Source organism: Shewanella sp. 0m-6 (assembly GCF_052977325.1).
The window spans coordinates 1-47,313 of sequence record NZ_JBRIMD010000030.1; the positions used below are offsets into that span (position 1 = coordinate 1).

At 44.3% G+C, this 47,313-nt stretch carries 55 protein-coding genes and 3 tRNA genes; 7 read left to right on the forward strand and 51 right to left on the reverse strand.

What is annotated here, in order from left to right:
* Nucleotides 1-198 precede the first annotated feature (198 nt).
* The 4 genes from ACVBJC_RS17480 to ACVBJC_RS17495 are packed head-to-tail and all read right to left on the reverse strand — an operon-like array spanning nucleotide 199 to nucleotide 3,806.
* Nucleotides 199-783, reverse strand: a complete 585-nt coding sequence (locus ACVBJC_RS17480) for a TlpA disulfide reductase family protein (protein ID WP_447162256.1) — start codon at nucleotides 781-783, stop codon at nucleotides 199-201.
* Complete coding sequence (gene nrfF, locus ACVBJC_RS17485) at nucleotides 780-1,247, reverse strand: heme lyase NrfEFG subunit NrfF (protein WP_447162257.1); 468 nt, start codon at nucleotides 1,245-1,247, stop codon at nucleotides 780-782. The genes ACVBJC_RS17480 and nrfF overlap by 4 nt, the downstream gene beginning before the upstream one ends.
* Before the next feature lie 11 nt (nucleotides 1,248-1,258).
* The gene (locus ACVBJC_RS17490; RefSeq protein WP_447162255.1) at nucleotides 1,259-1,810 is read right to left on the reverse strand and encodes a DsbE family thiol:disulfide interchange protein; all 552 of its coding nucleotides are present in this window, start codon (nucleotides 1,808-1,810) and stop codon (nucleotides 1,259-1,261) included.
* A 16-nt stretch (nucleotides 1,811-1,826) separates the two neighbouring features.
* Complete coding sequence (locus tag ACVBJC_RS17495) at nucleotides 1,827-3,806, reverse strand: heme lyase CcmF/NrfE family subunit (protein WP_447162254.1); 1,980 nt, start codon at nucleotides 3,804-3,806, stop codon at nucleotides 1,827-1,829.
* A gap of 431 nt (nucleotides 3,807-4,237) precedes the next feature.
* Between ACVBJC_RS17495 and ccmI the strand changes: the two genes are divergently transcribed.
* Nucleotides 4,238-5,491: a c-type cytochrome biogenesis protein CcmI gene (gene ccmI / locus ACVBJC_RS17500; RefSeq protein WP_447162253.1), complete on the forward strand. Its 1,254-nt coding sequence runs from the start codon at nucleotides 4,238-4,240 to the stop codon at nucleotides 5,489-5,491.
* Nucleotides 5,492-6,338: 847 nt separating this feature from the next.
* Here the strand turns inward: ccmI and ACVBJC_RS17505 are convergent.
* A complete protein-coding gene (locus tag ACVBJC_RS17505; RefSeq protein ID WP_447162252.1) occupies nucleotides 6,339-6,632 on the reverse strand; it encodes a c-type cytochrome in 294 nt (97 codons plus the stop codon).
* Nucleotides 6,633-6,953: 321 nt separating this feature from the next.
* Between ACVBJC_RS17505 and ccmA the strand changes: the two genes are divergently transcribed.
* Genes ccmA through ccmE form a run of 5 tightly spaced genes read left to right on the forward strand, consistent with a single transcriptional unit; the run spans nucleotide 6,954 to nucleotide 9,733 of the window.
* Nucleotides 6,954-7,604 carry a cytochrome c biogenesis heme-transporting ATPase CcmA gene (gene ccmA, locus ACVBJC_RS17510; RefSeq protein ID WP_447162251.1) on the forward strand — a complete coding sequence of 217 codons (651 nt, stop codon included), beginning with the start codon at nucleotides 6,954-6,956 and terminating at the stop codon, nucleotides 7,602-7,604.
* Nucleotides 7,605-7,613: 9 nt separating this feature from the next.
* Nucleotides 7,614-8,300, forward strand: a complete 687-nt coding sequence (gene ccmB, locus ACVBJC_RS17515; RefSeq protein ID WP_447162250.1) for a heme exporter protein CcmB — start codon at nucleotides 7,614-7,616, stop codon at nucleotides 8,298-8,300.
* A 1-nt stretch (nucleotide 8,301) separates the two neighbouring features.
* Nucleotides 8,302-9,048, forward strand: coding sequence for a heme ABC transporter permease CcmC (gene ccmC / locus ACVBJC_RS17520; RefSeq protein WP_447162249.1), 747 nt, complete (start codon nucleotides 8,302-8,304; stop codon nucleotides 9,046-9,048).
* On the forward strand, nucleotides 9,048-9,245 hold the full coding sequence (gene ccmD / locus ACVBJC_RS17525; protein WP_447162248.1) for a heme exporter protein CcmD: 198 nt from the start codon (nucleotides 9,048-9,050) through the stop codon (nucleotides 9,243-9,245). Before ccmC ends, ccmD begins: the two co-directional genes overlap by 1 nt.
* A complete protein-coding gene (gene ccmE, locus ACVBJC_RS17530) occupies nucleotides 9,245-9,733 on the forward strand; it encodes a cytochrome c maturation protein CcmE (RefSeq protein WP_447162247.1) in 489 nt (162 codons plus the stop codon). Before ccmD ends, ccmE begins: the two co-directional genes overlap by 1 nt.
* A gap of 1,765 nt (nucleotides 9,734-11,498) precedes the next feature.
* On the opposite strand, the gene rplQ is transcribed toward ccmE, so the two are convergent.
* The 44 genes from rplQ to ACVBJC_RS17750 all read right to left on the reverse strand — a co-directional run bounded on the left by rplQ (nucleotide 11,499) and on the right by ACVBJC_RS17750 (nucleotide 43,921).
* On the reverse strand, nucleotides 11,499-11,891 hold the full coding sequence (gene rplQ / locus ACVBJC_RS17535) for a 50S ribosomal protein L17 (RefSeq protein ID WP_012153479.1): 393 nt from the start codon (nucleotides 11,889-11,891) through the stop codon (nucleotides 11,499-11,501).
* 39 nt (nucleotides 11,892-11,930) lie between these two features.
* Entirely contained in the window at nucleotides 11,931-12,920 is a 990-nt protein-coding gene (locus ACVBJC_RS17540) for a DNA-directed RNA polymerase subunit alpha (protein ID WP_012279167.1), read from the reverse strand.
* Nucleotides 12,921-12,944: 24 nt separating this feature from the next.
* On the reverse strand, nucleotides 12,945-13,565 hold the full coding sequence (gene rpsD / locus ACVBJC_RS17545; protein WP_012153477.1) for a 30S ribosomal protein S4: 621 nt from the start codon (nucleotides 13,563-13,565) through the stop codon (nucleotides 12,945-12,947).
* A gap of 35 nt (nucleotides 13,566-13,600) precedes the next feature.
* The gene (gene rpsK, locus ACVBJC_RS17550; protein WP_012153476.1) at nucleotides 13,601-13,993 is read right to left on the reverse strand and encodes a 30S ribosomal protein S11; all 393 of its coding nucleotides are present in this window, start codon (nucleotides 13,991-13,993) and stop codon (nucleotides 13,601-13,603) included.
* A 14-nt stretch (nucleotides 13,994-14,007) separates the two neighbouring features.
* Nucleotides 14,008-14,364, reverse strand: a complete 357-nt coding sequence (gene rpsM / locus ACVBJC_RS17555) for a 30S ribosomal protein S13 (protein WP_012153475.1) — start codon at nucleotides 14,362-14,364, stop codon at nucleotides 14,008-14,010.
* Between the two features lie 113 nt (nucleotides 14,365-14,477).
* On the reverse strand, nucleotides 14,478-14,591 hold the full coding sequence (rpmJ, locus tag ACVBJC_RS17560) for a 50S ribosomal protein L36 (RefSeq protein WP_006083579.1): 114 nt from the start codon (nucleotides 14,589-14,591) through the stop codon (nucleotides 14,478-14,480).
* Between the two features lie 23 nt (nucleotides 14,592-14,614).
* Entirely contained in the window at nucleotides 14,615-15,955 is a 1,341-nt protein-coding gene (secY, locus tag ACVBJC_RS17565) for a preprotein translocase subunit SecY (protein WP_012153474.1), read from the reverse strand.
* Nucleotides 15,956-15,962: 7 nt separating this feature from the next.
* Nucleotides 15,963-16,397: a 50S ribosomal protein L15 gene (gene rplO, locus ACVBJC_RS17570; protein ID WP_012153473.1), complete on the reverse strand. Its 435-nt coding sequence runs from the start codon at nucleotides 16,395-16,397 to the stop codon at nucleotides 15,963-15,965.
* A 1-nt stretch (nucleotide 16,398) separates the two neighbouring features.
* Nucleotides 16,399-16,584 carry a 50S ribosomal protein L30 gene (rpmD, locus tag ACVBJC_RS17575; RefSeq protein ID WP_020912153.1) on the reverse strand — a complete coding sequence of 62 codons (186 nt, stop codon included), beginning with the start codon at nucleotides 16,582-16,584 and terminating at the stop codon, nucleotides 16,399-16,401.
* Between the two features lie 6 nt (nucleotides 16,585-16,590).
* Nucleotides 16,591-17,097 (reverse strand): 30S ribosomal protein S5, encoded by a 507-nt coding sequence (gene rpsE / locus ACVBJC_RS17580; protein ID WP_012153471.1) that lies wholly within the window; start codon nucleotides 17,095-17,097, stop codon nucleotides 16,591-16,593.
* Nucleotides 17,098-17,110: 13 nt separating this feature from the next.
* Complete coding sequence (rplR, locus tag ACVBJC_RS17585; RefSeq protein WP_012153470.1) at nucleotides 17,111-17,461, reverse strand: 50S ribosomal protein L18; 351 nt, start codon at nucleotides 17,459-17,461, stop codon at nucleotides 17,111-17,113.
* An 11-nt stretch (nucleotides 17,462-17,472) separates the two neighbouring features.
* Nucleotides 17,473-18,003 carry a 50S ribosomal protein L6 gene (gene rplF, locus ACVBJC_RS17590; protein ID WP_012153469.1) on the reverse strand — a complete coding sequence of 177 codons (531 nt, stop codon included), beginning with the start codon at nucleotides 18,001-18,003 and terminating at the stop codon, nucleotides 17,473-17,475.
* Nucleotides 18,004-18,013: 10 nt separating this feature from the next.
* A complete protein-coding gene (gene rpsH, locus ACVBJC_RS17595; RefSeq protein WP_012153468.1) occupies nucleotides 18,014-18,406 on the reverse strand; it encodes a 30S ribosomal protein S8 in 393 nt (130 codons plus the stop codon).
* A 24-nt stretch (nucleotides 18,407-18,430) separates the two neighbouring features.
* The gene (gene rpsN / locus ACVBJC_RS17600) at nucleotides 18,431-18,736 is read right to left on the reverse strand and encodes a 30S ribosomal protein S14 (protein WP_447162246.1); all 306 of its coding nucleotides are present in this window, start codon (nucleotides 18,734-18,736) and stop codon (nucleotides 18,431-18,433) included.
* 10 nt (nucleotides 18,737-18,746) lie between these two features.
* On the reverse strand, nucleotides 18,747-19,286 hold the full coding sequence (gene rplE, locus ACVBJC_RS17605; RefSeq protein ID WP_447162245.1) for a 50S ribosomal protein L5: 540 nt from the start codon (nucleotides 19,284-19,286) through the stop codon (nucleotides 18,747-18,749).
* Between the two features lie 13 nt (nucleotides 19,287-19,299).
* Nucleotides 19,300-19,614, reverse strand: coding sequence for a 50S ribosomal protein L24 (gene rplX / locus ACVBJC_RS17610; RefSeq protein WP_012279173.1), 315 nt, complete (start codon nucleotides 19,612-19,614; stop codon nucleotides 19,300-19,302).
* 11 nt (nucleotides 19,615-19,625) lie between these two features.
* Complete coding sequence (gene rplN / locus ACVBJC_RS17615; protein ID WP_011863976.1) at nucleotides 19,626-19,994, reverse strand: 50S ribosomal protein L14; 369 nt, start codon at nucleotides 19,992-19,994, stop codon at nucleotides 19,626-19,628.
* Between the two features lie 180 nt (nucleotides 19,995-20,174).
* Nucleotides 20,175-20,423 carry a 30S ribosomal protein S17 gene (rpsQ, locus tag ACVBJC_RS17620; RefSeq protein WP_447162244.1) on the reverse strand — a complete coding sequence of 83 codons (249 nt, stop codon included), beginning with the start codon at nucleotides 20,421-20,423 and terminating at the stop codon, nucleotides 20,175-20,177.
* Nucleotides 20,423-20,614 (reverse strand): 50S ribosomal protein L29, encoded by a 192-nt coding sequence (gene rpmC, locus ACVBJC_RS17625; protein WP_012144642.1) that lies wholly within the window; start codon nucleotides 20,612-20,614, stop codon nucleotides 20,423-20,425. Before rpmC ends, rpsQ begins: the two co-directional genes overlap by 1 nt.
* The gene (gene rplP, locus ACVBJC_RS17630) at nucleotides 20,614-21,024 is read right to left on the reverse strand and encodes a 50S ribosomal protein L16 (protein WP_012279176.1); all 411 of its coding nucleotides are present in this window, start codon (nucleotides 21,022-21,024) and stop codon (nucleotides 20,614-20,616) included. Before rplP ends, rpmC begins: the two co-directional genes overlap by 1 nt.
* 11 nt (nucleotides 21,025-21,035) lie before the next feature.
* On the reverse strand, nucleotides 21,036-21,725 hold the full coding sequence (gene rpsC, locus ACVBJC_RS17635; protein WP_012153461.1) for a 30S ribosomal protein S3: 690 nt from the start codon (nucleotides 21,723-21,725) through the stop codon (nucleotides 21,036-21,038).
* A gap of 9 nt (nucleotides 21,726-21,734) precedes the next feature.
* Entirely contained in the window at nucleotides 21,735-22,067 is a 333-nt protein-coding gene (gene rplV / locus ACVBJC_RS17640; RefSeq protein ID WP_012144645.1) for a 50S ribosomal protein L22, read from the reverse strand.
* Between the two features lie 15 nt (nucleotides 22,068-22,082).
* The gene (gene rpsS, locus ACVBJC_RS17645; protein ID WP_011863970.1) at nucleotides 22,083-22,361 is read right to left on the reverse strand and encodes a 30S ribosomal protein S19; all 279 of its coding nucleotides are present in this window, start codon (nucleotides 22,359-22,361) and stop codon (nucleotides 22,083-22,085) included.
* An 11-nt stretch (nucleotides 22,362-22,372) separates the two neighbouring features.
* On the reverse strand, nucleotides 22,373-23,200 hold the full coding sequence (rplB, locus tag ACVBJC_RS17650) for a 50S ribosomal protein L2 (RefSeq protein WP_012153460.1): 828 nt from the start codon (nucleotides 23,198-23,200) through the stop codon (nucleotides 22,373-22,375).
* A 17-nt stretch (nucleotides 23,201-23,217) separates the two neighbouring features.
* The gene (rplW, locus tag ACVBJC_RS17655) at nucleotides 23,218-23,520 is read right to left on the reverse strand and encodes a 50S ribosomal protein L23 (protein WP_012153459.1); all 303 of its coding nucleotides are present in this window, start codon (nucleotides 23,518-23,520) and stop codon (nucleotides 23,218-23,220) included.
* Nucleotides 23,517-24,122 (reverse strand): 50S ribosomal protein L4, encoded by a 606-nt coding sequence (rplD, locus tag ACVBJC_RS17660; RefSeq protein WP_012153458.1) that lies wholly within the window; start codon nucleotides 24,120-24,122, stop codon nucleotides 23,517-23,519. The genes rplW and rplD overlap by 4 nt, the downstream gene beginning before the upstream one ends.
* Before the next feature lie 17 nt (nucleotides 24,123-24,139).
* Nucleotides 24,140-24,778: a 50S ribosomal protein L3 gene (rplC, locus tag ACVBJC_RS17665; protein ID WP_012153457.1), complete on the reverse strand. Its 639-nt coding sequence runs from the start codon at nucleotides 24,776-24,778 to the stop codon at nucleotides 24,140-24,142.
* Between the two features lie 27 nt (nucleotides 24,779-24,805).
* Nucleotides 24,806-25,117, reverse strand: coding sequence for a 30S ribosomal protein S10 (gene rpsJ, locus ACVBJC_RS17670; RefSeq protein ID WP_005503530.1), 312 nt, complete (start codon nucleotides 25,115-25,117; stop codon nucleotides 24,806-24,808).
* A 361-nt stretch (nucleotides 25,118-25,478) separates the two neighbouring features.
* Entirely contained in the window at nucleotides 25,479-26,663 is a 1,185-nt protein-coding gene (tuf, locus tag ACVBJC_RS17675; protein ID WP_447162243.1) for an elongation factor Tu, read from the reverse strand.
* A gap of 83 nt (nucleotides 26,664-26,746) precedes the next feature.
* Nucleotides 26,747-28,843 (reverse strand): elongation factor G, encoded by a 2,097-nt coding sequence (gene fusA, locus ACVBJC_RS17680; RefSeq protein WP_447162242.1) that lies wholly within the window; start codon nucleotides 28,841-28,843, stop codon nucleotides 26,747-26,749.
* 74 nt (nucleotides 28,844-28,917) lie between these two features.
* On the reverse strand, nucleotides 28,918-29,388 hold the full coding sequence (rpsG, locus tag ACVBJC_RS17685) for a 30S ribosomal protein S7 (RefSeq protein ID WP_012153455.1): 471 nt from the start codon (nucleotides 29,386-29,388) through the stop codon (nucleotides 28,918-28,920).
* An 80-nt stretch (nucleotides 29,389-29,468) separates the two neighbouring features.
* Nucleotides 29,469-29,843, reverse strand: a complete 375-nt coding sequence (gene rpsL / locus ACVBJC_RS17690; protein ID WP_012153454.1) for a 30S ribosomal protein S12 — start codon at nucleotides 29,841-29,843, stop codon at nucleotides 29,469-29,471.
* A gap of 189 nt (nucleotides 29,844-30,032) precedes the next feature.
* Nucleotides 30,033-34,247 carry a DNA-directed RNA polymerase subunit beta' gene (rpoC, locus tag ACVBJC_RS17695; RefSeq protein ID WP_447162241.1) on the reverse strand — a complete coding sequence of 1,405 codons (4,215 nt, stop codon included), beginning with the start codon at nucleotides 34,245-34,247 and terminating at the stop codon, nucleotides 30,033-30,035.
* A gap of 80 nt (nucleotides 34,248-34,327) precedes the next feature.
* Complete coding sequence (rpoB, locus tag ACVBJC_RS17700; protein WP_447162240.1) at nucleotides 34,328-38,359, reverse strand: DNA-directed RNA polymerase subunit beta; 4,032 nt, start codon at nucleotides 38,357-38,359, stop codon at nucleotides 34,328-34,330.
* Nucleotides 38,360-38,599: 240 nt separating this feature from the next.
* Complete coding sequence (gene rplL, locus ACVBJC_RS17705; protein WP_447162239.1) at nucleotides 38,600-38,965, reverse strand: 50S ribosomal protein L7/L12; 366 nt, start codon at nucleotides 38,963-38,965, stop codon at nucleotides 38,600-38,602.
* Nucleotides 38,966-39,019: 54 nt separating this feature from the next.
* Nucleotides 39,020-39,517, reverse strand: coding sequence for a 50S ribosomal protein L10 (gene rplJ / locus ACVBJC_RS17710; protein WP_447162238.1), 498 nt, complete (start codon nucleotides 39,515-39,517; stop codon nucleotides 39,020-39,022).
* A gap of 266 nt (nucleotides 39,518-39,783) precedes the next feature.
* Nucleotides 39,784-40,485 (reverse strand): 50S ribosomal protein L1, encoded by a 702-nt coding sequence (gene rplA / locus ACVBJC_RS17715; protein WP_447162237.1) that lies wholly within the window; start codon nucleotides 40,483-40,485, stop codon nucleotides 39,784-39,786.
* A 4-nt stretch (nucleotides 40,486-40,489) separates the two neighbouring features.
* A complete protein-coding gene (gene rplK, locus ACVBJC_RS17720) occupies nucleotides 40,490-40,918 on the reverse strand; it encodes a 50S ribosomal protein L11 (RefSeq protein WP_012153448.1) in 429 nt (142 codons plus the stop codon).
* 126 nt (nucleotides 40,919-41,044) lie between these two features.
* Nucleotides 41,045-41,596, reverse strand: a complete 552-nt coding sequence (gene nusG, locus ACVBJC_RS17725) for a transcription termination/antitermination protein NusG (protein WP_012279191.1) — start codon at nucleotides 41,594-41,596, stop codon at nucleotides 41,045-41,047.
* A gap of 9 nt (nucleotides 41,597-41,605) precedes the next feature.
* Entirely contained in the window at nucleotides 41,606-41,977 is a 372-nt protein-coding gene (secE, locus tag ACVBJC_RS17730) for a preprotein translocase subunit SecE (protein ID WP_447162236.1), read from the reverse strand.
* A gap of 285 nt (nucleotides 41,978-42,262) precedes the next feature.
* The gene (gene tuf / locus ACVBJC_RS17735) at nucleotides 42,263-43,447 is read right to left on the reverse strand and encodes an elongation factor Tu (RefSeq protein WP_447162235.1); all 1,185 of its coding nucleotides are present in this window, start codon (nucleotides 43,445-43,447) and stop codon (nucleotides 42,263-42,265) included.
* Between the two features lie 197 nt (nucleotides 43,448-43,644).
* A tRNA-Gly gene (locus tag ACVBJC_RS17740) sits at nucleotides 43,645-43,718 on the reverse strand.
* A gap of 35 nt (nucleotides 43,719-43,753) precedes the next feature.
* Nucleotides 43,754-43,838 (reverse strand) — tRNA-Tyr (locus ACVBJC_RS17745).
* A gap of 7 nt (nucleotides 43,839-43,845) precedes the next feature.
* Nucleotides 43,846-43,921: transfer RNA gene (locus ACVBJC_RS17750), tRNA-Thr, on the reverse strand.
* 234 nt (nucleotides 43,922-44,155) lie between these two features.
* Here ACVBJC_RS17750 and coaA point away from each other — a divergent pair.
* Nucleotides 44,156-45,106 carry a type I pantothenate kinase gene (coaA, locus tag ACVBJC_RS17755; protein WP_447162234.1) on the forward strand — a complete coding sequence of 317 codons (951 nt, stop codon included), beginning with the start codon at nucleotides 44,156-44,158 and terminating at the stop codon, nucleotides 45,104-45,106.
* A gap of 31 nt (nucleotides 45,107-45,137) precedes the next feature.
* Here the strand turns inward: coaA and birA are convergent, their stop codons facing one another.
* Nucleotides 45,138-46,100 (reverse strand): bifunctional biotin--[acetyl-CoA-carboxylase] ligase/biotin operon repressor BirA, encoded by a 963-nt coding sequence (gene birA, locus ACVBJC_RS17760; RefSeq protein ID WP_447162233.1) that lies wholly within the window; start codon nucleotides 46,098-46,100, stop codon nucleotides 45,138-45,140.
* Nucleotides 46,101-47,126, reverse strand: coding sequence for a UDP-N-acetylmuramate dehydrogenase (murB, locus tag ACVBJC_RS17765; RefSeq protein WP_447162232.1), 1,026 nt, complete (start codon nucleotides 47,124-47,126; stop codon nucleotides 46,101-46,103).
* Nucleotides 47,127-47,313: the final 187 nt, after the last annotated feature.

The following is a 47,313-nucleotide window of genomic DNA, read 5'->3' on the forward strand; positions in this document are numbered from 1 at the left end:
CTATTTCTAATCTCAAGCGTTAGTCTAGTTGGCCTGCTGTGCCGTGTCAGTGGATGCGCATTATAGGGAAATTTGAGTTCAGCACAAGGGGGTTTTTCAATTAAATTAGAATAATCGAATCAAATGCATAGTTAACAAACGATACGTACAAAAAAGGGGCTAAAAGCCCCTTTTTTTAACGATTATGAGTGCTTGGGGTCAATCTGCTTTAACTTGTTGCAGAGGTTGATCTAAGAAACCCTTAATAAGTGCCGCTGCCTTATCATCATCCCAATCGACAAAAGTACGAACAAAAGCAATTAACTGCCCCTCCCTATTGAGGATAAAGGTCGCTGGGATCGTTTCCAAAGGAAATACATGCCCTAGCTTTTGCTCTTTATCATAATAGGTGTTGAAGCCTTCCATTCCTAACGATTTAAGAAATGGCTCAACTTGCTTATTTCCTTCTAGATCGATTGAAACTGGCAATACTTCAAAATCATCCGATCCGATCTTGGCAGAGAACCGACTGATCGCCGGCAACTCTCTAACACATGGAGGACACCAAGTGGCCCACATGTTTACCATGATAACTTTGCCTTTATACTGGCTAAAGTCTACGGCGTTACCTTTACTGTCTTTAAAAGGTACAGCTTCGATCGGAAATGGCTGAGGTAAGACACTAATAAGATCGACACTTGACTGAACTTGTCTTTCAGCTTGCTTCTCCATACCTGGATAAGCTTGCGCGCCAACAGCAAACAACATAGTTGCTGCAAGCAGGCCCACTATAGACAATCTCATTTAGCATCTCTCTTTAATAGACGATCGAGCTCTTGCTGATCTTCAGTGCTTAAGTCTTGATTGTTTACTTCTGCTATACGTTGCTTACGAATGAAGAAGAATCCAATCAAGCCACCAAATAACAGTAGCGCTAACGGTCCTAGCCAAAGCGCGTATGTTTTCGCTTCCATTCTTGGCTTATAAAGCACGAATTCACCGTAACGGCTCGTCATAAACTCAACAATTTCATCATCCCCCTTACCCTCATCGACCATCTGATAAACTTCAAGACGTAAGTCTTGAGCAACAGGAGAGTTAGAATCGATTAGGTTTTGGTTTTGACACTGAGGACAACGTAAAGAATGGGCAAGACTTAACGCGCGCTTTTGGTTAGCAACAGACTTAAATTCATATGTGTCTACTGGTGTGGCATTAGCGAGTGACGCCATGCTTAACAAAAGCACTAAAGCTGTAAAGCCTTTCATTAATGATTTAATCACGATGCACCATCCTTCACAGCTTCAGCCTGGAGCTGTTGAACCATTGGATAAAGTGTTTCCTTCCAGACATTACGATCAATTGGACCTGCGTAACGGTATCGAATAATACCTTTATGGTCGACCAAGAAGCTTTCTGGTGCACCGTACACACCAAGATCTAAGCCTAAACGTCCATCATGATCATAGATGTTGATAGCGTATGGGTTACCTTCACGACTCAGCTCACGGATAGCGAGAGGACGATCATCACGGTAGTTGATACCGTAGATAGGCAAAATATTCTTACGCGCTAAAGTCATCAAGAAAGGATGCTCATACTTACATGATGGGCACCAAGTTGCCCATACATTAAGTAAGCCAACTTTACCTTTCAGTGTTTCATTACTAACTGTGTCACCAGACTCTAACACTTCTAACTGGAAAGCCGGGATCGGCTTTCCTTCTAAAGCTGAGTCAAGTTTTTGTGGGTTAAGGAAGAGCCCCTTATAAAGGAACACTCCCATACCTAAAAACACGACAAGTGGAATAAATAAAACTAGCTTTTTCATACTTACCCTATACCAATTAAGCGGTTGCTAACTTATCGGCATCTTTAGCAGCTTTCTTTTCTGCACTAGTTGCCTTAACACGGTAACGCTTATCAGAAGCTGCGAAGAAACCACCAACCATCATGAAGATAGAACCAAACCAAATCCAGCGAACAAATGGCTTATAGTTTAGACGTACAGCAAACTCGGTACGACTAATTGGGTCACCCATCGTCACATAAAGGTCGCGGAATAATCCCCAGTCAATACCAGCTTCAGTCATATCCATAGTGCGCACATTATATTGGCGACGATCCGGTCTTAGCAATGTGACGTATTCATCACCTTGATAGACTTCAATCTGACCTTGCTGCGCAGTGTAATTAGGACCTACTACATTCTTAGTTTCAATATAGTTGAATGTGTATCCCGCAAGCTCCTGAGAGATACCTGGCCCCATACGTACACTCTTCTCTATTGAGTAATTAGATACCATAGTGGCACCTACTACTGATACCGCAATACCGAGGTGAGCGATGATCATCCCTAACTGACTACGACCTAGTCGTGTCATGTCTATAGAACCATCTTTAGTCTTAACGATGTTGTATGCGGCACGGAATGTCATCAACATGACCCATACAGCAATACCAATACCGAATACCACCCAGATATTAAATTCACCGTCAGCCAAGAAAGGTGCAGCTAGACCAACGACTGTGGCAATCACTGCTGGAACAATAATCTGACGCTTAAGTTCACCCGTTTTCGACTTCTTCCAACGAATATTCGGGCCAATTCCCATAAAGGCAAATAATACTAGAACGATAGGAACAAATACTGCGTTGAAGTATGGAGGGCCTACAGAAATCTTACCCATGCCTAATGCATCGATTAGCAGTGGATATAACGTACCAAGTAATACCGTACCGCAAGCAACTGTCAGCAATAGGTTACAGATTAATAGCATCGTTTCTTTAGATTTAAGCTCAAAGCGGGCTGGGCTACTCATCTCACTCGCTCTAAAGGCGAATAAGGTTAGTGAACCACCAATAGCTAAACCTAACAATAAGAGAATGAACATACCTCGGCTTGGATCAGCCGCGAACGAGTGAACTGAAGTCAATACACCAGAACGAACAATGAAGGTACCCAGTAAACTTAAAGAGAATGCAAAGATTGAAAGCAATACAGTCCAGTTACGGAATGCGCCACGCTTCTCAGTTACGATAAGTGAGTGAAGTAGAGCTGTACCAATCAACCAAGGCATGAAAGATGCGTTCTCAACTGGATCCCAGAACCACCAACCACCCCAGCCAAGCTCATAATAAGCCCACCAAGAACCCAATGAGATACCACCAGTCAGGAATACCCAAGCAGCTAGCGTCCATGGACGGCTCCAACGAGCCCAAGCAGAATCAAGACGGCCACTCATCAATGCTGCTATTGCGAAAGCAAAGCTAACAGAGAAACCTACATAACCTAGATAAAGCATTGGAGGATGGAAAATCAATCCAACGTCTTGCAACATTGGGTTAAGGTCACGGCCTTCCATAGGAATAGGGAATAGGCGCTCAAACGGGCTAGACGTTAGCAACATAAACAGCGTAAAGCCGATTAAGATCATCGCTAGAACAGCAAGAACACGTGCAGTAAAGACTTCTTCTAAACCTTTACTAAATAGTGCAACTGCCGCGGCCCAAGCTGCTAGTGAGAATACCCAAAATAGCAAAGAACCTTCATGGCCACCCCATACTGCAGCAATCTTAAAGAAGATTGGCAATTCAGAGTTCGAGTGATGTGCTACATAAGCAACAGAGAAGTCATCGACGGCAAAGCTATAGCCAAGCGCAATAACGGAGAAGAGAATAAAGAAGAACATACCGTAACTTAGTGGCCAAGCATAGCGCACTAGGTACTGGTCTTTACGAGCTACACCTACTAAAGGAACGATGGCTAACAGCATGGCAAATGCCAGGCCGATAATCAGCGAAAAGTGTCCTAATTCTGGGATCATGGGTTTTCCTCAGTCCTAAATCATGTATTGTTAAGCTATCGCTTAATCATTACATACGTGTTAGTAGTTAACACTATTAAAAGGTACAAATTTTAGCTCAGTTTAGTATTTGCTATTGTTAATGTCTGCCTATTTCGTACAAATATGGGTGACTTGTCGCATTCTTCCCCTATCTTATTAACAAACACACATAAACAATTGCAGATCACATTCCACTGTAAACCGAGCATATTTAGCGGAATTTTAAGGTCTGACAGACAAAGTTCCCGTAAGTTTCAATAAGATTTACAAATAGAATCAATTTGTGAACAAGTACTCAACTATGACCTTTTAAGGTTATATTACTGTTCAATGAATAATCTTTACGTATAATCTTATCCCTAGTTCAGCGGTGAATCCGCTTTTTCGCAAACGAAAGTGAAATAGACATAATGACCACATTCTGGATTTTAATAGCCTCATTCCTGTTGGTTAGCTTAGCGCTAATTTGGTTCCCACACTTCCGCCAGCAGCGTATGCTGAGAGCTGAAGAAGCGGGTGTTCGTAAAGATACCAACCTTGAATTATTCAATGAACGCCTTTCAACATTAGAGAAAGAACTTGAAGATGAGCGACTCGATCAACCTGAGTTTGGCGCACTAAAGAAAGAGCTCGAAATCAGCTTACTTCAAGATATGAAACAAGGTAACGATGAATCACTCGTTAACAACCTTAAGCCAAAAAGTATTCTTTGGCCTTCAGTCATGTCTGCAGTTATTATTGGTATTTGCGGTTACATGTACTCAACTTTGGGTGCATACAAAAACCTAGACCAACCAATGACTGCAAATGATCCACATTCTGGCCAGACAACCGAGCAGATCATGTCTCAGCGTGTAGAGATGATGGAAGCGCAAGTACAAGCTGAGCCAGAGAATAGTCAATTATGGTTTGGCCTAGGCCACGCTTATATCTCTGCAAATCGTTACGATGATGCAATTAAAGCATTCGATAAGACGATGGATCTTGTCGGCGTCCATGCTGAACTGCTTGGTCCTAAAGCCACTGCGCTTTATTACCGTTCAAACCAGCAGATGACCCCAGCAGTGCAAGCGCTCGTTGATCAGGCTTTAGCACTTGATGCTGAAGACCCATCAACATTATTACTTGTTGGTATGGATTCATTCTTCACAGCTGATTATCAAAAAGCGATTAACGCATGGCAGCTAATCCTAGATAGCGACCGCAGCGACGTAGATCGTGGTGCAATCATGAACGCTATCGATAGCGCAAAAATGCGAATGAACTCTGAAGGCGTTATGCCAAATGATGACGCTCACAAGAATGTAAAGTCTGATGCAACCGCTAAAACTGTTACTGTTGAAGTCTCCATCTCTCCAGAACTACAAGCTAAAGTGTCTAGCACTGATATGTTATTCATCTTCGCTCGTTCAACTGAAGGTCCAAAGGTTCCACTTGCAGCGACTAAAGTTTCTGCTGAGTCTCTACCGGTAACCATCACGCTAGACGACAGCACCAATATGGGTGGTAACGTTAAGTTGAGTGACGCAAAAGCAGTTGAAGTCATTGCAGTACTTTCTAAACATGGCAGCGTTAGAGCGCAAACTGGTGATATCCAGGGCACACTAGCCATGGTTAAAGTCGGTGAAACTGGCCAACTCGTACTAGATACTCAAGTACAGTAAATCCTAATTACCAATGAGAAAACCGGCATTAGCCGGTTTTTTTATGTCTATATTATGAGGCAGGAAATTGTACCGATGATGATGCCTCCCCTTTCAGCTTAAGCATCATCAAAATAGTCAGGTTAAACCCGCTCCATTAACGACAGGTATTTTGTATAAACATTCTTCATTCAAGCTAATGAATGGTTCTTACGCGTAAACCCCAAATAAATCCCACTCTATAAATTGTTCACCAAAGTCATTAGATAATATATAAACGGATACCTTGCCTGCCAATTCAGATCCTCAAGATAAAGGAAGTTACACCTCACTATGCATGGCTAATACCAATCTGTATAAGAAGTTGATCTACTCAGAACGTTTTTTGGTAAATTAATTCAAGGCGAATAACTGAATGAATGATTGCTCCCTTGTGAAGTTGTTGAACGCAGAAGTAGGCAGCCAAAAACGCTCCAGAATGGCGAGGTTTAGCGGCTCTGATACTGTGACTCTTATGGAACAAGAGGGAGCTTAACCTAGTTCAACTATGCGCTTCACTCGTTGCAAACCACATGGTCTTGTATGTTCCCGACATACATAAGACATTTCCTCTATCCCTGGAGGTCAGATGTGGTGAATGTCATTAATGCACGACTATATGGATATAGGAGGTAGAGTAACGCAGGAGCAGTTACCGAGGAGCATTTGATGACCTTGTCTCAGTGCCGCTAAACTCTCGCTGAGCGACCAAATCTTTATACTAATTGGTATAAAACATCTTAATAGCCCGGCCTAACAACATGGCAGACCAAATAACAGGTACAAAAAAACCGGCTAATGCCGGCTTTTTTTAATGTCTAACTAAAAGTTACTTAGACATGTACTCGATTGCTTTCGTGTAATCTTCATCAGAGCAATCAGTACACATGCCGCCTGGTGGCATAGCATTTAGGCCTGACTTAACAGAAGATACTAGAGCTGGCATGCCTTTAGCTAGGCGTGGCTCCCATGCCGCTGCGTCATGTGACTTTGGCGCGCCAGCAACACCCATGCTGTGACATACTTGACATGCCTTGTCATATACAGCCTTACCATCTTGGGCAAAAGCGCTTGTAGACAGAGTCAAAGCTGCAGCTGCAGTCAGTGCTAATAATTTTTTCATTTTATACGTTCCTAATGCAAATTCTAACAAAGCTCACGCTGCCCTCATAAAATTCGGCAGACTTCTTAAATCTCGGCTAGGTTACTACAAAGTTCAACAAATGGCATCTTTTTGTGATATTAATCGCGACAATGGGGTTTTCGCAAGACATAACTCTCAAAAAGGTTAATATATTAGCAAATGTTTAAAAAGTTCATAGAAAATACATAATATTCGAACTACATCAAATTGCTGACACTTAGCAACAAGCAAGACTAAACGCTTGAAAGTGTATGTGTTAGTATCTCTTGTGTTTTCATACAGCTTGATATAGAGGGCTCAGTGGTAGAAAAATCAAAAGCAACAACACTGGTATCAGCTAATAACTTAACCTGCATCAGAGAAGAACGTATTCTATTTGATGAACTTAGCTTCGATATTTCTGAAGGTGAGATCGTTCAAATCGAAGGTCCTAACGGTGCTGGCAAAACAAGTCTTTTGCGGATTATCGCCGGTTTATCTCGCCCCTATGCCGGGCAAATCAACTTTAAGGGTGAAGACATAAACCGCTGTCGTGACGAGTACAATGATGAGTTATTGTATCTTGGCCACCTTGCTGGTGTTAAAAGTGAGTTAACAGCCGAAGAAAATCTTAACTTCAATTTAAGAATTAGTGGGTATGATGAATTCGATACTCGTGAAATTCTATCTAAAGTCAATCTGTCAGGTTTTGAAGAAGCGCTCGCAGGTCATTTATCAGCAGGTCAACATAGACGAACAGCACTCGCTAGACTATGGCATACCAACTGTAAGATATGGCTACTTGATGAGCCTTTTACCGCTATCGATAAGAAAGGCGTTGAAGAACTCGAACACCTGTTTTTAGCCCATGCAAAACGGGGGGGATGCGTAATATTGACCACACACCAAGATATGGGTGTGATTGGTGATGATATTCTTCGTAAAATTCGTCTCGATTATCGCTTTGTATAAGGTTTGGCAATGAAGAAAGGTATCAGTTATACCAAAGCGTTTAACACGCTGTTAAAGCGGGATCTGCAGATAGCTATAAGACATCGCGGTGATATTTTCAATCCGCTACTGTTTTTTGTCCTAGTGGTTACCCTGTTCCCACTTGGCATCGGACCCGAGCCTCAAGTATTAACACGCGTTGCACCTGGCATTATTTGGGTTGCGGCACTATTAGCATCAATGCTATCGCTCGAACGTTTATTTAAGGCGGATTACGCTGATGGTAGCTTGGAGCAAATGCTACTGAGTCCTCAACCTTTACCTTTGATGGTATTGGCTAAAGTACTGGCGCATTGGATATTAACAGGTGTACCTTTAATTTTAGTTGCACCTTTATTAGCAGTGTTACTGCATCTAGACGGTAATAGCTATGGCGCATTGATTGCGACACTAGCCCTCGGTACACCGGTATTAAGTTTACTGGGAGCCATTGGTGTAGCTCTAACTGTAGGTTTACGTAAAGGCGGCGTGTTATTAAGCCTATTGATATTGCCTTTATATATTCCTGTTTTAATTTTTGCTACCAGCGCGATTGATGCTGCTGGTATGAATTTACCCTATGATGGTCAGCTCGCTATTATTGGCGCAATGCTGGTCGGTTCATTAACGTTAGCACCTTTTGCAATTGGTGCATCCTTACGAGTGAGTACTAACTAAAATGTGGAAATGGTTACATCCATACGCGGATCCTGAACGCGCCTACAAACTCTCAGGCACCCTACTACCTTGGTTTGCCATGCTTGCCATCTCTTTTATCGGTATTGGTACAGTATGGGGCTTAGCATTTGCTCCAACCGATTATCAGCAAGGTGACAGCTATAGAATCATCTTTATCCATGTACCTGCAGCGTCGATGTCAATGGCCGCTTACATGGCAATGGCGACTTCATCATTCATTGGTCTAGTGTGGCAAATAAAATCTGCTGATTGGGCCGCCGCTGCGATTGCACCTATTGGTGCGGTGATTACCTTTATTGCACTGATTACGGGGGCAACGTGGGGTAAGCCGATGTGGGGCACTTGGTGGGTATGGGATGCACGACTAACCTCTGAACTAGTCTTGTTGTTTTTATACTTGGGTGTGATCTCTTTATATGCATCTTTTGAAGATAAAGTGCTTGCAGCAAGAGCCGCTGGGATCTTAGCAATCGTAGGTGTTATTAACATTCCAATCATCAAGTACTCTGTTGATTGGTGGAGCTCACTACATCAGCCTTCAACTATACGCATCACAGAAAAATCTACGATGCCAACAGAAATGCTATACCCGTTATTGATTAACATCGCAGGCTTCGGATTAATGATCGGTGCGATTACATTAGTGAGATTTAGATCAGAAATTTTAGCACGAAATGGAATGCGTCCATGGGTGCGTGAACTTGCTAAAGCAGAAGGGGTCAAATAATGCAGTTCGACTCAATTAGTGAATTTTTCAACATGGGCGGCTATGCTTTTTATGTATGGTTGGCTTATGGTGTAACTTTTCTTTCACTAGGTACCCTGGTTGTCCTTAGTGTTAGACAGAAACGTAAGGTATTAGTTGAAATCGCAAAGAAGATCCAACGCGAAGATCGCCTTAAAGAAACTCGGAGTATTAAATAGTGAATCCTAGACGTAAAAAACGCCTTACCCTTGCTGTAGCCCTAATTGTCGGTGTAGCAGCAATCGCTTCTTTGCTTTTATATGCGCTGAATTCAAACTTGAACCTTTTCTTTACACCCACTGAAATTGTACAAGGTAAGAAAGATACTGGGGTTATGCCTGAGATTGGTCAACGTATTCGTGTCGGCGGTATGGTAACCGTTGGCTCTATGGTACGTGACCCTGAGAGTTTGCATGTAGAGTTTGCTGTACATGACGCTGCAGGTGGTGAAATCATCGTAACTTATGACGACCTATTACCAGATCTATTCCGTGAGGGACAAGGCATTGTGGCGCAGGGCGTACTTGCAGCCCCAGGCGTACTTCAAGCGACTGAAGTTCTGGCTAAGCATGATGAAAACTACATGCCACCAGAAGTTGCCGAAGCCATGGGCCAATCTCACGAGAAATTAGATTATAACCAAGAGCAAAAGTCTGGCGGTTACTAAGCCTAGCTCGTTATCATCTTAATCAAAAAGCCTTCGTCATGAAGGCTTTTTTGTATCTATCAAAATAGATAAGGTTCAACCACTAGGCTATCCGGACGCCAGTAACGCTCTCTATCACGCACTATACAACCGTGACACCTTTGGGCAGCATTGCAGCTATTTATCGTCTAAACGTATTGATAAGGCTGATATAGGCCTACTTAGTACAACATAATCAAAAACGGCCAGAAATCACATCTAGAAACCAACCAAAAAAATAGATATTCCTACAAATCTAACTAATAGTATCAAAGAGGTATTAAATGAGCTCAAGAATAGAGGCAGCGTCAGGTTATGCTTGAGCTTGAGATTAAGTTTGGGTTGAAGAGATTGGGTTTGAAGTAAGCTTTATAGCCCTCGAAAGGAAGATGCACAATAGGAAGGCATCCGAAAAACACATATATGCAGTCCTACCATTACGCTTCACAAAGCGAACGAGCACCTTGGCATATCGAGTACGATTAAATAGGGTTCACATCAAAGATCTGCTTCTACTGTTGTTATGTCCCCACTCAGCGTTAAGTGACCTAAAAATAATGCGTCCGAACAGTCAGATAGTTACTTAATTATGCCAGGAACTAACTTTAAGTAGAACACCTGCTTATATCAATTGATATTGCGGATAAAACTGTTTACGTTTCTCGTTGAGTATTCATACTCCATGTTCTTAGCATTGCAGTCAAATCAGCAACGACTAGCCTGTGGATATCGCTAACATCTTGGCTCATGGCGTTAGCTAACTGAAAACTTCCTGAGATAATTATAATCACTATAATAAAGCGCTCTACCAGAGTATTTTAGGAAAATTATGTCTAGTCAAATACATGATGGGACTGTTGCCCCCTTGAAACATCATTCAACACTGAAGTAAGCAGCCATAAATACTCCGTACTGCACTTCAACTTTGAACAAGGCTAACGCCGCGAATGCTGCGTTAATACCAATCAGTATAAGAAGTTGATCTACTCAGAACGTTTTTTGGCAAACTAATTCAAGGCGAATAACTGAAAGAATGGTTACTCCGTTGTGAAGTTGTTCAACGCAGAAGTAGGCAGCCAAAAACGCGCCAGAATAGCGAGTTTTAGCAGCTCTAATACTGTGTTAACAAGCTTAAATGTAGAATTACTACGCTCTTCACTCGTTACAAACCAAATGGTCTTGTATGTTCCCGACATACATAAGACATTTCCTCCATCCCTGGAGGTCAGATGTGGTGAATGTCATTACTGCACGACTATATGGATATAGGAGGTAGAGTAACGCAGGAGCAGTTAACGATGAGCATTTAATGACCTTGTCTCAGTGCCGCTAAACTCTCGCTGAGCGACCAAATCTTTATACTGATTGGTATAACAGGCCAACTATGATCTTAGCTGGTTGCGAGCAGCATGACCTTGCATCGTACTGACATTGAATAAGCATCTTTCCGATATATTGAATTCACACTCTACGAATCTCAGTATTGAACGGCTATATAGGTATAGCAGGTAAAATATACTGGAGGGATGGAGCAGGTAAAGTCTAGCTGGAACCGTTACCGAAGATGGCTGAAACATGGAGCCATCAATATCATTTTTACAGAAGCATTAGACCCACGCTGAATCATCGCATGTTTATACTTAATGAGTATCGAGCGGTTTCTAAAGAGGGGAAGCATATTAAATTAATTTATTTCAGGCATAAAAAAGGCCGAACTATTGTTCGGCCTTTTAAAACTAAGACTTATTTACTCTGCAGTGTCTTCAACAGCTTCAGCTGCTTCAGGACGACCTACTAGTTCAATATACGCCATAGGCGCTTTATCACCAGTACGTAGACCGCACTTAAGAATACGGGTATATCCACCAGGACGTTCCTGGAAACGTGGACCCAATTCAGTAAATAACTTACCAACGACTTCAGCGTCGCGAGTACGAGCAAATGCCAAACGGCGGTTTGCAACGCTATCACTCTTAGCAAGTGTTATTAGAGGTTCAACTACGCGACGCAGTTCTTTCGCTTTAGCTACAGTAGTTTTAATCACTTCGTGACGAACTATTGAGCAAGCCATGTTACGGAACATAGCTTGACGATGACTGCTGTTACGGTTTAGTTGACGACCACTCTTACGATGGCGCATGACCTAATCCTTATTACCTATATCTGTACTAATCTGGACTTAAAGGTCGTCTGCTAAACTAGCTGGAGGCCAGTTTTCCAGACGCATACCTAACGACAGTCCGCGAGACGCTAAAACATCCTTAATTTCAGTAAGAGATTTCTTACCTAAGTTAGGAGTCTTAAGCAGCTCAACTTCAGTGCGTTGTACCAGATCGCCGATGTAATGAATCGCTTCAGCCTTCAAACAGTTGGCTGAACGTACAGTTAGCTCTAAATCGTCGACAGGACGCAACAATATCGGATCGAACTCCGGCTTCTCTTCTACTGGTGCAGTCTCAGTCACATCACGTAACTCAACAAACGCATCTAGCTGTTCAGCAAGAATTGTTGCAGAGCGACGGATAGCTTCCTCAGGATCGATAGTACCATTTGTGGTCATATCAATAACGAGTTTGTCTAAGTCTGTACGCTGCTCAACACGAGCTGCTTCTACATTGTATGCAATGCGAGCAACAGGTGAGAACGAAGAATCAACCAACAAACGGCCGATAGGGCGATCATCGTCTTCGGTTTGTGCACGGGCAGAAGCCGGTACATAACCACGACCACGCTCTACGCGGATACGCATGCTGACGTCATTATTACCTGTCAAATGACAGATAACATGGTCAGGATTCATGATAGTAACATCACCATCATGCGTGATATCTGCTGCAGTAACAGGGCCTGCGCCTGACTTACTTAGCGTAAGCATAGCTTCGTCTTTCCCTTCGATAACTACTGCCAAACCTTTAAGGTTTAATAGTATCTCAAGGATATCCTCTTGCACGCCTTCCTTGCTACTGTATTCATGCAGTACACCATCAATCTCTACTTCGGTAACCGCGCAGCCTGGCATAGACGACAATAGGATACGACGCAACGCGTTACCTAGAGTGTGACCAAAACCACGCTCAAGCGGCTCCAGTGTAACCCTGGCACGTGTTGGATTAACCTGCTCGATATCAACGAGACGCGGTTTAAGAAATTCTGTAACAGAACCCTGCATTGTGTCCTCTCTTTTGTTTTAACCTTACTTAGAGTAAAGTTCGACGATCAGCTGTTCGTTAATTTCCGCAGACAAATCACTACGCTCAGGAATGCGCTTGAAAGCACCTTCCATCTTAGTGTTGTCAACTTCAACCCATGTTGGCTTTTCGCGTTGAGCCGACACTTCTAAAGCCGCTTTAATACGAGCTTGAGTGCGAGACTTTTCACGAACGCTCACTACATCATTCGCAGACACTTTGAATGATGGAATGTTAACGACGCTACCATTAACCATAATTGACTTATGGCTAACTAGCTGACGTGATTCAGCGCGTGTTGCACCAAAGCCCATGCGATAAACAACGTTATCTAGACGGGTTTCTAAAAGAGTAAGTAGGTTTTCACCAGTGTTACCTTTAGTACGTGCAGCATCTTTGTAGTAGTTACGGAATTGCTTTTCTAGCACACCATAAATACGACGAACTTTTTGTTTCTCGCGTAGCTGAACACCATACTCAGACAGACGGGTCTTACGAGCGCCGTGTTGTCCAGGTGCAGTTTCAAGCTTACACTTCGAATCGATTGCTCTCACGCCGCTTTTTAGGAAAAGGTCTGTACCTTCTCTGCGGCTGAGCTTGAGCTTTGGACCCAAGTATCTTGCCATGTTCTTTCTCCAACTATCCTATTAAAAACGACGAATTAAACGCGACGTTTCTTAGGAGGACGACAACCATTATGAGGGATAGGCGTCACATCGGTAATGTTAGTAATCTTATAACCAACCGAGTTTAGTGCACGAATCGCTGATTCGCGTCCTGGACCTGGACCCTTCACAAAAACTTCTAGGTTTTTAACACCGTAGTCCTGAGCAGCAGTACCTGCACGCTCAGCAGCAACCTGTGCAGCAAATGGGGTAGATTTACGTGAACCACGGAAACCTGAACCACCAGAAGTTGCCCAAGATAGTGCGTTACCTTGACGATCTGTAATGGTAATAATTGTGTTGTTGAAAGACGCATGGATATGCGCCATACCATCAGCAACCTGTTTACGTACACGCTTACGCGGAGAACGTGACGGAACTTTAGCCATTCTGGATTACCCCGTTACTTTCTGATTGGTTTACGTGGACCTTTACGCGTACGCGCATTGGTCTTAGTACGTTGCCCACGAAGGGGAAGGCTACGACGATGGCGAAGGCCACGGTAACAACCAAGGTCCATAAGACGCTTGATGTTCATGGAAACTTCACGACGTAAATCACCTTCTACAATGTAGTTGGCAACTTCTTCGCGTAGAGTATCAATTTGAGCTTCGCTCAATTCCTTGATCTTAGCATCTTCAGCAATAGAAGTAGCCGCGCAAATAGCTTGTGCGCGAGTACGACCGATGCCGTAGATAGCAGTCAATGCAATGACTGTATGCTTTTGATCAGGAATGTTAATGCCAGCGATACGGGCCACTATGCACTCCTTAAGTTAAAGGTCATCTGTGAAAAGCCCGGTAGGATACTCGACAGACGACAATTTAGCAAATAATATTTTGACCAGCCCGGACTGGGCTGGTCAATTTTTGTTTAGCCTTGACGCTGTTTGTGTTTAGGTTCAACACAAATCACACGTACAACGCCACTACGCTTTACGATCTTGCAGTTACGGCAGATCTTCTTCACGGAAGCTCGAACTTTCATTTCATCACTCCGAGATTGCTATCTTAGCGACCAAAGCGATCTAAATTCGCTTTGTTTACCAAGTTAGCCTTCTTCATTACAGACTCATACTGATGAGACATCATATGCGTCTGAACCTGAGCCATGAAGTCCATGATTACGACTACCATAATTAGTAGTGAAGTACCGCCAAAATAGAACTGTACTTTCCACGCAATTAACATGAACTCCGGAATTAAGCAGATAAAGGTTATATATAACGCGCCAGCTAATGTTAGGCGGGTCATAACTTTATCAATATAACGCGAAGTCTGTTCTCCAGGACGAATCCCGGGAATAAACGCACCACTCTTCTTCAAGTTATCAGCTGTTTCGCGAGGGTTAAATACCAACGCAGTATAGAAGAAACAGAAGAAAATAATCGCTGTTGCATATAATAATGAGTACAGCGGTTGTCCTGGTGACACAGCCAGTGAAAAATCACTTAACCATGACATGGACTCATTTTGACCAAACCACTGAGCCAGTGTGCCTGGGAACAAAATGATGCTGGACGCAAAAATAGGCGGGATTACACCAGCCATATTAATCTTAAGCGGTAAGTGAGTGCTCTGCGCTGCAAAAACCTTACGGCCCTGCTGACGCTTTGCATAGTTAACAACGATACGACGTTGTCCACGCTCAACGAAAACCACAAAATAAGTAACAGCGAAAACAATCACTGCTAGCAACAACAATACTAGTACATTCAAGTCGCCTTGACGCGCCTGCTCGGCTGTTTGGCCGATAGCAGATGGCAGACCAGCAACAATACCTGCGAAAATAAGAATCGAGATACCGTTACCTATGCCTCTTTCGGTAATTTGCTCACCTAGCCACATTAGGAACATTGTTCCTGTCACTAAGCTCACTACAGCAACGAAGTAGAAACTGAATCCTAGGTTAACAACTAACCCTGGAACCAAGTTTGGTAGACCTGTTGCGATACCGATTGCCTGGAACGTACCCAGGACCAATGTGCCGTATCGAGTATATTGACTGATTTTCTTTCTTCCCGACTCGCCTTCTTTTTTCAATTCAGCAAGTGCAGGATGAACCACAGTCAACAACTGCATTATGATCGATGCCGAAATATACGGCATGATACCTAATGCGAAGATAGAGGCACGTTCAAGGGCACCACCAGAGAACATGTTAAACATGCCTAGGATGGTCCCCTTTTGCTGATTAAACAGCTCTGCTAATACAGCAGCGTCAATACCAGGAATTGGTACAAACGAACCGGCTCTAAAGACGATAATTGCACCAATCACGAACAGGAGACGGGTTTTCAATTCTGATAAACCGCCTTTCGCGCTTTTTAAATCAAGTCCTGGTTTTGCCATCGACGTATTATTCCTCGATCTTGCCACCGGCAGCTTCAATAGCTGCACGTGCACCTTGGGTTACCTTCAGACCTTTAACGGTCACAGGGCGCTCAATGGTACCTGAAAGAACGATTTTAGCAAACTGTATGTTGCGAGTAACTAGATTCGCATCTTTCAGCGCATTTAGGTCGATAACATCACCGTTAACTTTAGCCAACTCGCTAATGCGAATTTCAGCAGATACCAACGCTTTACGCGAGGTAAAACCAAACTTAGGCAAACGAATCTTAAGTGGCATTTGACCACCCTCGAAACCGACGCGAACGCCGCCACCAGAACGAGACTTCTGGCCTTTGTGACCACGGCCACAAGTTTTACCAGTGCCTGAACCGATACCGCGACCTACACGCTTAGCTGCTGACTTAGCACCTGCAGCAGGTGATAGAGTATTTAGACGCATCTTATACTTCCTCCACCGAAACCATGTAGTAAACCTTGTTAATCATACCGCGAACTGAAGGAGTATCTTCTAGTTCAACAGTGTGATTAATGCGGCGTAGACCAAGACCTGTCAAAGTTGCACGGTGCTTTGGTAAGCGGCCGATTGAACTTTTAGTCTGAGTTACTTTAAGTGTTTTAGTAGCCATGGTGCATTAACCTCGAATTTCAGTAACATTCAGGCCACGCTTAGCTGCGATTTGTGAAGGTGATTTCATATTCACCAACGCATCGACAGTAGCGCGAACGATGTTAATCGGGTTAGTAGAACCGTATGCTTTTGACAGAACGTTATGAACGCCTGCTACTTCCAATACGGCACGCATTGCGCCACCGGCAATAATACCGGTACCGTCAGAGGCTGGTTGCATGTAAACACGTGAACCAGTGTGACGACCCTTTACAGGGTGGTGCAAAGTACCATTGTTCAATTCAACGTTTACAATGTTACGGCGAGCCTTTTCCATTGCTTTCTGAATTGCTGCTGGTACTTCACGCGCTTTACCATAGCCATAACCGACTTTACCGTTACCATCACCCACTACAGTTAGTGCAGTGAAGCTAAAGATACGTCCGCCTTTAACTACTTTAGAAACACGATTTACTGCAACTAATTTCTCTTGCAGATCGTCTTTTTGCTGTTGAGCTTCAAATTTAGCCATTTTTCATCATTCCTTAGAACTTGAGGCCAGCTTCACGAGCAGCGTCTGCTAATGCAGCAACGCGTCCGTGATACTTGAAGCCGGAACGATCGAATGCAACTACAGCTACGCCTTTTTCGATAGCGCGCTCAGCAACGGTTTTACCCACTACTTTAGCTGCATCTACGTTACCTGTGTACTTTAGCTGCTCGGTTACTGCTTTTTCAGCAGTAGAAGCTGCCGCCAACACTACGTTTTCAGGGCTAATGACCTGAGCGTAAGTGTGACGTGGTGTACGATGTACAACCAGACGATTAACGCCCAGCTCTTGGATCTTCTTACGGGCACGTAGAGCGCGGCGTAAGCGAGATGTTTTCTTATCCATATCGTATTACCTTACTTCTTCTTAGCCTCTTTACGGCGTACTTGTTCGTCAGCATAGCGAACACCTTTACCTTTGTAAGGCTCTGGTGGACGGTAACCGCGAATCTCAGCTGCTACTTGTCCGATCAACTGCTTATCAGTACCAGAAAGTACGATTTCAGTTTGTGATGGACATTCAGCTGTTACGCCGTCAGGAAGTTTGTGAACCAAAGGATGTGAAAAACCTAGAGTCAAATCGATATCTTTACCGGCAAGTTTTGCACGGTAACCAACACCAACTAACTGTAGCTTCTTAACGAAACCGTCAGTAACACCAACAACCATGTTGTTGATTAATGCACGAGCTGTACCAGCTTGAGCAGCGGTTTTAGCGCTTTCAACTGGTGAACACTTGATTTCATTGTCTTCAACAACAACAGAAACGTCAGAGTTAATAACTCGAGTCAAACTACCTTTAGTACCTTTTACGGTGATAGTTTGTTCGTTTAAAGTCACTTCTACGCCTGCAGGGATAGCGACTGGTGCTTTTGCGACACGAGACATTGCTAGCTCCTTATGCTACGTAGCAGATAACTTCCCCGCCCATGCCATTTTGGCGGGCAGTACGATCAGTCATCAAACCTTGAGAAGTGGACACAATAGCGACACCCAGTCCGCCCATAACCTTTGGAAGTTCGTTTTTACCTTTGTAAATACGAAGACCAGGACGGCTAACGCGCTGGATAGTCTCAACGACTGGCTGACCTTGGAAATACTTTAAAGTGATTTCCAATTCAGGCTTGGCTTCATCTGCTACGGCGTAGTCAGTGATATAACCTTCTTCTTTAAGCATTTTCGCGATAGCGATTTTAAGCTTAGCAGAAGGCATCTTCACAGATACGTGTTTAGCAGCTTGGCCGTTACGAATACGTGTTAACATATCCGCAATAGGATCTTGCATGCTCATATTAGCTTACTCCGTGACAAGTGCTTACCAGCTGGCCTTGCGTAGACCAGGAACTTCACCGCGCATAGTTGCTTCACGTAATTTAATACGGCTAAGGCCGAATTTACGTAGGAAACCATGTGGGCGACCAGTTTGACTACAGCGATTGCGCTGACGCGCCGCGCTAGAGTCACGTGGTAGAGCTTGTAACTTAAGTACTGCATCCCAACGATCATCATCAGATGTTGCTGGACTGCTAATGATAGCTTTAAGTGCAGCGCGCTTTTCAGCGAACTTTGCTACGAGCTGTGCACGTTTTGCTTCACGTGCTTTCATTGAACTTTTTGCCATTACGCTACCCTTATTTCTTGAATGGGAAGTTAAAGCCTTCGAGCAAAGCTCGGCCTTCTTCATCATTCGTCGCAGAAGTAGTGATTACAATATCCATACCGCGGATCTTATCGATTTTATCGTATTGGATCTCTGGGAAGATGATTTGCTCACGTACGCCCATCGCATAGTTACCACGGCCATCGAACGACTTAGCGCTCAAACCACGGAAGTCACGAATACGAGGGATCGCGATATCAACTAAACGCTCTAAGAATTCCCACATACGCTCACCGCGCAGTGTAACCTTACAGCCAATTGGGTAGCCTTCACGGATTTTAAAACCAGCAACTGACTTACGAGCTACAGTCACTACTGGCTTCTGACCAGCGATAGCAGTCATGTCACGAAGCGCATGCTCCATAACTTTCTTATCTGCTACTGCTTCGCCAACACCCATATTAAGGGTGATCTTTTCAATCCGAGGGACTTGCATGACACTGGTAAAACCAAACTTGGTTACAAGTTCAGGACTAACAGTCTCTTTGTATTTATCATGCAGTTTCGCCATCGTTTACTCCAAATTACTTAACGAGTTCACTGTTCGACTTAAAGAAACGAACTTTTTTGCCGTCTTCAAATCGGAAACCAACGCGATCAGCTTTGCCAGTGGCAGAGTTGAAAATCGCTACGTTTGATGCTTGTATCGGTGCTTCTTGCTCAACAATACCGCCAGCTACGCCCAATTGTGGGTTTGGCTTTTGGTGTTTCTTGACAAGGTTAAGACCTTCTACAATTAATTTACCAGTTGGAAGAACCTGAGAAACCTTACCGCGTTTACCCTGGTCTTTACCTGCTAGTACAATTACTTCGTCTTGACGACGTATTTTAGCTGCCATTTTGAAGCTCCTTACAGTACTTCTGGTGCCAATGACACAATCTTCATAAACTGCTCAGTACGCAGCTCACGTGTCACAGGTCCAAAGATACGAGTACCAATCGGTGCAAGGTTTGCGTTAAGCAATACCGCTGCGTTCCGATCGAAGCGAATGACAGAACCGTCTGGACGACGTACGCCTTTCTTAGTACGGACTACCACCGCGTTATATACATCACCTTTCTTCGCTTTACCGCGAGGAATAGCTTCTTTAACAGAAACCTTGATGACGTCGCCGATACCGGCATAACGACGATGAGAGCCACCCAAGACCTTAATACACTGAACTCTACGAGCGCCGCTATTACAGGCGACTTCTAGAGTCGATTGCATTTGGATCATTTTAAGTGCTCCGCTATCGTTACTTCACAATCCCACAAAGGGGCTACATTTTACCCTAATTCTGACTTTAATTTAGTCAAAATTGGCGCGCAAGTGTAACACCTAAAAATAGGAATAGATAGTACTAATAATAAAAACGGCCCCAACTTTAGGAGCCGTTCGTTTAAGTGCTTAATAAAATTAAGCTTTTCTTATTACTTCAACCAGAGTCCAAGACTTAGTCTTAGACAGCGGACGACATTCGCGAATAGTCACGACATCGCCAGCATTACACTGATTTTGTTCGTCATGTGCATGGATCTTAGTAGTACGCTTGATAAACTTACCGTATAAAGGGTGTTTTACCTTACGTTCAATAGCTACAGTGATAGACTTGTCCATCTTGTCGCTAAGTACTCGACCTTGCAAAGTACGGATAGTATCAGACATTATGCACCCGCCTTAGAAGTAATAATGGTCTTAACGCGCGCAATGTTGCGACGCACGATTTTAAGCTGATGAGTCTGAGTCAACTGACCAGTGGCGTGTTGCATACGCAGATTAAACTGCTCACGCAGCAGACCAAGCAGTTCAGCGTTCAATTCTTCAACGCTCTTTTCTGTTAGTTCGCTCGCTTTCATTACATCACCGTCTTAGTTACGAAGGTAGTCTTCAGAGGTAGTTTAGCAGCAGCTAGGGTGAAAGCTTCACGAGCTAACTCCTCAGATACACCATTCATCTCGTAAAGAACCTTACCAGGTTGAATCTGGCAAACCCAATATTCAACGTTACCCTTACCTTTACCCATACGCACTTCAAGAGGCTTAGAGGTAATTGGCTTGTCAGGGAATACGCGAATCCAGATCTGACCTTGACGTTTAATGTGACGTGTCATAGCACGACGCGCAGCTTCAATTTGACGAGCAGTTAGACGACCACGTCCAACAGCTTTCAAACCGAATTCACCGAAGCTAACTTCAGTGCCGTTCGCTAGACCGCGGTTACGGCCCTTGAACATTTTGCGAAACTTCATTCTTTTTGGTTGCAGCATTGCCAGCTCTCCTATTTACCGCGAGGCTTACGCTTCGGCTGCTGTTTCGGCTCTTCGTGCTGAGGTAGAACGCCGTCTAGAACTTCGCCTTTGAAGACCCAAACTTTAACGCCAATCACACCGTATTGAGTGTGACTCTCAGAAGTAGAATAGTCGATATCAGCACGCAGTGTATGCAAAGGTACACGACCTTCACGATACCACTCTGAACGCGCAATCTCAGCGCCGCCTAGACGGCCACTCACTTCAACTTTGATACCCTTAGCACCAAGACGCATTGCGTTTTGAACTGCGCGCTTCATAGCACGACGGAACATAACACGACGCTCTAGCTGCGAAGCGATGCCATCGGCAACAAGCTTAGCATCTAGCTCAGGCTTACGGATCTCAGCGATGTTGATTTGAGCTGGAATACCAGTCAGCTTTGCAACTGCGTTGCGTAGCTTCTCAACGTCTTCGCCTTTCTTACCAATCACAACACCTGGACGGGCAGTGTGAATAGTAACGCGAACACTCTTTGCTGGACGCTCGATAACAATCTTAGAAACTGATGCTTGCTTAAGTTTCTTTTCAAGAAACTTACGCACTTCCCAGTCACTGCTCAAGTTATTGGCATAGTCTGACTTGTCAGCGTACCAGGTCGAGATCCAAGGCTTAGTGATACCCAGACGGATACCATTAGGATGTACTTTCTGTCCCATTGCTAACTCCTAGCGATCTGATACAACCACAGTAATGTGGCTGGTACGCTTGATTATACGATCAGCACGGCCTTTGGCACGTGGCATGATACGTTTCATAGTTGGACCTTCATCGATCATAATCGCTCCAACTCTTAATTCGTCAATGTCAGCACCTTCATTGTGCTCAGCATTGGCGATAGCAGAGTCCAGTACTTTTTTAACAAGTACTGCAGCTTTCTTAGGGCTGAAAGTTAGAATTTCGAGAGCCTTAGCAACAGGCAGTCCACGGATTTGATCTGCAACCAAACGACACTTTTGAGGCGACGTACGGGCAAAACGATGTTTAGCTAAAACTTCCATCTTATGTCTCCCGTATTAACGCTTCTTCGCTTTCTTATCTGCAGCATGGCCGCGATAAGTGCGAGTTGGTGAAAATTCACCAAGCTTGTGGCCGATCATTTCGTCAGTTACGAACACAGGTACGTGCTGACGACCATTATGGACAGCGATGGTCATTCCAATCATGTTAGGAATGATCATAGAGCGACGAGACCAAGTTTTAATTGGCTTTTTATCTCCCGCTTCCATCGCTTTCTCTACCTTCTTCAGCAAGTGTAGGTCAATGAATGGACCTTTCTTGAGAGAACGTGGCATGGCGAATCCTCTTACTTTTTATTACGACGACGTACAATGTACTTGTCGGTGCGTTTATTACTACGAGTCTTATAACCCTTAGTAGGCTGACCCCAAGGTGATACAGGGTGACGGCCACCAGAAGTACGGCCTTCACCACCACCATGTGGGTGATCTACTGGGTTCATTGCAACACCACGAACTGTTGGGCGTACGCCTCTCCAGCGTTTAGCACCTGCTTTACCTAACTGGCGTAGCATATGCTCGGCATTACCAACTTCACCCAATGTCGCGCGGCAATCAACCGGCACTTTACGCATTTCGCCAGAGCGAAGACGTAGAGTGGCGTATGCGCCATCACGAGCAATAACTTGTACATAAGCACCAGCTGAACGCGCGATTTGAGCACCTTTAGCAGGCTTCATTTCTACTGCGTGTACTACGCTACCCACTGGGATATTGCGTAGAGGCAGTGCGTTACCGCTCTTGATCTCTGCATCGATACCTGACTGGATCTTATCACCAGCTTTCATGCCTTTAGCAGCAAGAATATAACGACGCTCACCATCAGCGTATAGTACCAAAGCGATGTTAGCTGTACGGTTTGGATCATATTCCAAACGCTCAACCTTCGCAGGGATACCGTCTTTGTTACGCTTAAAGTCGATTAGACGATAATGTTGCTTATGACCACCACCAATGTGACGGACAGTGATACGACCCGTATTATTACGGCCACCACTTTTTGATTTTTTCGCCAACAGGCCTGCAAAAGGTTTACCTTTATGCAAATCGCTGTTCACCACTTTAACTAAGTGGCGACGACCTGGAGAGGTTGGCTTACACTTAATAACTGCCATGATAATTCTCCTTTGCCTTATTCAGCGCCGCCGACGAAATCGATGTCAGCACCTTCAGCTAGAGTAACATAGGCTTTTTTCCAATCGCTACGACGGCCAACACGGGCGCCGGTGCGTTTAGTTTTACCTTTGTTAACCAAAGTGCGAACTGAATCGACTTCAACTTCGAATAGCTGTGCTACTGCAGCTTTAACTTCAGCTTTAGTTGCATCGATAGCTACACGGAAAACAACTGTATTGTTCTTCTCTGCATTCACAGTGCTCTTTTCAGAGATGTGTGGAGCAAGAATAACTTTTAACAAACGTTCTTCGCTTATCATCCCAGCATCTCCTCGATTTGCTTAATAGCTTCAGCGGTTACGAGTACTTTGTTGAATGCGATAAGGCTAACTGGATCAATACCAGCAACATCACGTACGTCAACTTTGTACAAGTTACGAGCAGCTAAGAACAAGTTCTCGTCAACTTCTGGAGTAACAATCAACACGTCTTCAAGTTGCATTTCGTTCAGTTTAGCTTTTAGCTCTTTAGTTTTAGGAGCTTCAACGCCAAATGACTCAACAACGATAAGACGGTCTTGACGTACCAATTCAGAGAAAATGCTTTTCAGCGCTCCGCGGTACATCTTTTTGTTAACTTTTTGGCTGTGATCTTGTGTTTTAGCAGCGAATGTTACGCCACCGCCACGCCAGATTGGGCCTTTAACAGTACCAGCACGTGCGCGGCCAGTACCTTTTTGGCGCCATGGCTTCTTGCCAGAGCCAGTTACTTCTGCGCGAGTCTTTTGAGCACGAGTGCCCTGACGCGCGTTTGCAGCGTAAGCTACAACTACCTGATGAACCAGTGCTTCATTAAAGTCACGGCCAAAGGTAGCTTCGGAAACTTCAAGAGCACTCTGTGCGTCTTTCAATACCAATTCCATTACTATCTCCTCAGACCTTAAGCTTTAACAGCTGGTTTGATGATCAGGTCGCCATTAGTAGCGCCTGGAACTGCACCCTTAACCAAAAGCAGGTTACGTTCAGCATCTACACGAATTACTTCTAGATTCTGTGTCGTAACACGCTCTGCACCCATGTGGCCAGACATTTTCTTACCTTTGAAAACGCGACCAGGTGTTTGGTTTTGACCAATAGAACCGTTAGCTCTATGTGCCAGTGAGTTACCATGTGTTGCATCTTGAGTAGCGAAGTTCCAGCGCTTAATACCGCCTTGGAAGCCCTTACCCTTAGATTGACCAGTAACATCAACTTTCGCTATGTCAGCGAAGATATCTACATTAAGCTCAGCACCAACTTCGATGCCCTCGCCTTCACCATCTGCCAAACGCATTTCCCATAAACCACGACCGGCTTCAACGCCTGCCTTAGCAAAGTGACCTGCTTCTGGTTTAGTGATGCGATTAGCTTTTTTGGTACCAGTAGTAACTTGAAGTGCACGGTAACCATCTGTATCCAAAGTTCTCACTTGGGTTACGCGGTTAGCAGCAATTTCAATTACTGTTACAGGTACCGACGCGCCATCTTCATTGAAGATGCGAGTCATACCTACTTTACGACCGATAAGACCGATAGCCATCTCTCAAACCTCTTCTAAGGATCTCAATTAACCCAAGCTAATCTGAACGTCAACACCAGCCGCAAGATCTAAACGCATAAGTGCGTCTACAGTCTTTTCAGTCGGCTCAACGATGTCAACAAGACGCTTGTGAGTACGTAGTTCGTACTGATCACGTGCATCTTTATTAACGTGTGGAGAAGTCAAAATGGTATAACGTTCTTTACGCGTTGGTAGTGGAATTGGACCACGAACCTGCGCGCCGGTACGCTTAGCAGTTTCAACGATTTCCGCAGTAGACTGATCAATCAAACGATGATCAAATCCTTTTAAGCGGATACGGATTCTTTGGTTCTGCATTGACCAGAGCTCCTAAAATGTACACAAAAAAACCACCCTCTAGCAATTTTCCTTATAGAAAAAGCAGAGTGAGATGATTTAACCGTTCGACTCACAATCGGAGTCGCTGTTTTTTTTACGTCAAACCCGAGGGCAGACCAATTTAAATCGCCTAATGGTTAAGGCGAGGGGCTATTATACTGATTTCATCGCTGAGATCAAGCCCGTTGTGTGAAATACCGTCAAATTGACTCATTTCAACAAAGTGGCGTCATTATACACAGTCAGATCTGGAATGCTAGCCCTGCCCTCACTTTTCTTCAGGCAACAAAAAAGGCAGCCTAAGCTGCCTTTTTCAGTATCGAGTTAAGACGATTGCTAATTAAGCAACGATCTCAGCTACAACACCAGCACCAACTGTACGGCCACCTTCACGGATTGCGAAGCGTAAACCTTCGTCCATCGCGATTGGAGCAATAAGAGTTACTGTCATAGCTACGTTGTCACCAGGCATTACCATCTCTACGCCTTCTGGCAATTCGATAGTACCGGTTACGTCAGTTGTACGGAAGTAGAACTGTGGACGGTAGCCTTTGAAGAATGGAGTGTGACGTCCGCCTTCTTCTTTAGACAGAACATAGATTTCTGACTTGAAAGTAGTGTGTGGAGTGATTGAACCAGGTGCAGCCAATACTTGACCACGTTCAACGTCTTCACGCTTGATACCACGTAGAAGAACACCACAGTTCTCGCCGGCACGACCTTCGTCAAGAAGCTTACGGAACATTTCAACACCAGTACAAGTAGACTTAGTTGTATCTTTGATACCAACGATTTCTACTTCTTCACCAACTTTGATGATACCGCGCTCTACACGACCAGTAACAACAGTACCACGACCAGCGATTGAGAAAACATCTTCGATTGGAAGAATGAATGCACCATCGATAGCACGCTCTGGCTCAGGAATATAAGTATCTAGTGCTTCTGCAAGCTCAAGGATCTTAGCTTCCCACTCTGGCTCGCCTTCAAGGGCTTTAAGCGCAGAACCTTGGATAACTGGTAAGTCATCACCTGGGAAGTCATATTCAGTTAGAAGTTCACGAACTTCCATTTCTACTAGCTCTAGAAGCTCTTCGTCATCAACCATGTCACACTTGTTCATGAATACGATGATGAATGGTACGCCAACCTGACGTGAAAGCAGGATGTGCTCACGAGTTTGTGGCATTGGACCATCTGTAGAAGCAACTACTAGGATTGCGCCGTCCATCTGTGCAGCACCAGTGATCATGTTTTTAACATAATCGGCGTGACCTGGACAATCTACGTGTGCGTAGTGACGTGATGGAGTATCATATTCGATGTGAGAAGTATTAATTGTAATACCGCGCTCACGCTCTTCTGGAGCGTTATCGATCTGTGCGAAGTCACGCTTAGTACCACCGTAAGTCTTCGTTAACACAGAAGAGATAGCAGCAGTTAGAGTAGTTTTACCATGGTCAACGTGTCCGATAGTACCAACGTTAACATGCGGTTTTACGCGTTCAAATTTTTCTTTAGCCACGATATATTCCTTTCTTTTCAGAAAATGCTCGGCTTAAAACCGAGCAATAGCAATTAAGTATATCAACAATAGAGTGAGACAGTTTAGCCTCTGGCCTCTATTATTGCTTTAGTAACATTTTGCGGTGCATCAGAGTACTTCAAAAACTCCATAGAGTATGAGGCACGTCCCTGACTAGCAGAGCGCAAGTCGGTTGCATAACCGAACATTTCAGATAACGGTACTGTTGCATGCACAAGTTTAACACCTGCAATGCCATCATCCATACCTTCAATAAGGCCACGACGACGGTTCAAGTCTCCGACCACATCACCCATATAATCTTCAGGTGTTGTAACTTCAACTTTCATGCAAGGTTCAAGTAAGGCAGGGTCTGCTTCAAGCGCACCCTTTTTAAAGCCCATTGAACCAGCGACTTTAAAGGCCATTTCGTTCGAGTCCACATCATGATATGAACCGTCATACAAAGTAACCTTTATGTCGAGAACAGGGAAGCCAGCTAATACACCGCTCTTCATCTGCTCTTGAATACCCTTATCAACTGCTGGGATGTATTCCTTAGGAACCACACCACCAACAATGTCGTTGACGAATTCGTAACCAAAACCTTCTTCTTGAGGCTCTAGTTTCAACCAAACGTGACCGAATTGACCTCGACCACCAGATTGACGTACGAATTTACCTTCGACTTCCACTGTTTTGCGGATAGTCTCACGATATGCAACTTGTGGTTTACCTACATTACATTCAACACCGAACTCGCGACGCATACGGTCTACGATGATGTCTAAGTGTAGCTCACCCATACCAGAGATCAGTGTTTGTCCCGATTCTTCATCAGTCTCAACACGGAATGACGGATCTTCCATTGCAAGTTTTTGCAATGCCATCCCCATCTTGTCCTGGTCTGCCTTGGTTCTTGGTTCAACAGCGATAGTAATTACAGGCTCAGGAAACTCCATGCGCTCTAGAATTACTTTGTGATCGATATCGCATAATGTATCGCCAGTAGTCACGTCTTTAAGACCAATAAGAGCTGCGATGTCGCCAGCGCGCACTTCTTTAATCTCTTGACGATCATTAGCGTGCATTTGCACCATACGACCAATACGTTCACGCTTTTGCTTAACAGAGTTATAAACGCCAGCACCTGACTCCAATACGCCTGAATAAACACGAATAAAGGTTAAGGTACCCACGAATGGGTCTGTTGCAATCTTAAATGCTAACGCCGCAAATGGAGCATTATCGTCAGCTTGACGACAAGTCTCTTCTTCATTGTCATCAATCCCCTTAATTGCGGGAACTTCGACAGGCGATGGCAGAAAATCTACCACAGCATCAAGAACCGCTTGTACACCCTTGTTCTTAAATGCAGAACCACAGGTTGCCAATACGATTTCATTGTTTAAGGTGCGTATACGTAGTGCCTTTTTGATCTCATCTTCTGAAAGTTCCCCATCTTCTAGGTACTTTTCCATCAATTCTTCTGTCGCTTCAGCTGCACTCTCAACCAAATACTCGCGCATTTCTGCCGCTTTCTCGGCTAAATGCTCTGGGATAGCTTCATAAGAGAAAGTCATTCCCTGATCTTCTTCAGACCAGTTAATCGCTTTCATTTTGATCAAATCGATAACACCGTTAAAATCCTCTTCCGCACCAATATTCATTTGAATCGGTACACAAGTCGCACCAAGGCGATTACGGATCTGGTCGACTACGCTATCAAAGTTTGCACCTGCGCGGTCCATCTTATTGACGAACACTAAGCGCGGCACATGATACTTATCAGCTTGTCGCCAAACAGTCTCAGATTGAGGTTCTACCCCTGATGAGCCACAAAAAACAACCACAGCACCATCAAGTACTCTCAAAGAACGTTCTACTTCAATAGTGAAGTCAACGTGACCTGGAGTGTCGATGATGTTTATGCGGTGCTCAGTGAACTGCGCATCCATTCCGCGCCAGAAAGTAGTCGTTGCGGCTGAGGTGATGGTAATACCACGTTCCTGCTCTTGTTCCATCCAATCCATAGTGGCACAGCCATCATGAACTTCACCGATCTTATGAGATAAGCCAGTGTAGAACAGAACACGTTCAGTTGTAGTGGTTTTACCAGCATCAACATGAGCACAGATACCGATATTACGGTAGCGCTCAATTGGAGTTGTACGAGCCACGATTTATACCCTCTTAGCTTAATCTGAGTGTTAGCAATGCAAGTAAGGCGTGGGGTATAACCCACGCCAAGATATTACCAGCGGTAATGAGCAAACGCTTTGTTTGCTTCTGCCATACGATGCACGTCTTCGCGCTTCTTAACAGCAGTACCTTTGTTTTCAGATGCGTCTAACATTTCACCTGCTAGACGTAAAGCCATAGATTTTTCACCACGCTTACGTGCAGCTTCAACCAACCAGCGCATCGCTAGTGCGTTACGACGCACTGGACGAACTTCACATGGTACCTGGTAAGTAGAACCACCAACACGACGAGATTTAACCTCGACTGATGGACGTACGTTGTCCAGGGCTGCTTCAAGGATTACTAAATGATCTTCGCCTTTCTTTTCAGACGCAGTATCTAGTGCCTTGTAGATAATTTTTTCTGCAGTCGACTTTTTGCCGTCCTGCATAATGACGTTGATGAACTTAGCCAGCAACTCACTTTTGAACTTTGGATCTGGTAGGATTTTACGTTGTCCTACAACGCGACGTCTTGGCATAACAATTTCTCCGTATGCTTCAGGGACCCCAAAACTGGAATCTCAATAAAAACTAGCTTGGCCTTACTTAACGGAAAACGTTAAGACTTAGGACGCTTAGCACCGTACTTAGAACGACCTTGACGACGTTCACTTACACCAGCACAGTCTAATGCGCCGCGTACAGTGTGGTAACGCACACCCGGTAAGTCTTTTACACGACCGCCACGGATTAGAATTACGCTGTGTTCCTGCAGGTTGTGGCCTTCACCGCCGATGTACGAAGTAACTTCGAAACCGTTAGTTAGACGCACACGAGCTACTTTACGTAGTGCAGAGTTAGGTTTTTTAGGTGTTGTTGTATATACGCGAGTACAAACACCACGCTTTTGTGGACACGCAGCTAGCGCAGGAACGTTAGTCTTATCGACTTTCGGTGCGCGAGGCTTACGTACCAACTGGTTTACAGTTGCCATGTATAGCTCCGAATCAGTTGACTAAATCAACAGTAAGGTGTGAAAAATCTATATCCCACAGGTGTGGGACGCGAAATTTTAGAAGTGTATGGAGTATCTGTCAAGAAATAGACAACTTTTAACCGATTTAAAGTAAAAAAAAGGCGCTAAACGCGCCTTTTTTACAATCTATTTACTTTTCAGCACCGATTAATCGTTGCTGCCAGCAAGATTAAGTAGATCAGCAAGATTCTGCTCAGCTTCACTTGCGCTAATCGCTGGCGCTTCAGAAGCCGCAGGTTTAACTGCAGCTTCAGCACGCTTCTGGTGGTATGAGTAACCCGTACCAGCAGGGATTAGACGACCAACAATTACGTTCTCTTTTAGACCACGTAACTTATCGCTCTTACCACCAACAGCCGCTTCAGTAAGAACACGAGTGGTCTCCTGGAACGATGCTGCAGAGATGAACGATTCTGTTGCTAGTGACGCCTTGGTAATACCAAGAAGTTCACGCTCGAATGTTGCTGGCTGCTTACCCTGCGCTTCAAGTTCGCGGTTGGCGATCTTAACGCGAGAAACTTCCGCCTGTTCACCCGGTAGGAATTCACTATCACCAGCGTCTACGATCTCACACTTACGCAGCATCTGGCGAATGATCACCTCAATGTGCTTATCGTTGATCTTAACGCCCTGTAGACGGTAAACGTCCTGTACTTCATTCACGATGTAGTTAGCCACATTGTGGATACCACGTAGACGTAGAATGTCGTGAGCTGCTTCTGCACCATCAGCAATAACTTCACCGCGTTCAACTTTTTCACCTTCGAACACGTTAAGGTTACGCCACTTAGGGATCATCTCTTCATAGTGCTCACCACCATCAGCTGGGGTGATAACTAGACGACGCTTACCTTTGGTTTCTTTACCGAACGAGATAGTTCCCGATACTTCAGCAAGAATAGCAGGCTCTTTTGGCTTACGCGCTTCAAATAAGTCCGCAACGCGTGGTAGACCACCGGTAATATCGCGAGTCTTTGAAGATTCTTGAGGAATACGTGCTAATGCATCACCAACGTTAATTGGTGCGTTATCGTCAAGGTTAACAATCGCTTGTCCAGGCAAGAAGTATTGCGCTGGTACTTCAGTACCGGGGATCATCAAATCGCTACCATCAGCAGCAACTAGACGGATCATCGGACGCATCTCTTTACCAGCTGTTGGACGTTGACCAACTTCAAGCACTACGATTGAAGATAGACCCGTTAGTTCGTCTGTTTGACGTGTCATAGTGACACCTTCAATCATATCTACGAACTTAATACTACCCGCCACTTCAGTGATAATTGGGTGAGTATGCGGATCCCACTTAGCGATAATTTCGCCAGCAGCAACACCATCATCTTCCAATTTCTCAAGAACTGTACCGTAAGGAACCTTATAACGTTCTTTCTCACGGCCAAGCTCATCAATAATTGCAAGTTCAGAAGAACGAGAAACAATTACCAATTTGCCGTTGCTGTTAGTTACAAACTTAGCGTTGTGTAACTTAAGCGTACCAGAGTTCTTAACTTGAACATTGTTCTCTGCAGAAGCTCGTGATGCCGCACCACCGATGTGGAAAGTACGCATCGTAAGCTGTGTTCCTGGCTCACCAATTGACTGAGCAGCAACAACACCAATCGCTTCGCCTTGGTTAATGATATGACCACGAGCCAAATCACGACCGTAACAGAACTTACAAACGCCGAAGTCTGTATCACAGCTAATCACTGAGCGAACAATCATTTCATCGATAGAATTCTCTTCGATGATGTCACACCATGCTTCGTCAAGAAGCGTGTTGCGTGGTACAAGTACTTGTTCAGTACCAGGCTTCAACACATCTTGTGCAACAACACGACCAAGAACACGTTCACGTAACGGCTCAACTACATCACCACCTTCAATCAGCGGTTTCATAGTTAGACCTTCAAACGTGCCACAGTCATCTTCAATTACAACTAAGTCTTGAGCAACATCAACTAGACGACGAGTTAGGTAACCAGAGTTAGCTGTCTTCAATGCCGTATCCGCAAGACCTTTACGCGCACCGTGAGTAGAAATAAAGTACTGAGATACGTTTAGACCTTCACGGAAGTTAGCGGTAATTGGAGTCTCGATGATTGAACCATCTGGTTTAGCCATCAGACCACGCATACCCGCCAACTGACGGATCTGTGCAGCACTACCACGAGCGCCCGAGTCAGCCATCATATAGATGCTGTTAAACGATTCTTGCTGTTCCTCAACGCCATCACGGTTAATCACTGTCTCTGTAGACAGGTTAGCCATCATCGCTTTAGAAACTTTCTCGTTGGCACTTGCCCAGATATCAATTACTTTGTTGTAACGCTCACCAGCAGTTACTAGACCAGATTGGAACTGCTCTTGAATTTCAAGAACTTCCGCTTCAGCATCAGCAACTAAGGTGTATTTCTCATCAGGAATAACCATATCGTCGATACCTACAGAGGCACCTGACACAGTTGCATAATGGAAACCGGTATACATCAATTGGTCAGCAAAGATAACGGTATCTTTAAGACCTAGTTGACGGTAACAAGTGTTCAATAGCTTAGAGATCTGCTTCTTACCCATGTTTTGGTTAACCAAATCATAAGAAAGACCTTTAGGCAGGATCGTTGAAAGCAATGCACGACCAACCGTTGTATCTACGATACGACGTGTCTTCACTTTTTCGCCAGCTTCAGTGGTCGCAGTCTCGGTAATACGTACCTTAACGCGAGCGTGTAGCTCTGCAACACCGGTGCGGTAAGCTTTTTCAACTTCAGCCACATCAGCAAATGCCATGCCTTCACCCTTGCCGTTAATTCGCTCACGGCTCGTGTAGTAAAGACCCAATACAACGTCTTGAGATGGTGTAATCACCGGCTCACCGTTTGCTGGTGACAAGATGTTGTTGGTCGACATCATTAGTGAACGTGCTTCTAACTGCGCTTCAAGCGTTAGTGGCACGTGAACAGCCATTTGGTCACCGTCGAAGTCGGCGTTGTATGCCGCACAAACCAATGGGTGAAGCTGAATCGCTTTACCTTCGATTAGTACTGGCTCAAACGCCTGGATACCTAGTCTGTGCAGTGTTGGTGCACGGTTAAGCATCACTGGGTGTTCGCGAATCACGTCATCTAGTACGTCCCAAACTTCTGGAACTTCGCGCTCAACCATCTTCTTTGCAGCTTTAATAGTTGTAGCTAGGCCACGACCTTCTAGCTTGCCATAGATGAATGGCTTAAATAACTCAAGTGCCATCTTCTTAGGAAGACCACACTGGTGTAGACGTAAAGTTGGACCTACGGTAATTACCGAACGACCAGAATAGTCAACACGCTTACCTAGCAAGTTCTGACGGAAACGACCTTGCTTACCTTTGATCATATCAGCCAAAGATTTAAGCGGACGCTTGTTAGAACCTGTAATAGCACGACCACGACGGCCGTTATCTAATAGCGCATCAACAGATTCTTGCAACATACGCTTTTCGTTACGTACGATGATATCTGGAGCAGCTAGGTCTAACAGACGCTTTAGACGGTTGTTACGGTTGATTACACGACGGTAAAGGTCGTTCAAATCAGACGTAGCAAAACGTCCGCCATCTAGTGGAACTAGAGGACGTAGATCTGGTGGCAGAACCGGTAACACTTTAAGGATCATCCACTCAGGCTTGTTGCCAGAAGTGAAGAATGCCTCAATAAGCTTAAGACGCTTAGTGACCTTCTTACGACGAGTTTCAGAATTGATAGATGGCAATTCTTCGCGCATCATTTCAATTTCTTTCTCAAGATCGATAGCACGTAGCAATTCTAGAACTGCTTCAGCACCCATCTTGGCGTCGAATTCATCACCGTACTCTTCCAATGCATCCAGATAGTTTTCTTCTGTTAGCATTTGACCACGTTCAAGACTGGTCATGCCAGGCTCGATTACTACGAAAGATTCGAAGTAAAGTACACGTTCGATATCACGAAGAGTCATGTCTAGCATCAAACCGATACGTGACGGAAGAGACTTCAAGAACCAAATGTGCGCAACAGGGCTAGCAAGATCGATGTGACCCATACGCTCACGACGTACTTTAGTCTGTGTAACTTCAACGCCACACTTTTCACAGATCACACCACGGTGCTTAAGACGCTTATACTTACCGCATAAACATTCATAATCTTTTACAGGACCAAAAATACGCGCACAGAACAAACCTTCACGCTCAGGCTTGAATGTACGGTAGTTAATGGTTTCTGGCTTCTTAACTTCACCAAATGACCAAGAACGGATCAGATCAGGCGACGCTAGGCCGATCTTGATACCTTCAAATTCCTCAGTCTTACTTTGCTGTTTTAGAAACTTTAATAAATCTTTCACGTTTCTCTCCTGAAGGAGTTAAATCAGGTGCCCTGCATATACAGAGCACCGATTTTGCCAAATAGAGGCGGTAACCTGTTTTACTTAGTATCTAACTCAATGTTGATACCAAGTGAACGGATCTCTTTCAACAATACGTTGAAAGATTCAGGCATACCTGGTTGCATCTGATGGTTACCGTCGACGATGTTCTTATACATCTGAGTACGACCGTTCACATCATCCGACTTAACAGTTAGCATTTCCTGAAGGGTATATGCAGCACCGTAAGCTTCAAGTGCCCATACTTCCATCTCACCGAAACGCTGACCACCGAACTGTGCTTTACCACCCAATGGTTGCTGAGTAACAAGACTGTACGAACCGGTAGAACGGGCGTGCATCTTATCGTCAACCAAGTGGTTAAGCTTAAGCATATACATGTAACCAACGGTTACCTTACGCTCAAATTCGTTACCTGTACGACCATCAATCAGTGTTAACTGACCAGATTTTGGTAGGCCTGCAAGCTCAAGCATCTGCTTGATCTCTTTCTCTTTGGCGCCATCAAACGCAGGTGTAGCAATTGGAACACCGCCTTTAAGGTTTTTAGCAAGACGCAAGATTTCATCATCAGTAAATGAATCGATGTCGACTTTTTGAATTACTTCGTCACCTAGTTCATAAACCTGCTTGATGTATCCGCGAAGTTCTGCCAGTTCGCGCTGCTCTTCAAGCATTTCAGTAATACGATTACCGATGCCTTTTGCTGCTGCGCCCATATGAACTTCAAGTACCTGACCGATGTTCATACGTGAAGGTACACCTAGTGGATTCAATACGATATCAACTGGGTTACCTTTTTCGTCGTATGGCATATCTTCAACAGGACAAATCTTAGAGATTACACCCTTGTTACCATGACGACCCGCCATCTTATCACCAGGCTGGATGGTACGTTTAACGGCTAAGTAAACCTTAACAATTTTTAGTACGCCAGGCGCTAAGTCATCACCTTGAGTGATCTTACGACGCTTGATTTCAAACTTCTTATCGAAATCTGCTTTCAGCTCTTCCGCTTGCTCAGCTAGTTGTTCTAGCTCAGTTTGCTTCGCTTCGTCATCGATGGTTTGAACCAACAATTGTGAGCGTGGAATTGCTGCAAGATGGGCTTCATCGAAACCAGCACCTAGTAATAGATTGCGAGCACGACCAAGAACACCTTCTTCAAGAATTTGGAACTCTTCAGTCAAATCCTTCTTCGCCTGAGCGATATGCATCTCTTCGATTTCTACAGCACGCTTGTCTTTCTCAACGCCGTCACGAGTAAATACTTGTACGTCGATGATAGTACCTTTAACAGAATTAGGTACGCGTAGTGAGCTGTCTTTAACGTCAGATGCTTTTTCGCCGAAGATTGCTCGGAGGAGCTTCTCTTCTGGAGTCAGCTGAGTTTCACCTTTAGGTGTTACTTTACCAACTAGGATGTCGCCACCCTTCACTTCTGCACCGATATAAACGATACCTGATTCATCTAGCTTAGAAAGCGCAGACTCACCAACGTTTGGAATATCAGCAGTGATCTCTTCGCTACCCAACTTAGTATCACGAGCAATACACGAAAGCTCTTGAATGTGGATAGTCGTGAAACGGTCTTCCTGAGCTACACGCTCAGAGATTAAGATCGAATCTTCGAAGTTGTAACCGTTCCAAGGCATGAACGCGATACGCATGTTCTGACCAAGTGCCAAATCACCTAAATCGGTAGATGGGCCATCAGCAAGTACGTCGCCACGAACAATTGGGTCACCGACTGAACAACAAGGACGTTGGTTAATACATGTGTTCTGGTTAGAACGCGTGTATTTAGTCAAGTTGTAAATATCGATGCCCGCTTCGCCTGGAGTTAACTCAGATTCGTTAACTTTAACAACGATACGGCTTGCATCAACGTAGTCAACATAACCACCACGTTTAGCAGCAACAACCACGCCAGAGTCAACAGCAAGTGTACGCTCAATACCTGTACCAACTAACGGCTTATCAGCACGTAGTGTTGGAACGGCCTGACGTTGCATGTTCGCACCCATCAATGCACGGTTAGCATCATCGTGTTCTAGGAACGGAATTAGCGATGCCGCAACAGAAATAATCTGTTGTGGTGAAACGTCCATATACTGGATGTCAGCTGCGCCCATAAAGGTAGAATCACCTTTATGACGACAAGCAATAAGCTCATCCATCATACGACCGTTCTCATCTAACTGAACGATAGCCTGTGCAATAACGTAACGGCCTTCTTCGATTGCTGATAAGTAATCTACTTCATCAGTAACCACACCATCGATAACCTTGCGGTAAGGTGTTTCAAGGAAACCATAGTTGTTAGTACGCGCAAAGGTTGACAACGAGTTGATCAAACCAATGTTTGGACCTTCAGGCGTTTCGATTGGACATAGACGACCGTAGTGAGTCGGGTGTACGTCTCGAACTTCGAAACCAGCACGTTCACGAGTTAGACCACCTGGACCTAGAGCAGAAATACGACGCTTATGCGTTACTTCTGACAATGGGTTGTTTTGGTCCATAAACTGTGAAAGCTGTGAAGAGCCAAAGAATTCTTTAACAGCTGCAGAGATTGGCTTAGCATTGATCAAATCTTGAGGCATTAGCTCATTTAGATCGCCAAGGCTTAAACGCTCACGTACGGCACGTTCAACACGAACAAGACCAACACGGAACTGGTTTTCAGCCATTTCGCCAACACTACGGATACGACGGTTACCCAAGTGATCGATATCATCGACTTCGTCAAAACCGTTGCGAATAGCAATAATGTTCTTCATTACGGCAACGATATCTTCTTTAGAAAGAATACCCGTACCTTCATCGTCATCAATGCTTAGACGACGGTTGAACTTCATACGACCTACTTTAGATAGATCATAACGTTCTTCACTGAAGAATAAATTGTTAAATAGTGCTTCTGCTGCATCTTTGGTTGGTGGCTCACCAGGACGCATCATACGATAGATTTCAACTAGCGCTTCTAGGCGGTTAGTTGTTGAATCGATACGTAGCGTGTCAGAGATGTATGCACCGTTATCAAGTTCGTTGATATACAGTGTACTGATCTCTTTGATGCCAGCCATAGATAACTTAGCAAGATCTTCTAGGCTGATCTCAGCGTTAGCTGAAACCAATACTTCGCCTGTATCTGGATCGATATAATCTTGACCAGAAATCTTACCAGAGATGTACTCAACTGGTACTTCAAGCTCGGTAGTATTTGACTTTTCAAGTTGACGAATATGGCGTGCAGTAATGCGACGACCCTTCTCAACAAGAACAGTGCCTTCAGCGTCTTTAATATCATAACTTGCAGTTTCGCCACGTAGACGGTCAGCAACAAGATCCATTACTAGTGAATCTTTCTTGATCTTAAAGTTTACGCGATCGAAGAACAGGTCAAGAATATCTTGAGTTGAATAATCTAAAGCGCGCAGAATGATCGATGCCGCCAACTTACGACGACGGTCAATACGAACAAACAATGCATCTTTCGGATCGAATTCAAAATCTAACCAAGAACCACGGTAAGGAATAATACGTGCGTTATACAGCACCTTACCTGAAGAGTGGGTTTTACCACGGTCATGATCAAAGAATACGCCTGGGCTACGATGTAGCTGAGATACGATTACACGCTCAGTACCATTAATTACAAAGGTACCGTTGTCAGTCATCATGGGTATATCACCCATGTAAACTTCTTGTTCTTTAATGTCTTTTACTGTGCCAGGTGCTGCTTCACGGTCATACAGAACCATGCGTAACTTAACGCGCAATGGAGCTGCGTATGTAACACCGCGAATTTGACACTCTTTCACATCAAAAACTGGCTCGCCTAGCTTATAACTGACATATTGCAGCTCAGAATTACCAGAAAAGCTCTTGATGGGAAAAACGCTACGGAAGGCAGCTTCAAAGCCACGCTCACCTGTAGGATCTTGATCGGTGAACTTCTTAAAAGAGTCCAACTGGATTGACAAAAGGTAAGGGATATCCAAAACACGTGGACGCTTACCAAAGTCTTTGCGAATACGCTTCTTTTCAGAATAGGAGTAAACCATGGGTTTCCTCTGATTGCGAGATGTGACCAAGACTGAAACGACTTAAAATGTCGAAACAGCGCGTTTGCCCATCACCGTTGAAAGCAAGAACCCAACCAGTAATCTCTGCTAGGAACTGCGAAATCTGGCGATAAACGGTGAAAAAAAAATCGCCTGCGCTTACAGCGCAAAAAAGGCCGACGGTTAAAAAACCGCCAGCCTCCGCCCGATTACTCGGGTGGTTGTAAGTTATAGTATAACTTACTTGATCTCTACTGCAGCACCAGCCGCTTCTAGATCAGCTTTAAGAGCATCAGCTTCTTCTTTAGAGATAGCTTCTTTAACTGCTACTGGAGCAGCTTCAGCCATGCCTTTAGCTTCTTTCAGGCCAAGACCTGTAGCAGCGCGAAGAGCTTTAATTACTGCAACTTTGTTGTCGCCGTGAGAAGTAAGAATTACGTCGAATTCTGTTTTCTCTTCAGCAGCAGCAGCATCGCCACCACCAGAAACAACAGCAGCAGCTGCAGATACGCCGAACTTCTCTTCCATTGCTTCGATTAGTTCAACAACTTCCATTACAGACATTGCTGCAAGGGCTTCTAAGATTTGGTCTTTAGTGATAGACATAACAAAAGTTTCCTAATTGTACTGAATTCAATTTTAAATTAAAGCGGCTTAAAATTAAGCAGCTTCTTTCTGATCGCGTAGAGCGGCCAATGTACGAACGAACTTGCCAGCAGATGCTTCTTTTAGAGTCATCATGAACTGAGCTAGTGCTTCTTCGTAAGTTGGTAGTTTTGCTAAACGATCAATATTTTCTGCAGGGATTAATTCCCCTTCAAAGGCTGCTGCTTTGATTTCAAAATTCTCTTGCGCTTTAGCGAAATCTTTAAGAAGACGCGCAGCTGCACCTGGGTGCTCAGAAGAGAATGCAATCAAAGTAGGACCAGTAAACGTATCGCTTAGGCACTCAAAATCAGTACCAGCTACAGCGCGCTTAACAAGAGTGTTACGTACAACACGAATGTACACTCCAGCTTCACGAGCTGCTTTACGAAGTCCGGTCATATTAGCTACAGTTACGCCACGTGAATCGGCTACAACTGCAGATAAAGCACCTTTGGCAGCTTCGTTGACTTCAGCAACAATCGCTTTTTTGTCTTCGAGTCCTAACGCCATTGGTATACTCCTGGATTCTATCTAGGGAAATTCCCTAGCAATTACCATGCTAAATATCATAGATACTTAGCGACTTACGGCGCGAAAAATTCCAGCAGACAAAAATCTATCTGGGGTCCGACACCGTCTACGCAGGAAATTAAGTTAACTACTTGAGCAACACCTACGGTCTTGGACGGAGACTAATAACCAACCTAAAAGGTTAACTCTCAGCCTCAACCCTACAAAGTGCGCGCATTATAGACTAATGCGCGAGCTTTGTAAATTTACTTTGCGTCTTCCAGAGTACCCTGGTCAACCGCAACACCTGCACCCATAGTGGTAGAGATGCTTACTTTCTTAATGAAAACGCCTTTAGCTGCAGCTGGCTTGGCTTTTTTAAGTGCGCCAAGTAGTGCTTCTAAGTTTTCTTTAAGTTGAGCTGGTTCAAAGTCCACTTTACCGATAGTAGTGTGGATGATACCGTTCTTATCGTTACGGTAGCGTACTTGACCCGCTTTTGCGTTCTTAACTGCTTCAGCAACGTTTGGCGTTACAGTACCAGTTTTTGGGTTAGGCATTAGACCGCGTGGGCCTAAGATTTGACCTAACTGACCAACAACGCGCATTGCATCTGGAGATGCGATAACTACGTCGAAGTTCATTTCGCCAGCTTTAATCTGTGCAGCAAGCTCGTCCATACCAACAAGCTCAGCACCAGCTGCTGTAGCAGCTTCAGCGTTAGCACCTTGAGTGAACACAGCAACACGTACGTCACGACCAGTGCCGTGTGGTAGCACAGTAGCGCCACGAACGTTTTGGTCAGATTTACGTGGATCAACACCAAGGTTAACCGCAACGTCAACACTTTCAAGGAACTTAGCAGTAGCTAGTTCTTTAAGTAGTGCAACAGCTTCATTGATGTCGTAGCTTTTAGTCGCTTCAACTTTCTCGCGAATTAGACGAGCGCGTTTAGTTAGCTTTGCCATAATCTTAATCCTCTACTACCAAACCCATTGAACGCGCAGTACCTTCAATTGAGCGAGTCATCGCTTCAATATCAGCACCAGTCATATCAGCGGCTTTAGTCTCAGCAATTTCCTGGACAGCGCTACGCTTGATAGTTCCCACTTTTTCAGTGTTAGGACGGCCAGAACCTGATTTCAGACCAGCTGCTTTAAGCAGTAGGAAAGACGCAGGTGGAGTCTTAGTTTCGAAAGTGAAAGAGCGATCAGAGTAAACAGTGATAACTACAGGAATTGGCATACCTTTCTCGAACTTTTCAGTACGAGCGTTGAATGCTTTACAGAATTCCATGATGTTAACACCTTTCTGACCCAATGCTGGGCCTACTGGTGGCGACGGGTTTGCAGCACCGGCTGCGACTTGCAGTTTGATGTAACCATCAACTTTCTTTGCCATGAGACATTTCCTCAAGTTTGGGTACAAACGCTATCAGCACTATGCTGAACAGCTCCCCGAAAAATATGGGAGCGAATTATATATAAATTCGCTCCCATTTCCAAACAGTATTTGTGCTTTATTTAATCAGCTTTTTTCAATCTGACTAAAATCAAGTTCTACTGGTGTTGAACGACCGAAGATCATCACAGAAACCTTAACGCGGTTCTTCTCATAATCCACTTCTTCAACCGTACCGTTAAAGTCAGCAAAAGGTCCGTCAGTAACACGAACAACTTCACCTGGCTCAAACATAACGCGATGCGTTGGAGACTCAGTAGTTTCTTGCAGACGCTGAAGAATTGCATCAGCTTCTTTATCAGAAATTGGGGCAGGACGATCAGACGTACCACCGATGAAGCCCATTACACGAGGGATACTTTTCACCAAGTGCCAGCTTTCATCATTCATTTCCATCTGAACTAATACATAGCCAGGGAAAAACTTACGTTCGCTTTTACGACGTTGGCCTGCACGCATTTCTACCACTTCTTCAGTCGGTACTAAAACCTCACCAAAGTAAGCTTCCATTTCGTGCATTCTGATATGCTCAAGCAACGTTTTACACACACGGCCTTCATAACCGGAAAACGCTTGAATTACATACCATCTTTTTTTAGCTTCAGTAGCTTCAGTCATACTTAATGCCTATACGCCTGTAATAAAATTAACAATTCTAAGCAATACTGCATCTAGGCCCCAAAGGATTAAACCTAAAACGGCTGTTGCAGCTAATACAATGAAAGTTGTATTGAGTGCTTCTTGACGCGTAGGCCAAACCACTTTACGAACTTCAATCTGTGATTCACGAGCAAAAGTTAAAGCTTGCTTGCCTTTTTCTGTTTGCAACGCGATGAAACCAGCGATAGCAAAAGTCACGACGACACCTAGGGCGCGCACTACAACACTTGCTTCATTAAAATATTGATTGCCAATAATTGCAGCAGCCAACAAGATTACGACTAGGCCCCACTTTACGATATCCAGAGAGTTACCCTGGCTTTCAGTATTTGTTGTCATCGGTTAATTCCGTTACTCACTACGTTCTGAGTCAAGTGACACTATAAATAGCATTTTGCTCAGTGAAAAATTCAGTCAGACTCGCTATCCGAACTGGCGACTGTCCAACATACTTAGTTAAGTATACTCAACGAGTCAAAAATCGGTCATAGATTGTATTCTTATTCCACTTATTTGGCAAGAATACATAGCCCAGCTTCACTAACAAATTAAACCTAAATACAATAAAAACAAAAAAGGCAGCCTAAGCTGCCTTTTTCAGTATCGAGTTAAGACGATTGCTAATTAAGCAACGATCTCAGCTACAACACCAGCACCAACTGTACGGCCACCTTCACGGATTGCGAAGCGTAAACCTTCGTCCATCGCGATTGGGCAGATTAGAGTTACTGTCATAGCTACGTTGTCACCAGGCATTACCATCTCTACGCCTTCTGGCAATTCGATAGTACCGGTTACGTCAGTTGTACGGAAGTAGAACTGTGGACGGTAGCCTTTGAAGAATGGAGTGTGACGTCCGCCTTCTTCTTTAGACAGAACATAGATTTCTGACTTGAAAGTAGTATGTGGAGTGATTGAACCAGGTGCAGCCAATACTTGACCACGTTCAACGTCTTCACGCTTGATACCACGTAGAAGAACACCACAGTTCTCGCCAGCACGACCTTCGTCAAGAAGCTTACGGAACATTTCAACACCAGTACAAGTAGACTTAGTTGTATCTTTGATACCAACGATTTCTACTTCTTCACCAACTTTGATGATACCGCGCTCTACACGACCAGTAACAACAGTACCACGACCAGCGATTGAGAAAACATCTTCAATTGGAAGAATGAATGCACCATCGATAGCACGCTCTGGCTCAGGGATGTATGTGTCTAGAGCTTCAGCTAGTTCAAGGATCTTAGCTTCCCACTCTGGCTCGCCTTCAAGAGCTTTAAGAGCAGAACCCTGGATAACTGGTAAGTCATCACCTGGGAAGTCGTACTCAGATAGAAGTTCACGAACTTCCATTTCTACTAGCTCTAGAAGCTCTTCGTCATCAACCATGTCACACTTGTTCATGAATACGATGATGAATGGAACGCCAACCTGACGTGAAAGCAGGATGTGCTCACGTGTTTGTGGCATTGGACCATCTGTAGAAGCAACTACTAGAATCGCGCCGTCCATCTGTGCAGCACCAGTGATCATGTTTTTAACATAATCCGCGTGACCTGGACAGTCTACGTGTGCGTAGTGACGTGATGGAGTGTCATATTCGATGTGAGAAGTATTAATTGTAATACCGCGCTCACGCTCTTCTGGAGCGTTATCGATCTGTGCGAAATCACGTGCAGTACCACCGTAAGTCTTCGTTAACACAGAAGAGATAGCGGCAGTTAGAGTAGTTTTACCATGGTCAACGTGTCCAATGGTACCAACGTTTACGTGTGGTTTTACGCGTTCAAATTTTTCTTTAGCCATGGTATTGCCCCAATCCAAGTATTTTGGTGATGAAACTGCATATAGCAAAAAATCCGATGCATTAAAATGTCATCGAATCAGTTAGTAAGATAATCAGAATGGTGAGAAGCAGGGAGGAGCTGATAGGTAGTCTTAAACGGGAAAAAGCACTCGAGACCGAGTGCTTTCTACTGATTAAGTATTATCAGCAAGATTTTTGGAGCGGATGGCGGGAATCGAACCCGCGTTATCAGCTTGGAAGGCTGGAGTAATACCATTATACGACATCCGCGGAACCTACTTCAGGTTACCTAACTACCTAGAATATGGTGGAGGGAGAAGGATTCGAACCTTCGAAGGCTGAGCCGTCAGATTTACAGTCTGATCCCTTTGGCCACTCGGGAACCCCTCCAGAGAAATGGTGCCGGCACCAAGAGTCGAACTCGGGACCTACTGATTACAAGTCAGTTGCTCTACCAACTGAGCTATGCCGGCGTGTCATTTCGGTAGCGGATATTATGGAAATGTGAGCCTAAGTGCAATAGCAAAAGTGAAATATTATTAAAAAAGTGAGTTAAATGGCGTTTTTTTATGCTTAACGCTACTTTCAAGTATACTTTTGAAGCAATTAAATCAAATTAGTACTTAAAGCCAGCATCGCAGTTCTCATTGCAGTTGTTCATAATAAATTCATAGTGTACTGTGCCCTCCTGAACGGAGAACTTCGCAATGTCGCAACCAAACCAAATTCACAACGCTCTTTATCTCGCTTTTCAGCGCCTACAGTGGGCAGGACTGAGAGAGTCTGTGCCATTAACACTCAGTGAAAATGATTTGGCAGATTTACGTGGTATTAATGAAAAAATATCCTTATCTGAAGTCACCGATATTTATCTGCCGCTGAGTCGTCTATTAAATTTAAATGTTGGCGCAAAGCAGCAAAGAGGTTTGGCGTTAAATGAGTTTCTCGGACATGTACCGCCTAAACGCCCCTATATTATCAGTATCGCAGGCAGCGTAGCTGTTGGTAAGAGCACTACAGCCCGTATTCTACAAGCACTGCTCAGCCATTGGCCTGAGCATCCAAAAGTCGATTTAATTACCACTGATGGCTTTTTGTATCCGTTAGCAGAGCTTAAGCGACGTGGCCTATTACAGCGAAAAGGTTTTCCAGAAAGTTACGATATGAAAGCCTTAGTTGAGTTTATTTCAGCGATTAAGGCTGGTGAGTCGGCAGTCAGTGCACCGATATACTCACATATTACCTATGACCGCATTCAAGATGAAAAACAATGGATCAGACAGCCAGATATTTTAATCATTGAAGGACTCAATGTTTTGCAAACTGGCCAAGACTCACCTGTTGATACCCAGCGTCCATTTGTTTCTGACTTTGTCGATTTCTCGATCTATGTCGATGCCCATGAGGCGTTACTAAAAGAGTGGTATGTCGACCGTTTTTTACAGTTCAGAACCGGGGCGTTCAGTAGTGAAGATTCTTACTTCCATCATTACTCAAAGCTCGATGACTCTGAAGCAACCGCGACAGCTTCAAACATTTGGGACTCAATTAACGGCCCTAACCTCACTCTAAATATATTGCCTACGCGCGAAAGAGCACACCTTATCTTACAAAAAGGACCTGACCATATGATGGATCAAGTCCTATTGCGCAAATAGAGAACCTGCTATGTATAAAAGCTAATACTGATTAGTCTGCTTTACGCAGGCTAATCTCACCACCAATATAGCTTTGCAATCCCGACTCTGTTTCTAAGACAACAGCCCCTTGCTCATCGACCCCCATACAGACACCATAAATCTCATCTTGGCCCATCAGTAACTTTACCGACTTTCCTTGAAAGAGATCAGCTTCGCGCCAACGATCTTGAAACGGTGTGAGTCCAGACTGTTGAAATAGATTAAGATCTTGCTGTAATTGCTTCTGCAGCAGAGCTAACAAAGCCGTTTTATCTGGCAGACTTGCTTGACCGGTTAAATCACTCCAAGGCTGATCAATCAGTGCTGCATGTTGCTCACCCATGGCCATATTCAAGCCGATACCTATGACTAAATTGCACTCACTATCTGTATGACCACTCATCTCAATCAACACGCCAGCGAGTTTTTTACTTTCAAGGTAGATATCGTTAGGCCACTTTACCCCAACATCTTTAATGCCAAGCTTTTCAAGTACGGTAACAATCGAGCATGCCACAACTAGGCTTAACCCCATCGCTTGCGCCATTCCTTGCGGAAATTGCCAATACATAGAGAAATACAAGTGACAACCATAAGGCGAAACCCAAACACGACCACGTCGACCTCGCCCTGCCGATTGATACTCAGCAACACAGATATCGCCCGAAACTAAGTCTTCTGCGTGTTTTAAAATAAAAGCGTTAGTACTGGGGATTTCGTCAAAATAAAAGCAACGATTGCTAATTTGTTGTTTTAGCTTCACTTCATCAACTAACGATATAGGTCCGTTTAAGCGGTAGCCCTTGCCTTTGACACTGTATATATCAACGCCATACTCTTCCAGTCCAGCAATATGGTTACTTACAGCGGTACGAGAAACCCCTAAAAGAGAGGCCAAAGCCTCTCCAGATACAAATGACCCTGCGGCCAATTCAGATAGTATCTCGCGTTTTCGACTCCATTGCTCAGCCATCTATAAACTCCTTTCACCATTGGCAGTGATCATTCGAGGTTCAGGATCAAGCCTAATACCAAATTGTGCTTCAATTTTCTCAACAATCAATCTCGCCAACGAAAGTACATCTTCACTGGTCGCATTATGTTTATTTATTAACACTAATGCCTGGTTCTGGTGCACAGCAGCACCACCAAGTTGGCGTCCCTTTAAACCCGATTTATCAATAAGCCAACCAGCAGCCACTTTTACTTGTTCATCGCCGTGAGGATAGCCGACGATATTTGGAAATACGCCGACAAGCCGATCAAAGTCAGCCTTATCGATTATCGGGTTTTTAAAGAAGCTCCCCGCATTGCCAAACTCCGCTGGATCAGGTAATTTTTCTCGACGAGTTTCACAAATGCTATCAAACACTTGCTGAGCAGTGACTTGTTCAGCTTTAAACGATCTAAGAGGGCCATAATCTAATCGTGGAACCCAACGCTTTGGTAGCTTAAAACCAACCTTGGTGATCACCGCCTTACCTAACAACTCTTTCTTAAAGATAGAGTCTCGATAACCGAAATCACAAGCATTGGCAGCTAAACGTACCAAGTGGCCATCTCGCAAATCAACGTACTCAACCCAATCACAAAAATCGTTTAATTCGACGCCGTATGCACCAATATTCTGAATCGGAGCAGCGCCAACAGTCCCCGGGATCAACGCTAGATTTTCTAGACCACTGAATCTATTTCTTAAGCAAAAACTAACAAGATCATGCCAATTCTCTCCAGCCGCTACACTCAGATAGTGATAATTCTCATCGTCCGTAATATCAATCCCTTTAGTTTCGACTAATACCACAGTCCCTTGAAAATCTTCACATAAAATAATATTACTACCGCCACCTAAAATAAGCATAGGTTGCTGCGCTTGATAAAGTTTGCAGCAAGTATCAACCAACACATTTGATGTCGTAGCATGAACTAATTGCTGACAGCCATGGGCTAAAGCGAAAGTATTAAAGTCTTGAAGGGAATAAAGTGGGCTGGTTGGCATTTGGATATCGTTTTGGGGAAAACAACTATTGTAGCCTAAAGAAGTAAATCGAAGAAGCTTGGAGCACTTTAATGGTAATAGGCTTAACTAAATCGAGAAAAAGTGAACACTAATACCAAACTGGAAAATTAACTGGTCACACTTGCCCAATCCCTAGAACACAATTTTGTCACTCGCTCTGAACTCT

Excerpts from the sequence above, each read along its gene's own strand:
- ACVBJC_RS17480 (WP_447162256.1), bottom strand. The coding sequence starts at position 783 with ATGAGATTGTCTATAGTGGGCCTGCTTGCAGCAACTATGTTGTTTGCT.
- nrfF (WP_447162257.1), bottom strand. The coding sequence starts at position 1,247 with ATGAAAGGCTTTACAGCTTTAGTGCTTTTGTTAAGCATGGCGTCACTC.
- ACVBJC_RS17490 (WP_447162255.1), bottom strand. The coding sequence starts at position 1,810 with ATGAAAAAGCTAGTTTTATTTATTCCACTTGTCGTGTTTTTAGGTATG.
- ACVBJC_RS17495 (WP_447162254.1), bottom strand. The coding sequence starts at position 3,806 with ATGATCCCAGAATTAGGACACTTTTCGCTGATTATCGGCCTGGCATTT.
- ccmI (WP_447162253.1), top strand. The coding sequence starts at position 4,238 with ATGACCACATTCTGGATTTTAATAGCCTCATTCCTGTTGGTTAGCTTA.
- ACVBJC_RS17505 (WP_447162252.1), bottom strand. The coding sequence starts at position 6,632 with ATGAAAAAATTATTAGCACTGACTGCAGCTGCAGCTTTGACTCTGTCT.
- ccmB (WP_447162250.1), top strand. The coding sequence starts at position 7,614 with ATGAAGAAAGGTATCAGTTATACCAAAGCGTTTAACACGCTGTTAAAG.
- ccmC (WP_447162249.1), top strand. The coding sequence starts at position 8,302 with ATGTGGAAATGGTTACATCCATACGCGGATCCTGAACGCGCCTACAAA.
- ccmD (WP_447162248.1), top strand. The coding sequence starts at position 9,048 with ATGCAGTTCGACTCAATTAGTGAATTTTTCAACATGGGCGGCTATGCT.
- rplQ (WP_012153479.1), bottom strand. The coding sequence starts at position 11,891 with ATGCGCCATCGTAAGAGTGGTCGTCAACTAAACCGTAACAGCAGTCAT.
- ACVBJC_RS17540 (WP_012279167.1), bottom strand. The coding sequence starts at position 12,920 with ATGCAGGGTTCTGTTACAGAATTTCTTAAACCGCGTCTCGTTGATATC.
- rpsD (WP_012153477.1), bottom strand. The coding sequence starts at position 13,565 with ATGGCAAGATACTTGGGTCCAAAGCTCAAGCTCAGCCGCAGAGAAGGT.
- rpsK (WP_012153476.1), bottom strand. The coding sequence starts at position 13,993 with ATGGCTAAAGTTCCGTCACGTTCTCCGCGTAAGCGTGTACGTAAACAG.
- rpmJ (WP_006083579.1), bottom strand. The coding sequence starts at position 14,591 with ATGAAAGTTCGAGCTTCCGTGAAGAAGATCTGCCGTAACTGCAAGATC.
- secY (WP_012153474.1), bottom strand. The coding sequence starts at position 15,955 with ATGGCAAAACCAGGACTTGATTTAAAAAGCGCGAAAGGCGGTTTATCA.
- rplO (WP_012153473.1), bottom strand. The coding sequence starts at position 16,397 with ATGCGTCTAAATACTCTATCACCTGCTGCAGGTGCTAAGTCAGCAGCT.
- rpmD (WP_020912153.1), bottom strand. The coding sequence starts at position 16,584 with ATGGCTACTAAAACACTTAAAGTAACTCAGACTAAAAGTTCAATCGGC.
- rpsE (WP_012153471.1), bottom strand. The coding sequence starts at position 17,097 with ATGGCTAAATTTGAAGCTCAACAGCAAAAAGACGATCTGCAAGAGAAA.
- rplR (WP_012153470.1), bottom strand. The coding sequence starts at position 17,461 with ATGGATAAGAAAACATCTCGCTTACGCCGCGCTCTACGTGCCCGTAAG.
- rplF (WP_012153469.1), bottom strand. The coding sequence starts at position 18,003 with ATGTCTCGTGTCGCAAAAGCACCAGTCGCTATCCCTGCAGGCGTAGAA.
- rpsH (WP_012153468.1), bottom strand. The coding sequence starts at position 18,406 with ATGAGCATGCAAGATCCTATTGCGGATATGTTAACACGTATTCGTAAC.
- rpsN (WP_447162246.1), bottom strand. The coding sequence starts at position 18,736 with ATGGCAAAAAGTTCAATGAAAGCACGTGAAGCAAAACGTGCACAGCTC.
- rplE (WP_447162245.1), bottom strand. The coding sequence starts at position 19,286 with ATGGCGAAACTGCATGATAAATACAAAGAGACTGTTAGTCCTGAACTT.
- rplX (WP_012279173.1), bottom strand. The coding sequence starts at position 19,614 with ATGGCAGCTAAAATACGTCGTCAAGACGAAGTAATTGTACTAGCAGGT.
- rplN (WP_011863976.1), bottom strand. The coding sequence starts at position 19,994 with ATGATCCAAATGCAATCGACTCTAGAAGTCGCCTGTAATAGCGGCGCT.
- rpsQ (WP_447162244.1), bottom strand. The coding sequence starts at position 20,423 with ATGTCTGATACTATCCGTACTTTGCAAGGTCGAGTACTTAGCGACAAG.
- rpmC (WP_012144642.1), bottom strand. The coding sequence starts at position 20,614 with ATGAAAGCGAGCGAACTAACAGAAAAGAGCGTTGAAGAATTGAACGCT.
- rplP (WP_012279176.1), bottom strand. The coding sequence starts at position 21,024 with ATGCTGCAACCAAAAAGAATGAAGTTTCGCAAAATGTTCAAGGGCCGT.
- rpsC (WP_012153461.1), bottom strand. The coding sequence starts at position 21,725 with ATGGGACAGAAAGTACATCCTAATGGTATCCGTCTGGGTATCACTAAG.
- rplV (WP_012144645.1), bottom strand. The coding sequence starts at position 22,067 with ATGGAAGTTTTAGCTAAACATCGTTTTGCCCGTACGTCGCCTCAAAAG.
- rpsS (WP_011863970.1), bottom strand. The coding sequence starts at position 22,361 with ATGCCACGTTCTCTCAAGAAAGGTCCATTCATTGACCTACACTTGCTG.
- rplB (WP_012153460.1), bottom strand. The coding sequence starts at position 23,200 with ATGGCAGTTATTAAGTGTAAGCCAACCTCTCCAGGTCGTCGCCACTTA.
- rplW (WP_012153459.1), bottom strand. The coding sequence starts at position 23,520 with ATGATAAGCGAAGAACGTTTGTTAAAAGTTATTCTTGCTCCACACATC.
- rplD (WP_012153458.1), bottom strand. The coding sequence starts at position 24,122 with ATGGAATTGGTATTGAAAGACGCACAGAGTGCTCTTGAAGTTTCCGAA.
- rplC (WP_012153457.1), bottom strand. The coding sequence starts at position 24,778 with ATGGCTATCGGTCTTATCGGTCGTAAAGTAGGTATGACTCGCATCTTC.
- rpsJ (WP_005503530.1), bottom strand. The coding sequence starts at position 25,117 with ATGCAGAACCAAAGAATCCGTATCCGCTTAAAAGGATTTGATCATCGT.
- rpsG (WP_012153455.1), bottom strand. The coding sequence starts at position 29,388 with ATGCCAAGACGTCGCGTTGTAGGACAACGTAAAATCCTACCAGATCCA.
- rpsL (WP_012153454.1), bottom strand. The coding sequence starts at position 29,843 with ATGGCAACTGTAAACCAGTTGGTACGTAAGCCTCGCGCACCGAAAGTC.
- rpoB (WP_447162240.1), bottom strand. The coding sequence starts at position 38,359 with ATGGTTTACTCCTATTCTGAAAAGAAGCGTATTCGCAAAGACTTTGGT.
- rplL (WP_447162239.1), bottom strand. The coding sequence starts at position 38,965 with ATGTCTATCACTAAAGACCAAATCTTAGAAGCCCTTGCAGCAATGTCT.
- rplJ (WP_447162238.1), bottom strand. The coding sequence starts at position 39,517 with ATGGCGTTAGGACTCGAAGACAAAAAAGCGATTGTTGCTGAAGTCAAC.
- rplA (WP_447162237.1), bottom strand. The coding sequence starts at position 40,485 with ATGGCAAAGCTAACTAAACGCGCTCGTCTAATTCGCGAGAAAGTTGAA.
- rplK (WP_012153448.1), bottom strand. The coding sequence starts at position 40,918 with ATGGCAAAGAAAGTTGATGGTTACATCAAACTGCAAGTCGCAGCCGGT.
- nusG (WP_012279191.1), bottom strand. The coding sequence starts at position 41,596 with ATGACTGAAGCTACTGAAGCTAAAAAAAGATGGTATGTAATTCAAGCG.
- secE (WP_447162236.1), bottom strand. The coding sequence starts at position 41,977 with ATGACAACAAATACTGAAAGCCAGGGTAACTCTCTGGATATCGTAAAG.
- tuf (WP_447162235.1), bottom strand. The coding sequence starts at position 43,447 with ATGGCTAAAGAAAAATTTGAACGCGTAAAACCACACGTAAACGTTGGT.
- coaA (WP_447162234.1), top strand. The coding sequence starts at position 44,156 with ATGTCGCAACCAAACCAAATTCACAACGCTCTTTATCTCGCTTTTCAG.
- birA (WP_447162233.1), bottom strand. The coding sequence starts at position 46,100 with ATGGCTGAGCAATGGAGTCGAAAACGCGAGATACTATCTGAATTGGCC.
- murB (WP_447162232.1), bottom strand. The coding sequence starts at position 47,126 with ATGCCAACCAGCCCACTTTATTCCCTTCAAGACTTTAATACTTTCGCT.